Origin of the sequence: Pseudomonas khavaziana, assembly GCF_036704165.1 — a bacterium.
In the GTDB taxonomy this organism is placed as follows: domain Bacteria; phylum Pseudomonadota; class Gammaproteobacteria; order Pseudomonadales; family Pseudomonadaceae; genus Aquipseudomonas; species Aquipseudomonas khavaziana.
This window is the reverse complement of sequence record NZ_CP129946.1, coordinates 2,367,412-2,423,750: the sequence shown is the minus strand read 5'-3', so window position 1 is coordinate 2,423,750 and position 56,339 is coordinate 2,367,412. Positions and strand designations below refer to the sequence as shown.

Here is a 56,339-nt window from a genome sequence, read left to right as displayed (position 1 = left end):
GCGCGGCGCCGTTACTGGGCGCGGGCGATGCTGGGTTGGCCGCGGGTGCGCATTGCCCAGCCGAACAAGGCCCACCGGGCGCTGGCGACGCTGCAACAGCGCGAGCAGATCAGCGGGCTGATCACGCAAAACGTCGACACCCTGCATGACCAGGCCGGCAGCCACGATGTGATTGAGCTGCATGGCAGCCTGCATCGGGTGCTGTGCCTGGATTGCCAACTGCGCAGCGCACGCGATGGGATCCAGCGGCAGATGGAGGTCGATAACCCGCACATGGCGCAGGTGCATGCCGTGCAAGCGCCGGATGGCGACAGCTTGCTCGACACCGCGTTCGAACAGCGCTTCCAGATGCCCCGCTGCCCCCATTGCAATGGCGAACGTCTCAAACCTGACGTGGTGTTCTTTGGCGAGAATGTCGCACCGGCGACGGCGCTCAAGGCGATGACCGCGATAGGCCACGCTGAGGGCCTGCTGGTGGTGGGGTCGTCGCTGATGGCCTATTCGGCGTTCCGCTTGTGCAAGGCGATGGTCGAACAGGGCAAGCCGGTGATTGCGATCAACCTGGGCAAGACCCGAGGAGATGAGCTGCTGCAGGTTAAAATCCAGGCCTCCTGCGAGCAGCTTCTGCCATTGCTCGTCGACCGGATGTAGGAGCGAGCTTGCTCGCGAAAAACCTGAGCACACCGCGTGGCTGTCAGGTGTTCTGAGTCATCGTTGACGATTTTCGCGAGCAAGCTCGCTCCTACGGGGGGCAAAACGCTCGACCTGCGCTTCCAAAAAATGACGCCCAAGTCACGTTTTCCCGCATTCTCCCGCCCCTACAACGATTTATGTAGTGAGTAAAAATAATCACTACATAATCGTTGACGTAAGCTTTTTGTCCTTGCATGATCTAGACGTCTCCCGGATCGGGAGCGTTGGTAACACGCGTTTTGAACAGGCTCGTCTGACCGCCGAGCTGTTTTTCCGGATGTGCACTGCCCACAAGGCGGATTGATGAAGCTGACCAGCCCCGCGAGGGACAGGTACAAGGAGCCTGACCGCTGCTTGTCTTCGTTATGAAAGCATTGCGTAGCAGTTCATCAGCAAGACTACATGCATCAGGTTCAAGACCCTGCCCGTATTCGGCAGACCGTCGCTGACGCCCGGTTTTCGGAACCGGAGACAACTAAAGCGTTTTAACGAATCAACTGATAGATCGCCAACTGGTCAAGGGGCTTACACATGAATCTGAACAACCAACCAACTATCGATGAATTGGCTGAGATGTTCGCAGCGCAGAAAGACACACTCGACGACCATATCCTGTGGATTGGCAAATCGGGCGAAGTGCAAATTGACTGCCTGGCTCCCAACACCAAAGAGGCCGAGTTCGACCGCAATAACCGTGAGCTGGCGGCGCGCCTGAAGATGTACCGCCGAGGCCAGGGTTATGTCGGCAAGAAAGCCGCGGCCGACCGCAATTTTATCGAGCAGGTGTTCGATACACTTAACAATGCCTGGGCATCTTTCAAGGATAACTCGCAGGTTAAAGTGATCGATCGCTACTACTAAGTATTACTCAATCAATGCGGGAGTTGGCTTGCCAGCTCCCGCATTTTTTATAGCGTTAGCAAGTTGGAAACCTGCCCTTCCCCGCCTCATCCCGAAAAATATCGAACAACACTTGCGCCGCCGCCGACAACTCATGCCCAGGTTTGGTCAGCACGCCAATTGGCCGCTCGATCACCGGGCCGGTCAAGGTAATGCAATGAGCACCCGCCTCCTCCATCTGCCGGGCGCATAACGCTGGCACGGCGCTGACGCCCAGCGCGCTGGCGACCATCTTCCCGACGGTCGCCAGTTGATGGCTTTCCAACGCTACGGGCAATTTCATCTGCAAGGCGCCAAGGTGTTCTTCCAGCATCACCCGTACCGTGGAGGGGCGTTGCAACGTGATAAACGGCTGTTCCAGCAAGGTTTTCCAATCGATCTCGGCACGCTGAGCCAACGGCGAATCCCCTGGCACCACGGCGATAAAGCGATCCAGGTATAACGGCGTAAATGCCAACGATGACCCTTCGGACGGCTCGAATGCCACGCCCAACTCCACCTGGCGGTCGCGCACCATCTCCAGTACTTGCTCGTTGATCAGGTCATGCACCGTCACGTTCACCTGAGGGTAACGTGCGCGGAAGATCTTCAGGATCGGCGGCAACAGGTTACCGGCAAACGACGGCATGGCCGCCACCGTCACGCGCCCGCGTTGCAGGGTAAAACGCTGGCGCAGTTCGTCCTCGGCGTTGTCCCAGTCGGCAATCAACCGGCGCGCCAGGGGCAACAGCGATTCGCCCTCAGGGGTCAGCGCGACGTTACGGGTATTGCGGCTGAACAGGCGCCCGCCCAACCCTTCTTCCAGCCCCTTGATGGTCAAGCTCAGTGCCGACTGAGAAAGGTGCAGGCGCTCGCAGGCGGCAGCAAAACTCAGACTCTGAGCAACGGCGAGAAAGGCACGCATCTGTTTGACGGTCATGAGGCAGCTCCACACAGCGCTTGGACTATGCTGTTTTCTAAATCAATCAACCTTAAAAAACAACTTAACAAATCAATCCATCAGCGCAACACTCGGTTCACTGGCTGGACCACAAACAATAAAAGAGGTGCATATGGCAGGTTTCGATAAACGCGTGGCGTCCTATGAAGAAGCGTTGGCAGGCCTGGAAGATGGTATGACCGTGCTCTCCGGGGGTTTTGGCCTGTGTGGCATTCCGGAAAACCTCATCGCCGAAATCAAGCGCAAAGGCACCCGTGATCTGACAGTGGTTTCCAACAACTGCGGCGTCGACGGCTTCGGTCTGGGTGTGCTGCTGGAAGAAAAACAGATCAGCAAAGTGATCGCCTCCTATGTGGGCGAAAACGCCCTGTTCGAGAAGCAACTGCTTAGCGGCGAGATTGAGGTAGTCCTCACCCCCCAAGGCACCCTGGCCGAAAAAATGCGCGCAGGCGGTGCCGGCATCCCGGCCTTCTTCACCGCCACCGGCGTCGGCACCCCAGTCGCTGAAGGCAAGGAAACCCGCGAATTCAATGGCCGCCCCTATTTGATGGAAGAGTCCATCACCGGTGATTTCGCCATCGTCAAAGGCTGGAAGGCCGACCACTTCGGCAACGTCATCTACCGCCACACCGCCCAGAACTTCAACCCGCTGGCCGCCACCGCCGGCAAGATCACCGTGGTCGAAGTCGAGGAAATCGTCGAACCGGGCGAACTGGACCCGGCGCAGATCCACACCCCTGGCATCTACGTCGACCGGATCATCTGCGGCACCTTCGAAAAGCGCATCGAACAGCGCACCGTCCGCAAATAATCCGTCCAGAACAATAAGAGGAAATCACCATGGCGCTTACCCGCGAACAAATGGCTCAACGCGTCGCCCGCGAAATGCAGGACGGCTACTACGTAAACCTGGGCATCGGCATTCCGACCCTGGTGGCCAACTACATCCCCGACGGCATGGAAGTGATGCTGCAATCGGAAAACGGCCTGCTCGGCATGGGCCCGTTTCCTACCGAAGACACCATCGATGCCGACATGATCAACGCCGGCAAGCAAACCGTCACGGCGCGCATCGGCGCTTCGATCTTCTCTTCCGCCGAGTCCTTCGCGATGATTCGCGGCGGGCATGTCGACCTCACCGTGCTCGGCGCATTTGAAGTGGACGTACAAGGCAACATCGCCTCATGGATGATCCCCGGCAAGCTGGTCAAGGGCATGGGCGGCGCCATGGACCTGGTGGCTGGCGCGGAAAATATCATCGTGATCATGACCCACGCATCCAAGGACGGTGAGTCCAAATTGCTCAGCCAATGCAGCCTGCCGCTGACCGGCGCGAACTGCATCAAGCGTGTACTGACGGACCTTGCGTACCTGGAAATCGAAAATGGCGCTTTTGTCCTCAAGGAACGCGCACCTGGCGTCAGCGTTGAAGAGATTGTGAGCAAGACCGCCGGTAAACTGATCGTCCCGGACCACGTTCCAGAAATGCACTTCCAGTGAGGACAGATTCCATGCAAGACGTCGTGATTGTTGCTGCCACCCGCACCGCCGTGGGCAGCTTCCAAGGTTCGCTGGCGAACATCCCGGCCCCGGAACTGGGCGCCGCGGTGATCCGCCGCCTGCTGGAACAGACCGGCCTGGACCCGGCCGAAGTCGATGAAGTGATCCTCGGCCAGGTACTCACCGCAGGCTCAGGCCAGAACCCGGCACGCCAGGCTTCGATCCTCGCCGGCCTGCCCCATGCCGTGCCGAGCCTGACCCTGAACAAGGTCTGCGGCTCGGGCCTCAAGGCCCTGCACCTGGGCGCCCAGGCCATTCGTTGCGGCGACGCCGAGGTGATCATTGCCGGCGGCATGGAAAACATGAGCCTGGCCCCGTACGTGCTGCCCGCCGCGCGCACCGGCTTGCGCATGGGCCACGCGAAGATGATCGACAGCATGATCATCGACGGCCTGTGGGATGCGTTCAACGATTACCACATGGGCATCACCGCCGAGAACCTGGTGGACAAGTACGGCATCAGCCGTGAAGCCCAGGACGCCTTCGCCGCCGCCTCCCAGCAAAAAGCCGCCGCCGCCATCGAAGCCGGGCGCTTTGCCGATGAGATCACCCCGATCCTGATTCCCCAGCGCAAAGGCGACCCGGTGGCTTTCGCGGTGGACGAACAACCCCGCGCCGGCACCACCTCCGAGTCCCTGGCCAAGCTCAAGCCGGCGTTCAAGAAAGACGGCAGCGTCACCGCCGGCAACGCCTCCAGCTTGAACGATGGCGCCGCTGCCGTGCTGCTGATGAGCGCCGACAAAGCCCGGTCCCTCGGCTTGCCGGTATTGGCGCGGATCGCCAGCTACGCTAACGCCGGCGTTGACCCGGCCATCATGGGCATCGGCCCGGTGTCGGCCACCCGCCGCTGCCTGGACAAGGCCGGCTGGCAGTTGGCTGACCTGGACCTGATCGAAGCCAACGAAGCTTTCGCTGCGCAATCCCTGGCAGTGGGCAAAGAGCTGGAATGGGACGCCGAGAAGGTTAACGTCAACGGCGGTGCCATCGCCATCGGCCACCCGATTGGTGCCTCAGGTTGCCGCGTGCTGGTGACCCTGCTGCATGAAATGATCAAGCGAGATGCCAAGAAAGGCCTGGCGACGCTGTGCATCGGCGGCGGGCAAGGCGTGGCCCTGGCGCTCGAACGCAGCTGATTCAAAGAGCAACATGAAAGGGCCTGGCTCCACGAAAAGCCGGGCCTTTTCTTTGACCAATTCCTGCAGAAAAATCACAGTCAGAATGTGGGGCTTGCCCCCGATGAAGGCGTGTCAGTTGGTACATCTGTAACTGACACACCGCCATCGGGAGCAAGCCCCCTCCCACAGTTTGATTGCATTGCAACCTTTGGCTTTCAGTGGCCTGAGGCTGCTGGCCTCGCCCCGTTGCAGGTGGAGCTGGCACTACCTGGCGCCTGACTCAAGCACACCATCGATCAAAATGTGGGAGGGGGCTTGCTCCCGATGAGGGCGTGTCAGTTGGTACATCTGTAACTGACACACCGCTATCGGGAGCAAGCCCCCTCCCACAGTTTGATTGCATTGCAACCTTTGGCTTTCAGTGGCCTGAGGCTGCTGGCCTCGCCCCGTGCAGGTGGAACTGGCACTGCCTGGCGCCTGACTCAAGCACACTATCGACCAAAATGTGGGAGGGGGCTTGCTCCCGATGAGGGCGTGCCAGTTAATACATCCGTCACTAACCCACCGCTATCGGGGCAAGCCCCCCACATTGATCTCATTGCCTTGCGGCTTGTGGCACCGCAAACACCGCACTCGCCCGCAGTACGATGCGCTCCTGGACTTGCAAACTCAGCGTGGCAAACGCCATTTGCCGCCCACGCTTGTGGCTGTCCAAGCGCACCACCATCCACTCCCCTACCTGCACAGCGCCCAGGTAGTCCACGGTCATGCTGGCGGTAATCAACGGTAACGGCGGCTCACTGGAAAACGCCATGGCGTAACCCATGCCGATATCCGCCAGGGTTGCCAGCACCCCACCGTGCACCGTACCGCGCCCATTGGCGTGACGATTATCGGCGCGCAGGCCGATTTCCAGCTGCAAGCCTTCGCCCCGGCAATACGCCGGGCCGAGCAGGTCCAGCAATGGGCTGCTGCGAGGTAATGGAACAAAACCTTGAGGAACGGTGTGGGTGGTCATGACGGCTCTTCCCTGGAAAGAGCCCCAAGATGTACGCCAAGCGTTACGCAGCCGCCATTACCATCAACCGCGCAAATTCCCCGCCATGCGTGGCGAGTTGCTGCGTCAGCGTTTCATACAGCGCTGATAGCGCTCATCCACGCGCTTGGCGAACCATGCCGTGGTCAGGTTGCGGGTGATCTTCGGGCTCTTGAGCACTATGCCCGGCAGGATCGCCCGTGGCAGCGGCTTGCCCGCGGCCTGATCGGCCAGGGCAAAAACGCGTTTGTAGAGGGTAGTGTCTTCGAAATCCAACTGCTCGCCCTGCTCCAGCTGGCTGCGGATGCTCGGATTACGCATGTCCAGTTTTGCCCCCAGTGAGCGCACCGCCAGCTCGGTGGTGCCGGGCAGCAAGGAGCCATAGCGGATCAGATCCCCGTCCAGCGCCAGCTCCTTGCCGGTGACGCGGCTGACGGCCGCCTGGAACGCCGCGTTGCGGCTGGCGTACCAGCCGGCATTGAAATCGGCAAAGCGGTACAGCGGCTGATCGTAGCTCACCGGGTAGCCGAGCAGATGGGCGATACCGAAGTACATGCCGCCACGACGGGTGAAGACTTCGCGGCGAATCGTGCCGTCCACCGTGTAGGGATAACCCCGTGCCTGTTTTTGTGCGAAGTCGATACTGACCTGCATCGGGCCTGCGGTGTGCACCGGGTTGAAGCCGCCAAACAGCGTATTGCCCAGGGGCACCATGCTGATGAAGTCATCGAAGATCGCGCTCAGGTCCTTCTCGGTGCGAGCGACATTCAAGCGGTCGGCGTAGGTCTTGCCGGTGGGCGAACGCAATTGCAATGCGCTGCGTACCACGAATGCGGGCACATGCACCTTGCCGGCACGGCGCAGGATTTCATCCTGGGCGATCTTGCCCATGCCGGGCACTGGTGGGTCGACCTGAAAGGTGGATTCCTGCTCGGTCACCGCCAGTACGGCGCAGATGTTTTCAGTGCTGGGGTAGATCTTTTGGGTGTCGAAGGCGGTGTAGATGTCCTGGGCCCAACCGTTGCGGTCCGCCACCTTGGCCGGCAGCAGACGCACGATCTGCGCCTTCACCTCGGCTTCACTGCGCTCGGGTTGCTGCGGGCCGCGTGAGGTGGAACAACCGGCGAGCACCAGCAAAGGCATGAGGCAGAGGAGCAGACGGCTTGAATACATGGGGCTTCCTTGATGAACGACGGGCCGGACAGTGCAGATATCGACAGATAAGTCTAACCGGGGTTCGTCGGTATGCAGAACCCGGTGCCTGGCCGTAGCTGAAACATCCCACATAACTGCCGGATAAGCTCTACTCCCCTGCCCCGGGAACCGCTGCAAAGTCCCTCGCCTGATTGAACAGTGCGAGGGATTGCAGATGGCTTTTTTCGTTAGAGCCCCGATTGCCGGGGCTGTTGCTTGAGCCCGGCCATCGGCAGGCTGGCCCTGACCCCGATGGATGTGCAGACGCCCGACGCTGAAGGGGTTCTGCGCGACTTTCGCGATTGCCTGAATACGTTTGACGCCTGGGCCGAAAGCTTCTGGAGCTTCTCGGCGCTGGATGTGGAGCAGGTGTTCAAGGTCGGGGACGAGGTGGCGCTCGTTGCACCGATCAACCGTTCACTGCTTCCCAGCAACACCGTCGCCACCTGCCCGGCCAGCGGTACGTTGACCCTGGTGCACATGTTCCAGAGCACCCGGTTCGTCCCTATCGGCAACACGCCTGTAATGTTGCAACGCATTGACCCAGACGGCGGCGCACTGGGCGACCCCATCCACAAGACCATCGGCCCGAGCGGCATTCTCGAGATCACCGAGTGTGATCGCAACCAGCAATATCGGGTCAGTTTTTACCCCAACGTTTCCGGCGATCACGTCAAGGCACTGTATGCGTCTTATCAGGCGGTGATCGGCGGGCTGGAAGTGCGCCTGCGTGAAGCGTGGGACAGCAGGTTCCAGGCGCAGTGGAAAGGCTATACCAACGCGACACCGCTTGACCGACGCCGACTGGTAGAAGCAGCGTTTCTCAGTGGTATGGGCAAGGCCCTTTACGGCCTTTGGGACAACATCACACAGCTGTATGACCTGCTGGCCGACCTCAAACCCAACAGCGAGAAGCTGCTGCAATACCTCTCTCAAGCGCAATTGGATGAGCTGTTGACGCTGGGCCAAGACGCGATTGCCCAGGGCCTGCTGGTGCTCAGTGATGAGCCACTGTTGTTTATCTACCTGGCGGCGATGGTCAGTTGGATGCGCATGTTGCCGCCGCCGGACATGAGTGAGCTATGGGGCGAAATCACCGGCGAGGTGCTGATCGGGTTGCTGCTGATTCGCGTCTTGGGGGCGATGGGCGTGGCGGCACGGTTGGGGGCTCAGGTGCTTAGCCCTATCAGGTCCGGGCGGGCGCGGGTGTTGTTGGAGATGCTCGCCAAGCAGCTTGTGGGGCCGGGGTTGGGGCCGCATGTGGAGGCGGCTAAGCCGTTGTTGCTGAGCAGTGCGGCGACGCCGGTCAAGGTGGTGCCGGCTGTACCGTTGAAGGCTGGGGATCAACTGGTTTCGAACCCGCTGCCGGCAGTGCGCAGCAAGGCCCGGCAGACGGTGCTGGTGCGGCAGGAGCATGTCGATGATGCGCCGGCCATGGCGTCGAATCCCAAGGGGGATGCGACGGCGCCTGCGGACAAGACCGTAACCAACGGCTGCCCTGTGTCGATGGTCACCGGGGAGGAATTGCTGACCCTCACCGATGGTGCGCTGGACGGGATCTTGCCGTTTGAGTGGACACGGTTGTATCGCACCAGTGCGGTGGAAGTGGATTGTGGGTTGGGGTTTGGCTGGAGTCATGGGCTGGCGCATCGGCTGGTTATTTCTGGCGACTCGGTGGTGTGGACGGACCATGAGAATCGCTCGACCACCCTACCCTTGCCCACAGCGGCTCGACCGGCGATCACCAATAGCCTGGCCGAAGCGGCGATCTACCTGGGCTCGACGCCTGATGAACTGGTGTTGGCCCAGGCGTCGCGGTTCTATCACTTTCGCGACGGTGTGCTGGTCTCGATCAGCGATGCGTATGACAACCGCCTGCGCATTGTCCGTGATCGTTCCGGGCGGATTGAGCGGTTGGATAACGGTGCCGGCCGTTCGCTGCTGCTGCGTTATGAAATGGATCGCATCGTGGCGGTGGACTACCAGGTTCATCGCGCCAAAGGCCGTGATCCCTACGTCTGGGAGACCGAGCAGAACGTCGTTTCCTACGCTTATGACGAAGATGGACGACTGGTTTGCGCGACCAATGCTGTCGGGGAAAGCGAGCGTTATCGCTACGACGAGCAGCACGTCATTGTCGAGCGGCAGTTGGCCGGTGGGGCGAGTTTCTTTTGGGCGTGGGAAGGCTCCGGCAAAGCCGCACGCTGTGTCCGGCATTGGGCGAGTTTTTCGCAGATGGACACGCGTTATGCCTGGGCGGATGACGGTCGTGTCACCGTGCATAACGCTGATGGTAGCCAGGAAGTGTATGTCCACGACGACCGGGCGCGGTTGGTACAGCGCATTGATCCGGATGGCGCCCAGCACTTCAAATCCTACGATAAAAAAGGCCGGCTGACCGTCGAGCAAGATCCGCTGGGCGCGGTGACGGCCTATCAGTACGACGAAGCCGGACGCTTGGTGGCGCTGTTTCCGGGGGATGACGAGCCGACTTCCTACGAGCATGACAACGGTTTCGTACGGGTTGTCAGGCGCGGCGAGGCGGTCTGGAAATATGAGCGTAATAGCCAGGGCGATGTTACGCGTAGGACCGATCCCGATGGGCAGGTCACGGACTACAGCTACAACAAACGCGGGCAGTTAACCGGAGTTTGGTACCCCGATCACAGTTGTCATCGGCTGGTGTGGAATGAGCGTGGGCAGTTGCTCGAAGAACAACTGCCCAATGGCGGGATCAAGCGTTATCGCTATGACGATTTAGGGCGGCAGGTTGCCCGTGAGGATGAATACGGGGCGCTGACCCGTTACGAATGGGACGCCGTAGGACGTCTGCTGAAACTGACCCAGCCCGGCGGCGCTTGCCGGGAATTGAGCTACAACCCCTACGGAAAAATCATCGCCGAGCGCGATGAACTCGGCCACGTCACCCGCTACGAATACGCCGACGGCCTGCACCTGATCAGCCGCCGCCTCCACGCCGACGGCACCCAGGTCAAATACCGCTACGACAACGTTCGCTTACTGCTCACCGAGATCGAAAACGAAGTCGGCGAAACCTACCAGCTCACCTATCACCCCAACGGCCTGCTCCAACAGGAAACCGGCTTCGACGGCCAGCGCACCGCCTACGTCTACGACCTCAACGGCAACCTGCAGGAAAAGACCGAACACGGTGACGACGGCAGTCAGCTCATTACCCGCTACGAGCGCGACCACGCCGGCCGCCTCGTCCGAAAAACCCTGCCCGATGGCAGCGTGGTTGATTATGCCTACGACCGCCAAGGCAACCTCCTCAGCGTCGAAGACGGCCACTGGGCGCTGGCCTACGAGTACGACCGCCAAAACCGCCTCACCGCCGAGCACCAAGGCTGGGGCACCTTGCGCTACGGCTACGACGTCTGCGGCCAGCTGAAAAACCTGCGTCTGCCCGACAACAACCGCCTCACCTTCAACCACGACAAAGGCGGCCACCTCGCCACCGTCGAGCTCAACGGCGAAGTGCTCACCTCGCACCTGTTCCGTGCCGGTCGTGAACACCAACGCCAACAAGGCCAGCTGCTCAGCCACTACCACTACGACGACCAGCACCGCCTGCACGCCCACGCCATCACCCAACAACAAAACCACCGCTACCAGCGCCAATACGACTACGACAAAAGCGGCAACCTCACCCGCCTGCTCGACACCCGCAAAGGCGAACATCGCTACCACTACGACCCCCTCGCCCGCCTGACCCGCGCCGACCATTCGCAGGACGTGCAGGAACGCTTCGCCCACAACCCGGCCGGCAACCTGCTCATGCAAGACCGCCCCGGCCCGGACATCGTCGCGGCGAACCGCCTGGTGATCCAGGGCGACCGCCACTACGACTACGACGCCTTCGGCAACCTGATCCGCGAACGACGCGGCAAAGGCCAGCAACTCGTCACTGAATACCGCTACGACTGCCAGCACCGGCTGATCAGCGTGACAAAGCCCAACGGCGAAACCGCCAGTTACCGCTATGACCCGTTTGGGCGGCGCATCAGCAAGACCGTGGACGGCAAGATCACCGAGTTTTTCTGGCAAGGCGACAAGCTGATTGCCGAACACCATGCGGATTGTCATCGCAGCTACATCTACGAACCGAACAGCTTTCGTCCACTGGCGCTACTGGAAGGCTTCGGCCCACAAGCCACAACGCCCTACCACTACCAACTCGACCACCTCGGCACACCACAGGAACTCACCGACACCGAAGGCGAAATCGTCTGGTCCGCCCACTACCGCGCCTACGGCCAAATCGCCCGACTCGACGTAGGCAAGATCGACAACCCACTGCGTTTTCAGGGACAGTATTTCGATCAGGAAAGCGGGCTGCACTACAACCGCCATCGCTACTACAATCCGGATATTGGTCGCTACCTGACGCCGGATCCGGTGAAGTTGGCGGGTGGGGTCAATGGCTACCAGTACGTGCCCAATCCTACTGGCTGGATTGATCCACTTGGCCTGAGTAGATGCCCTGGTGAATGCGGTCCCGCTGAAGGCGTCGAAGATCCTGCAACCAGTGCAAAAACCAAAGACAGCCAGCCGACGCTGCCTGCTCCTGAAGAAATTCAGTGGACCGCTCATGGTTATAAGCACAGCCCGTCTAAGAAAATGCCTTGGAAAGATATTTTGGCAACAACAAAGTCCGGCCCGGCAAAGTACAAACCGGGTATAAATATTGAAAATCTGGAAAGAGAAGCCTATAAAAATGGCAGAGCGACTACTAATGGAAAACCTTGGAAAGTGATGGAGTACTCTGAGAGCATTGGGGCCAGCGAAGGAGCATCCAGCCGCTGGATACGCATAGAGTTGAGTGCAAAAACCATTCACGGCCACCCTATTTCAGAAAGAGAATTTCGGAGGTTAACTAAATGATCTCGTTAGATTTCCTGAAAGGCAAAATCACTTACGATGAGCTATCAATACTGCAGAATTCCGGGATTGAGCACCAAGCCCACAACCTAAAGGAGGACATGCTTCAGGTTGAATATCCAGACGGCTTTCTTATTGATGTAGGTTGGTATCCTTCATTCGATGCAAAAGGGCATTTTCAAATAAAGGTTATTAAAGACTACGAATGGGACTCTCCCACTTTAAAACTTACCGCACAATCAATTAGCACACTAAGCGAGCTGCTGCTGCTCGCTCAAGACTCGATTAATACAGAACTTCAAAAAACCACCACTTCGTTGATCGCTTGATAACGTCTAACGAAGTGTATCTGCGCAAGCTCGCCCCTGTGAAAAGCAAACCCACTCACCACAGGGGATAAACGGCGCCGTTAGATCCCCGCCAATGCCAAATCCATCGCAAAGTACGTAAAAATCAAATCCGCCCCCGCCCGCTTGATCGACCCCAACGTCTCGCGCACCACCCGGTCCTCATCAATCGCCCCGGCCTGTGCGCCAAATTTGATCATCGCGTACTCACCGCTCACCTGATACGCCGCCACTGGCAGGCGCGAAGCCTCGCGGATGTCGCGGATGATGTCGAGGTAGGCGCCGGCTGGCTTGACCATCAGTGCGTCGGCGCCTTCCTGTTCGTCGAGCAGCGATTCGCGCACGGCTTCGCGGCGGTTCATCGGGTTCATCTGGTAGCTCTTGCGGTCGCCCTTGAGGGCGCTGCCACCGGCTTCGCGGAATGGGCCGTAGAGAGCCGAGGCGAATTTGGTGGAGTAGGCCATGATCGGGATATGGGTGAAACCGGCGTCATCCAGGGCGCGGCGGATGGCCTGGACCTGGCCGTCCATGGCCGCCGATGGGGCGATCACATCGGCACCGGCGCGGGCGGCGGCCACGGCTTGTTTGCCGAGGTTGACCAGGGTCGCGTCATTGTCCACATGAGCGCCGTGCATCACGCCGCAGTGGCCGTGGTCGGTGTATTCGCAGAAGCAGGTGTCGGACATCACGATCATTTCCGGTACGGCGTCCTTGATGATCGAGGACATGCGCGAAACCAGGCCCTGTTCTTTCCAGGTGTCGCTGCCGCTGGCGTCCAGATGGTGAGACACGCCGAAGGTCATCACCGACTTGATACCGGCGCGGGCGTAACGCTCGATCTCGCCGGCCAGTTTCTTCTCAGGAATACGCAGCACACCCGGCATGCTGGTGATCGGCACGAAGTCGTCGATTTCTTCTTCGACGAAAATCGGCAGCACCAAATCGTTGAGGGTGAATTCGCTTTCCTGGAACAAGCCACGCAGCTCCGGAGAGCGGCGCAGGCGGCGTGGACGGGCTTGGGGGAACTGACTGGTCATGGCTTTCCTGAAAAAATGGCTGAAATCTTTGGGGCCAAAGCTTATGCCCCAAAGTCCCGGCAGCACAAATGCCAAGGGGCCAATAGTGTATTGCCAGGCACGTAACAATTCATTGATCTAAAGCTGTAAACGCCCTTCGATGCACACTGCCACGGCGCCGCCTACCCAGACTTCAACACCCTGGCGCTCGATGTGAATACGCCCCGCCCGCCCCATGGCCGTGCCTTGGCTGACCACGTAACGGTCGGGCGCCAGGCCCTCGGCCAGCAACCATTGTGCTAAACCAGCATTCAAACTGCCGGTGGCCGGGTCTTCGGGGGCGCCGTCCCCTGCGATAAATCCGCGCACTTCAAATTGTGCGTCTACCGCGCCAGAAGATGGGTCACACGGGGCGATCACCCCTACGGCCAGACCGTGCAGCTGCGAATAGTCAGGTCGCAGGCCCAGCACCGCCTCACGATCAGCCAGCATCACCGCCAGCCAACCCGCCCCATTGTCGACCCACTGGCTGCGCACAATGGCCTCGGGCGCCAGGCCCAAGGCCAGGCGCACGCGCTCCAATAACGGCGCCTCCAATGGCCCGGCACGCAACAACGGCGGCGCGATAAATGCCAGCTCGTTACCTTGGCGACGGATGCGCACCAGACCGATTTCGCACTCTTGGATAATCTCTTCCCCGCGCGGCACACCGCCGGCTTGCAGCCACGCGTGACAACTGCCCAACGTGGGATGCCCGGCGAATGGCAGTTCCTTGAGGGTGGTGAAAATTCTTACCCGGTAGTCGGCACGCGGATCGCGGGGCGTCAGCAGAAAAGTGGTCTCACTGAGATTGGTCCAGTTGGCGAAGTCGGCCATTTGCTGGTCGGTAAGGCTGTCAGCGCCGAGCACCACGGCCAGTGGGTTGCCCTTGAGGGCCACGGTGCTGAAGACGTCCAGTTGTTTGAAATCGAAAGTCGGCATGCTTCAGCTCGGAATGTTCAGGCCACGGATCACCGCTGGACGTGCGACAAAGCCGTCCAGCGCGCGCAGTACGTTAGGGAAATCGGCGATGCCCACCAGGTCGCCGGACTCATAGAAGCCGATCAGGTTGCGGATCCAGGGGAAGGTGGCGATGTCGGCGATGCTGTAGTCGTCACCCATGATCCAGGTGCGGCCCAACAGGCGTTTTTCCAATACTTGCAGCAAGCGCCGGGATTCGGCGGCGTAGCGGTCCCGCGGGCGCTTGTCTTCATAAGCCTTGCCGGCGAACTTGTTGAAGAAGCCTAGCTGGCCAAACATCGGGCCGATCCCGGCCATCTGGAACATCAGCCATTGCAGGGTTTCATAGCGGGTGGCTGGGTCCTCGGACAGCAACTGGCTGGTTTTTTCCGCCAGGTAGATCAAGATCGCACCAGACTCGAACAACGCCAGCGGCTGACCGCTCGGGCCGTTGGGGTCGATGATCGCGGGGATCTTGTTGTTGGGGTTAAGGGACAGGAACTCGGGGGACAGCTGGTCCTGGGTGTCGAAACTGACCTTATGCGCTTCATAGGGCAGGCCCAGTTCTTCGAGCATGATCGACACTTTGACGCCGTTGGGCGTGGGCAATGAATATAGCTGCAAACGCTCCGGATGCTGGGCGGGCCATTTGCTGTTGATCGGGAAAGCGGCAAGTGCGTTCATCGAAGAACCCCTGGACGGAAAAAGCCTCATGATAGTCATCCCTTCCGCTGTTGTGCATGGGTCATCGATGCGCAACATTTCCCGGTTAGTATCCCGCGTGGCGAACCAAAGCGCCTGAATGCACTCTTAAGTGCGCCCGAAGGGTGAATGGAGGCACCTTGCTATATCGACAGGGAATACCGCAGGACGCTTAAGGCGTCGCTGGGGCCGGGCTTGTCCGCCTTAACCCGACGCATGAAGACTCGAACCTATAATGAAGATCAAGCCTCTGCGCCTCGTGCAACGACTCAAACGTTATTCATACATGATGTTGCCGCTTGTACTGGTCAGCGCGGCCATCGTCACCGCCCTCGATGCCCGTGAAAGCCGTGCGCAACCCGTGGACGGCGTGCAAACCCTGGTATTCCTGCGCCACGGCGAAAAACCGGCCGGTGGCCTGGGCCAACTCAACTGCCAGGGCCTGAACCGCGCCATGAACCTGGCTACTGTACTGCCGGAAAAGTTCGGCAAGGCCAACTACGTGTTTGCCGCTAACCCGACACGCAATGTCGAGGAAGGTGAACTGGACAATTCCTACAGCTACATTCGCCCACTGATTACCATCAGCCCCAGCGCGATCAAGCTTGGCCTGCCGGTGAACATCGAGTTTTCAGCGAATGACACCAGTGCCCTGGCCGAAGAACTGGTCGAGGACAAATACCGCAACGCGACGATCTACACGGCCTGGTCCCATGGTTACTTGCCGGAACTGATCAACAAAGTCGCCAGCGAAGCGGCCGGCGAAAAGCACACCATCACCGACGACTGGTCCGGCAATGACTATGACTCGCTGTATGTACTGACACTGACCTGGCATAACGGTAAGGCCTCGCTGCTCAGCCGCAACTATAAGCAGGGCCTGAATAACGGCGAGGAAAGCTGCCCGGATCCGACCCAGGTCAGTGCAGATATCTGAAGCTTGAGCCGCAGGGGCGTATGATGCCCGGCTATTGACTCACCTGCGGATCATCTCCATGTCCAACCTCGCTTTCACCCAGCCCCGCCGGGGCTGGTCGTTCTGGTGGAAACCAGCGCTGTTTCTCCTGGTGGCCTGCATCGGCCTCTACTACGTGAAATGGTCGCCCTACTACCTCAAGGCGTTTGCAGCAGCCGACAACCACAGCATCGGCGCCTCGATTCTCAATGACCAGCAAAGCTCGCCCCTGGCGGCGGCGTTGGCCTATGCCCAGGTGTATTTCCTGGCGATCTGGAAAGCCGCCGTACTGGCGGTGATCCTCGGTTCGTTGCTGCAGGTGCTGATCCCCCGAGACTGGCTGCTGCGCCTGTTTGGCCGCGCCGGCCTGGGCTCGACCCTGCGCGGCGGGCTGTTCGCCCTGCCGGGGATGATGTGCAGTTGCTGTGCAGCCCCGGTGGCGGCAGGCATGCGTCGCCAGCAAGTGTCGGTCGGCGCGGCGCTGGCATTCTGGATTGCCAACCCGGTGTTGAACCCGGCGACCCTGGTGTTCATGGGTTTTGTATTGGGCTGGGACTTCACCGCGCTGCGGCTGGTGGCGGGGGTTGTGCTGGTGGTCGGGGTGTCCCTGGTGGCGCAACGTATTGCGCGCCCAGAGCAGGTACCGGAGGCAGCACTGGAAGCCGTCGCCGAAGTCAGTACCGTGGAATCGCAACCGTTCCTGGTGCGCTGGCTGCGCACCCTATGGCAGTTGTTCTGGAGCACCATCCCGGTGTACATCCTGGCGGTGCTGATCCTCGGCGCAGCACGGGTGTGGCTGTTCCCTCACGTGGACGGGGCGATGACCGACAGCCTGGTATGGCTGGTGCCGCTGGCAATTGTCGGCACACTGTTCGTGATTCCTACGGCGGCGGAGATCCCCATCGTACAAACCATGATGACCCTGGGTATGGGCACTGGCCCGGCCGTGGCCTTGCTGATGACACTGCCAAGCGTAAGCCTGCCGTCGCTGTTGATGCTGCGCAAGGATTTCGATGCGCGGGTGCTGGTGACGGTGGCCGGGTTGACCATGCTGGTGGGGGTGGTGTGTGGGTTGATTGGGGCGGTGATTCTTTAGGGCGGCGCTGAGGCTGAGGGTCCTATCGGGGCATACGTATCTACACAACTGCTTGCTCTTGCGCTGTTGCTGTTGCTCTGGCTTTTGATCTTGATCTCAGGCGCCCTGTCAAACACGCTGGCCGAACGCGGGCTTGAATCCGTGGGTAACCCGGCAGGACGCCGGATTAGCCGCCCCGCGCCATGGATGGCGCGTGGCGGCGGCCCACGGATTCAAGCCTGCGTTCGGGCACACCGAGCCTAAGCGAGGTGCCGAGTGTTGGGGCGAAGGCCTTTTGGTTACTTTTGTGCCTTTACAAAAGTGACACGCCGTAAGGGCGTAACCCTAAGTGGCCGTTACCGCAGCAACGGATATGTACTCGGTCTGATCCAACATCCTGGTTGGCTGTCAGGCCGCCATCGGGAGCAAGCCCCCTCCCACATTTTGACGGTGTTCACCAATCAATATGTGGGAGCGGGCTTGCTTGCGAAGATGCTCCTGAAACTCACTTATCAACCTCGTCGTACGCTGCGCTCACGCAAATACTCCACCACTGCTGCCTGCTCGCCGACGAACTCGACCCGGGCGCCTTTCTTTTCACGCTGGAATGCATACATCGGGTCGTAGTATTCGCGCAGCAATCCTTCAATCCACACCCGGTGCAGATCCACGGCGCCAGTACGCGCCTGCTCCGCCAGAGCGTCCTGCAACACCGCCTGCAACCGCTGGAACCGCTCACCGCCCAGGCGCTTATGGATATTGGCCAGGCTCTGGGTCAGGCGCTCGGCGAATAACGCCTGACCGGTTTCACCAAACATCTCGATGAACTCGGCGCAAAGGTTCACCACGTAATCATCCAGGATGCGCTCGACACGGCCCTCGACGCTGTCTTCCAGCCACACCATCGAAAATGTCTGCATGCTCTTGTGCAACGGCAAGGGCAAGGCGCAACTGCCGATCATGCGGCTCTCATCCTCGACCACAAACTGCTCGATGCCGCGCGCACGTTTCTTCAACAAGTCCACCGCCAGGCGGTTCTCAAAGTCGATATTCGACGGTTGCGACGTGGCACGCTTGCCGAAGCTGGAACCACGATGATTGGCATGGCCTTCCAGATCCAGGGCGTTGCGCAGTTGGCCAAGCACTTCGGTTTTGCCAGTGCCGGTCATTCCGCCAATCAGCACGAAATCACACTGGCTGGTTGCCTGCTCCAGGGTCTCCAGCAGAAACACACGCATGGCCTTGTAGCCACCGCCAACGCGGGGATAGTCAATGCCTGCTTCGGTTTTCAACCATTGCTGCACGATCTGCGAACGCAGCCCGCCACGGAAGCAGTACAGGTAGCCGTCGGGATTGGCCTGGGCAAAGTGCGCCCACTGCTCGATGCGCTTGACCTTGGTCGCCCCGGCCACCAACTCATGCCCCAGTACAATCGCCGCTTGCTGGCCCTGCTGCTTGTAACAGGTGCCGACCCGCTGACGCTCATCATCGTTCATCAGCGGCAGGTTAAGCACCCCGGGGAAGGCACCCTTGTTGAACTCGACCGGCGCGCGGGTATCCATCATGGGCCGGTCGTTGAGGAAGATGTCGCGGTAATCGGTGATGTCAGCCGCCATCAAATCACCTCTACCGCGTTGCTCTGTCGCTCAAACAATTCGCCGATAGGCTCAAGGGCCAGGCCGAGCTCGGCAGCCACCGCGTGGAACTCGGCGTCGCCTTCTGGAGTGACAGCGATCAGCAGGCCACCGCTGGTCTGCGGGTCGCACAGCACGCGCTTGTGCAACTCCTGCACACGGCCGAGCTTGCTGGCGTAGCTGTCGAAATTGCGCAAGGTGCCGCCCGGGACGCAACCTTGGTCCAGGTAGTACTCAACTCCTGGCAGGCGCGGGACTTTTGCATATTCAATGCGGGCCGTCAGGCCGCTACCGTCGGCCATTTCCACCAAGTGGCCAAGCAAACCGAAACCGGTGACATCGGTCATGGCCATCACACCCGCCAACTTGCCAAAGCGGCTGCCGGGTTTGTTGAGGGTGCACATCCAGTCACGGGCCAGGCCGATATCGGCCTCGCGCAACTTGCCCTTCTTTTCGGCGGTGGTGAGGATGCCGATGCCCAAGGGTTTGGTCAGGTACAGGCGGCAGCCGGCAGTGGCGGTGTCGTTACGCTTCATATGGCGCTTTTGCACGATGCCGGTCACGGCCAGTCCGAAGATCGGTTCCGGCGCATCGATCGAATGCCCACCCGCCAACGGAATGCCCGCAGCGTCGCATACAGCACGACCACCACGGATTACTTCGCGGGCAATTTCCGGCGCCAGCACATTGACCGGCCAGCCGAGAATGGCGATGGCCATCAAGGGGTCGCCGCCCATGGCGTAGATGTCGCTGATGGCATTGGTGGCGGCGATGCGGCCGAAGTCGAAGGGGTCGTCGACGATCGGCATGAAAAAATCGGTGGTGGAGACCACGCCGCGCTCGTCGTCGATGGCGTATACCGCTGCGTCATCGCGTGAGGCGTTGCCCACCCAGAGGTTGGGATCGAGGTTTTGTGCGCCGCTGCCGGCCAGAATCACTTCCAACACCTGGGGCGAGATCTTGCAACCGCAACCCGCACCATGGCTGTACTGCGTAAGTCGAATCTGCTCGCTCATGGAAAACCTCTGACTATCGTGTAGGAGAATTCTACCAGATAGCCAAAAGCCAACTGCGCTCTAATGAGCGCGGCTGGCTTTTGAGGTTAAGCGTTACTGCCGGGCAGCAAGCAGACGTGCGTGCCGGTTGCGTCGGGCGATGTTCAGGCATTCGATCGCCGCCGAGAACGCCATGGCCGCATACACGTAGCCTTTAGGTACATGGGCACCGAAGCCTTCAGCGATCAGGGTCATACCTATCATGATCAGGAAGCCCAGGGCCAACATCACCACCGTCGGGTTGTTATTGATGAACTTGGCCAAAGGTTCGGCCGCCACCAGCATCACGATCACCGAGACCACCACGGCAATGATCATGATCGGCAAGTGCTCGGTCATGCCCACGGCAGTAATGATGCTGTCGATGGAGAACACCAGGTCGAGCATCAGGATCTGGCCGATGGCCGCGGCAAAACCGATGGTCACACCGTTGCTGACGGTGGCCTTTTCTTCGGGTTCCGGGTCCATGCTGTGATGGATCTCGGTGGTCGCCTTCCAGACCAGGAACAGGCCACCGGCGATCAGAATCATGTCTTTCCACGAAAACGCCTGGCCGAACACTTCGAATACCGGCGCCGTCAGCTGCACGATGAAGGCGATGGTGCTCAACAGGCCCAGGCGCAGGATCAACGCCATGCTGATACCGATGCGCCGCGCCTTGGCCCGATGCTTCTCGGGCAATTTGTTGGTGAGAATCGAGATGAAGATCAGGTTATCGATGCCCAGCACGATTTCCATGACGATCAAGGTGGCCAGGGCCACCCAGGCGGTGGGGCTGGCGGCCAGTTGTAAAAGGTAATCCATAGGTCAGTCCTGACGTGGTGGTGCTGGAAAATTAGGTTTCTTTTGTGTCGGATTCAGCGTTGTTTTCGGCGTCTTTTTCCTGCTTCTCAGGACTGATCAAGCCCTGGGTCGCTTCGCTCAATGCCTGTTCGGCGGCCTTGTGGGTGTCGTCGATGGCCTGCTTGGCCGATTCGGTGGCCTTGCCCAACACCTGTTGCGCGCTTTTCTCGACCTGATCACAGCCACTGATCATTACCAATGAAAGCGCAAGCACCGACGCCGCGCCCAGGGAATTGAGTTTCATGCTGTATTCCTCGTTAGAACCATTGGGTCCAAATAGTGGCCCCGCGATAGCGAGGCATTCTATGCAGGCAAACAGTTCAGGAAAATTCGTATTTTTCTCGTGTATACTTCGGTTTTCACGAAGTGTAGACCGTCATGCTCAATTATCGACAGCTGCATTACTTCTGGGTGGTAGCTAAGACCGGCAGCATCGTGCGCGCCTGCGAGCAACTGAACCTCACGCCCCAGACCATCAGCGGGCAGATCAGCCTGCTGGAACAGACCTTCGGCATTGCGCTGTTCCAGCGTGTGGGGCGCCAGCTTGAGCTGACCGAAGCCGGGCGCCAGGCCCTGCCCTACGCCGAGCAGATGTTCCAGACCGGCAATGAACTGGAGGCGATGCTGCGCGCCCAGCCCGATGAACAACAGATTCCGTTCCGGGTCGGGGTGGCGGATGTGGTACCCAAGTCCATTGTCTACCGGTTGATCGCACCGACCATGGAGCTGAGCGAACCGATCCGCATCACCTGCCGTGAAGATAAACTCGAACGTTTATTGGCCGACCTGGCAATCCAGCGCCTGGACCTGGTGATTTCCGACAGCCCCATGCCCACGCACCTGGACATCAAGGGCTACAGCCAGAAGCTGGGGGAATGCGGTATCAGTTTTTTCGCCACCCAGGCGTTGGCTGACCAATATGGCGGTGATTTCCCACAGTGTTTGCAGGGCGCGCCGCTATTGATCCCGGGGGCGGAGACGGTGGTGCGCAGCCGCTTGCAGCGCTGGTTCGCCGAGCAGCAGGTTCAGCCCCGGATCATCGGCGAGTTCGATGACAGTGCGCTGATGCAGGCGTTCGGGCAATCCGGCAGTGGGATCTTTATTGCCCCCAGCGTGATCGCCGACGAAGTGGTACGCCAATACGGCGTGGCCCTGATCGGCCAGACCGATGCGGTGACCGAGTCGTTCTATGCGATTTCGGTGGAGCGCAAGGTCAAGCACCCTGGCATCGTGGCGATTACCGAAGGTGCCCGGCGGGAGTTGTTTACCGCCCTGCCCTGATCTCTCAGGTGCTGGCAGCGACCGATTGCTTGGCCGTCATCAGCCACAGTGCCAGCAGGATCGACACCAGGATGAAGCCCGAAGCGGCAAACCCCAGACTGCCCAGGCCCAGGGTATCGATGACATGCCCACCGACCATCGCGCCCAGGCCAATGCCGAGGTTGGCCCCGGCGATATTCAGCGATGCGGCGAATGCCGGCGCATGGGGCGCAGCCTTCATCAGCCGCACATGGCTGACCAGGAACATCGCCGCCTGGGTCACGCCCCACACCGCCATCGCCGCCGCCAGGCCGATGGTCGAGTGAATCGCTGGCACCACTGCCACCATGCCCGCGATCATGAACCCGCAGAACACCATGGATGCGATCAACGGGTGACGATCCACGGCGCGCCCGCCAAGAGCGTTGCCGATCAGCCCGACTGCGCCAAAGCCCATCAGGCACCAACCCACCAGCGTACCGTCGAACCCGGCCAGACGTTCAAGGATGTCTGCCAGATAGGTGTAAGCGGTGAACATGCCGCTGAACACCAGGATCGACAGCAGGATATGCCCTTGCATCACCGGGCTGCGCAGGATCTTGAATTGTGAGCGCAAGGTGACCTGCTCGTTCTTCGCCCGGGTAACCGGCAAATAGATAAACAGCAGCAACGCCTTGGCCAGGGCAATTACCGCGAGCACAGCGAACGCACTGCGCCAGCCGAACATATCGGAAATCAGCGTACCCACCGGAATGCCGAACACCGTGGCGCAGACGATGCCGAAGCCGATTTTTTCAATCGCACGTCCGGCGAACTCCGGGCCGACGATATCCACCGCCGTTTCGCTGGCCAGGGCCCAGAACACCGGCAGCCCCAAGGCAGGAATCAAACGGGCCAGGGACATTATCCAGATATTGGGCGCCAATGCCGCCACGGTATTGGCCACCGCGAACATGATCAGGATGCTGATAAACAGGCGCTTGCGCTGGAATCGTGCGCAGTACGCGGTCAGAAAGGGACCGAACGCCGCCACGGTAAATGCAAACAGCGTCACCAGCAGCCCAGCCTGGGACACACTGACATTCAGGTCCCGGGCGATCGACGGCAACAGGCCGACGATGACGAATTCTGTGGTCAGCACGGTAAAACCGGCAGCCGACAGCAGCAGGATAGGGAACAACATGAAAACTCCAGAAACGACGACATCAACGACAGCCCTGGGGGCCCGCTGACGGAGAGGAAAGATGAGAGGGGTGAATATTAACAGGATATGTCCGGGTTTGGCCAAGCCCGACGGACGCGGGTGACGGAATGCCGCAGCGAACGAGACGCTTCGTACAGCATGTTAGACTTCGCGCCTACTTCCTACAGTACTTTCTGCCTGCAATGCTGTACCCAACTAAAAAAACTAGAGACAACTCTTTATGACTGCTGCCCCTTCCCTGTTGCAACGTCTAATGCGCGTCAGCCTGGTCACCCAAATCGTCATCGGCCTGATCGCCGGGATCGTGCTGGCCTTGTTATTACCCGAGGCTGCCCGCGCCACCGGTTTTATCGGCAAGGTGTTTGTCACAGCGCTGAAAGCGGTCGCACCGATCCTGGTGTTTGTGCTGGTGATGGCCTCGATCGCCAACCATAAACACGGCCAGGAAACCCATATCCGCCCGATCCTGTTCCTGTATCTGCTCGGCACCTTCGCTGCTGCCGTGGTTGCCGTGGTGGCCAGCACCCTGTTCCCCTCCTCCCTGGTCCTCGCCACCCATGACGCCACCGTGAGCGCTCCCGGCGGCATTGGCGAAGTGTTGCAAAGCCTGCTGCTCAGCGTGGTGGATAACCCGATCAGCGCGCTGATGAACGCCAATTTCATCGGCATCCTGGCCTGGGCCATCGGCATGGGCATCGCCATTCGTCATGCCGGCGAAACCACCCGCACGGTATTGGACGACCTGTCCAACGGCGTGACCCTGATTGTGCGCGTGGTGATCCGCTTCGCCCCGCTGGGCATCTTTGGCCTGGTGGCCTCGACCCTGGCCACTTCCGGCTTTGGCGCCCTGCTCGGCTACGCCCATCTGCTGGTGGTGCTGATCGGCTGCATGCTATTCGTGGCGCTGGTGATCAACCCTGCCATCGTGTTCTGGAAGCTACGCCGCAACCCTTACCCGTTGGTGCTGATGTGCCTGCGTGAAAGCGGCATCACCGCATTTTTCACCCGCAGTTCGGCGGCGAACATTCCGGTCAACCTGGCGCTGAGCAAACGCCTGGGCCTGCATGAAGACACCTACTCGGTATCGATCCCACTCGGCGCCACCATCAATATGGCCGGTGCCGCGATCACCATCACCGTACTGACCCTGGCGGCCGTGCACACCCTCGGGATCGCCGTGGACCTGCCTACAGCCGTGCTGCTCAGCGTGGTTGCCGCGGTGTGTGCCTGCGGTGCGTCGGGGGTGGCGGGTGGTTCGCTGCTGCTGATTCCACTGGCGTGCAGCCTGTTCGGCATTCCAAGTGAAATCGCCATGCAGGTAGTGGCCGTCGGTTTCATCATCGGTGTGCTGCAGGATTCGGCGGAAACTGCGCTCAACTCGTCGACCGATGTGCTGTTTACTGCGGCGGCGTGTCTGGGCAAGGAAGAACAGCCGGCTTAAACACCAGCCATGAAAAAGCCCGGGATGGTTCGTTGAAGAACGCTCCCGGGCTTTTTTGTGGCGGCTTAGAATGCGCCCATGTAATCGCGCTTGCCCACTTCCACACCGTTATGACGCAGCAAGGCGTAAGCGGTGGTGACGTGGAAGAAGAACTGCGGCAGGCCGTAGGTCAACAGATAGGACTGGCCGCTGAAGCGCTTCTCCTTCGGAGTACCAGGGCGGGTGACGATCTCGATACCTTCCTTGCCATCGATCTGCTCGGGTTTGATGGTGTCGACGAACGCCAGGACCTTGGCGATCAGCGCTTGCAGGTCGGCGAAGGTGACTTCGCTGTCTTCATATTTGGGTACTTCGATCTCGGCCAGGCGAGCGGAAACGCCCTTGGCGAAGTCGACAGCGATCTGCACCTGGCGCACCAGTTGGAACATGTCGGGGAACAGACGCGCTTGCAGCAAGGCGTTCGGCTCGATGTTCCTGGCGGCGGCGTGGGCTTCGGCCTTGGTCAACACACCGCTCAGGGCGGTGAGCATTTGCTTGAAGACTGGGATAGAAGCGGCGTACAGGGAAATAGTCATGGCTGTCTCTGGTAATGGCGGGGTTTGAACCAGCGGCGATTATAGCCATGCCCGGCGCTTGTCTTTTATTTTTTGAGGATTACGCTGGTGACCTTCACTGCATAGGGAAAGCGCGATGACCGCCGAGCACGACACCGACACCCCTGAGCCGCGCCTGAACAGCACGGAAATCCGCGTCCTGGGCTGCCTGATCGAGAAACAGGCCACCAACCCGGAAACCTACCCACTGACCCTCAACGCCCTGGTGCTGGCCTGCAACCAGAAGACCAGCCGCGAGCCGGTGATGAATCTCAGCCAAGGCCAGGTCGGCCAGAGCCTGCGCGCGCTGGAAGGCCAAGGCTTTACCCGCCTGGTGATGGGCAGCCGCGCCGACCGCTGGGAACACCGTGTGGACAAGGCCCTGGAACTGGTGCCGGCCCAGGTGATCTTGACCGGGCTATTGTTCCTGCGCGGGCCGCAGACGGTCAATGAGCTGCTGACTCGCAGCGGGCGCATGCATGATTTCGAGGATGCCGAGCAGGTCGTGCATCAGCTGGAACGCCTGATTGCGCGTGGGTTGGCGTTGCTGGTACCGCGTCAGGCGGGGCAGCGGGAAGACCGGTATACCCATGCATTGGGGGACCCGGCGGATATCGAGGCGATACTCACGGCGCGGGGCAGTCCGGTGGAGCGTGGGCCTGGCAGCTCGGTCCCATTGGAACGTATCGAAGAACTGGAAGCCCGGATTGCAGCGTTGGAAGAACGCCTGGCACAGCTGGAACAGGCCTGACACAGTAAAAAATGTGGGAGGGGCGGTGCGACGATTCGGCTTGCCCCCGATGAGCATGGGTATCTACACAACTGTGTAGCAGCCAACCGTAACCACGATGCGCAGCGAGTGGCTCTTGATCTTGATCTGCTGTTGATCTTAGGCGCCCCGTTAAACCACGCTGGCCGGAATTCGACAGGGATTTGGGGGGTGCCGCCACCGGGGCAAGCCCCTCCCACAGGTACCGCGCCATGCCAGAAGTTGTGTAGATCACTATGCCCCGATGAGGGCGTCCAATAAGTGCATCTGGGGCTGATACACCGTCATCAAGCCCCCTCCAACATCAGCGCTCAAGCGGCCTTCAATTACGGGCGAAGGCCACTGCCGCCTGGAATTGCTCCTGCGTCGGACGCACGCCGGTGTACAGCACAAACTGCTCCAGCGCCTGGATCGCAATCACCTCCAGCCCGGTAATCACCCGCTTACCCTTGGCGCGCCCACGCACGATCAGGGGTGTTTCAGCCGGGATAGCCACTACATCGAAGACAGTTTCCGCCTGATCGATCGCGTCGGCCTCGAACGCCAATGCATCCGCCTCGGCCCCACCTGTCATGCCGATGGGCGTCACATTGATCAGCATCTGCGGGCGCAAGTCGCCCAGGTCCGCCTGCCACTCATACCCAAGGTTGCGCGCCAATGCCTGGCCCGCAGCTTCATTGCGCGCCACGATCACGCCCCGGGCATAACCGCCATCACGCAAGGCACTGGCAACCGCCTTGGCCATGCCGCCGCTCCCGCGCAGGGCGAATGTGGAATCTGTCGGCACCGCGTGCTTTTTCAGCAATTGCTCGATGGCAATGTAGTCAGTGTTATAGGCCTTGAGGTGGCCGTTGGTGTTGACGATGGTATTGAGCGAATCAATGGCTTGAACTGAATCGTCAAGTTCGTCCACTAAGGCAATGGCGGCCTCCTTGAACGGCATCGATACTCCGCAACCACGCACGCCCAAGGCGCGAATACCACCGATCGCGCCGGGCAGGTCCTGGCTGCTGAAGGCCTTATAGTAGAAATTCAGACCCAGTTGTTCATACAAGTGGTTATGAAAACGCAGGCCAAAGTTCCCGGGGCGCGCCGACAGTGACATGCACAACTGGGTGTCCTTGTTGGGGTGCATCTGCATGGGTAACTCCTTGAAGTAAGCAAATCGGTACAGACCTTACACAACCTTTACCTAATGGAAGTGCTGTTTTTTTGAAACACGTTGTCTTAAAAGTATCCCCGCGACAATCCTTGAGTCTATTGATTGCAGACCACAAGCGCAGGGGCTAACCGAGGAATGACCATGATTCGTAAAATCCCCAGAATCGCCTTGCTGATCGGTGCACTCGCAATGGCCGGCCAAGCTTCCGCCCACGGTGGTGGTTGGGGTGGCCCGGCAGTGTTGGGCGCACTTGTTGGCGCAGCAGTAGTTGGCTCCGTAGTTGCCAGCCAGCCTCGTGAGGTCTATGTGCAACAACCGGTGTACGTCCAGCCGCAGCCAGTGTATGCCGCACCGCCGCCTGTCTATTACGCGCCGCCACCGCCGGTGTATGTGCAACAGCAGGTTTATTACCGCCCGGCACCGGTCTATTACGGCCCACCACGTGGCTACTATGGCCCGCCTCGCGGCTACTACGGCCATCCCCACGGCTACTACGGCCGCGGTTGGTAGGTTTGAATTGAGTGACTTGAATGGGCCTCGCTCCTGAGCGCAATGCCGTTCAGTTAAGCTTTTTGTAGGAGCGAGCTTGCTCGCGAAGAACTCAGGGCCACCGCGCTTATCGAGAATGAACGCGTTGCCTGGGCGTTTTTCGCGAGCAAGCTTGCTCCTACAGTGAAGCACTTTCGCTTAACTGAACGGCATTGCGCTTCTGAGCGGGGCCTTTTTTTGCCCGAAAAGTCCGGATTCATCCTCCCAATGTCGCTGTGAGAACAATGCCCAAGCGTCTATCCCACATCATAAGGGCGCAGTATCCTCTTGATCGGCCCAGGCGCGAACTGTCATGGTTGCGTCATAAAACAGTCTCACTATCGACCCAGTCCACCCAATAACAATTAAGGACGATTGCCCATGCCCACACAAAATCCGCACCGCACCGCCGGGCTTTGCACGTCCAGCAAGGTCTACAGTGCCTTGACCGAACTCAAGCACCTCGAGGGCCACCGCAGTGCGAAGTTCCTCGCATTACTGGCCGAAAACCTGGTGCGCAAGGGGCTGCTCAGTGAGCACGAAGTGGTGAACATGCTTGACCAAGTGGTGGATTAACGCCTGGTGTCGATGTCGACTATCGAGCCAGGTGATTTTTCCCCAACGCCGGCGCACCGTAAGGTGACCTCCATAACGATTGGAGGTACTTATGCCCACTGTTCAAATCATGTCTGTCATCGGCAGCGCCGTCCCAGCCCCTTTACGTAAGCTCGGCTTGCTTGCCTGTTGGTACGTGGTCCGCGATGGCGAGCCGATCAGCGGCCCGCTCACGTCATTGTCCGACGCCGAGACACAGCGCCAACGAGTAGCCAACTTCAGGCTTCAAGCCTAGGGCAACGGCAATTTGACCCGTGGCTTGGTTTCGACGAACAACGCCCAGCACGACATGAACAATGCCGCCACCAGTGGCCCGATGACGAAGCCGTTGAGGCCGAACACCGACAGGCCACCCAAGGTCGAGATCAGGATCAGGTAGTCCGGCATCTTGGTGTCCTTGCCCACCAGGATCGGACGCAGCACGTTGTCAACCAGGCCGATCACGAACACACCGAAAAGCCCCAGCACTACGCCCTGCCAGATCGAGCCGCTGAGCAGGAAGTAAACCGCCACCGGGCCCCAGACAATCCCTGCGCCCACCGCTGGCAGCAGGGACAGAAACGCCATCAATACCGCCCAGAGCAATGCACTGGGAATATCCAGGAACCAGAATATAAAGCCACCCAATGCGCCTTGGGTCACGGCCACCAACACATTGCCCTTGACCGTGGCGCGCACCACCCGGTTGAACTTCAGCTGCAGGCGGCGCTTTTGCGGCTCGGCCAGCGGCACCGCCGTGCGCACCTTGCGTACCAGCTCCGGGCCGTCGCGCAGCAGGAAAAACAGCAGGTACAACATGATGAAAAAGCTCACCAGGAAATCAAACGTGCCCTGGCCGAAGCTGAACGCCTGGGAGGCAAAGAACTGACTGCCCTGCATTGCGCCCTTGACCACTTTTTCCCGCAGCCCTTCCAGATTGCCCATGCCGAAGCGGTCGAGCAGGTGTTGGAAGTATGGCGGCAGGAAGTGCTTGAATTGCTCGATATAACCGGCCACATCCAGCTTGCCACTCTCAACGTTTTTGTACAGCGTGGCCCCCTCCTGCACCAGCAACGCGCTGGTAATGATCACCGGCAGAATCGCGATCACCAGGCACACCATCAAGGTGGTCAGGGAGGTCAGGTTGCGGTTCCAATTGAACCGCTGCTGCAGGCGGCGTTGCATGGGCGCAAAGATGATGCCGAGGATCACTGCCCAGAACACCGCGCCGTAGAACGGCAGCAATATCCAGATAAAAGCGATGGTCACCAGGGCCAGCAGCAACAACAGGGTCTTGAATTGCAGGTTGGTTTGATTCATGTCCGATCCATGTCAAAAAAGCAGAGGGCCGGTGTCGGCCCTGTTGCTTAGTCCGCGGCGAAACCTGGGAGTGCCCTTGTTTATTGAACAAGCATAGACCGCCTATTCGATGGCCGGGGCCTGGGCCTTTGCCTCCTGCAAAAGCGCCTGTATCTCCTGCTCCTGAGCGTCATAGCGCCCTTCGCCAAAATGGCTGTAGCGCGATTGTCCCTGGGCGTCGAACAGATAGCAGCAGGCCAGCATTGGTTATCGAAGCTGCGCCGGATCGCATAGTTATTGTCGATAGCCACCGGGGGCCTGATATCCAGCTTGCGCACCTGTTCCAAAAATCCAGCAAAGGGCGACCTGGATCAATAAACCGTAACCGAACCTGCCCTACCCTCGCGCCTTTTTGCGACACGAGCCCATGCCCCCATGATCGCCCCCGAACTCCTCGCCCCTGCCGGTACCTTGAAGAACATGCGCTACGCCTTCGCCTACGGCGCCGATGCGGTCTATGCCGGCCAGCCGCGCTACAGCCTGCGGGTGCGCAACAACGAGTTCGACCATGCCAACCTGGCGCTGGGTATCCAGGAAGCCCATGACCAGGGCAAGCGTTTCTATGTGGTGGTGAACATCGCGCCGCACAACGCCAAGCTCAAGACCTTCCTCAAAGACCTGGCGCCCGTGATCGCCATGGGCCCGGATGCGCTGATCATGTCCGACCCGGGGCTGATCATGCTGGTGCGCCAACACTTTGCGCAGATGCCGATTCACCTGTCGGTGCAGGCCAATACGGTGAACTGGGCCAGCGTGGCGTTCTGGCAGCAACAAGGGATTGCCCGGGTGATCCTGTCACGGGAGCTGTCCCTGGAAGAGATCGATGAAATCCGCCAGCACGTACCGGCCATGGAGCTGGAGGTGTTCGTACATGGCGCCTTGTGCATGGCCTATTCCGGACGTTGCCTGCTGTCGGGCTACATGAACAAGCGCGACGCCAACCAAGGCTCCTGCACCAACGCCTGCCGCTGGAAATACCAGGCCACGCCCGCGGTAGAGAACGTGACCGGCGACATCGTCCAGCAATATCAGCCGACGCTGGGGATCGGCACACCCATCGACCAGGTGTTCCTGCTGCGGGAAAGCAATCGTCCCGATGAATCAATGCCTGCCTTCGAAGACGAACATGGCACCTACATCATGAACGCCAAGGACTTGCGCGCCGTGCAGCATGTGGAGCGCCTGGCGCAGATGGGCGTGCACTCGTTGAAGATCGAAGGCCGCACCAAATCCCACTTCTATTGCGCACGCACCACCCAGGTGTACCGCCAGGCCATCGATGACGCGGTGGCCGGGCGCGCCTTCGATCGCAGCTTGATGACCAACCTGGAGTCCCTGGCCCAGCGCGGCTACACCGAAGGTTTCCTGCGCCGTCATGTGCATGACGAATACCAGAACTACCAGAACGGCAGCTCGGTGTCCGAGCGACAGCAGTTTGTCGGTGAGCTGACCGGCGAGCGTCGTGGCGGATTGGCAGAGGTCAAGGTGAAGAATCGTTTTGCCGTTGGCGATCACTTGGAATTAATGACGCCGGCCGAAAACTTTCACTTTGACCTGGCCACCTTGCGCAACGCCAAGGATGAAGCCATTAAGGTGGCACCGGGGGACGGGCACACCGTGTATGTGCCCTTGCCGGCCGAGATGGACCTGCATTTTGGCCTGCTGATGCGCGACCTGTGAAGGGTCAGATCCTGAACTGACCGACCAACTTACCCAGGCGCTGGCCCAGATCCGCCAGACTGCGGGAAGTCTGGGCACCCAGTTGGGTTTCATCCGCCACGCTGTCCACTGCCACGGCAATCTGATGCACGCTGCGGTTGATCTCTTCTGCCACGGCGGTTTGCTCCTCGGCAGCACTGGCGATCTGCGCGTTCATCGAGTTGATGGTGCCGATCAACTGGGCCATGGTATCCAGGGACGCCCCGGCCTGGTTGGCCTGGGCCGAGGTGCCGTCGCCAGCATCGCTGGAGCGGCGCATTGCGTCCACGGCAGCCTCGGTGCCTTTTTGCAGGCGGTCGATCATGCCCTGGATTTCCTGAGTGCTGGTCTGGGTGCGGCTGGCCAGGGCGCGTACTTCGTCGGCGACCACGGCAAACCCGCGCCCGGCCTCCCCGGCCCGTGCGGCTTCAATGGCAGCATTGAGCGCCAGCAGGTTGGTTTGTTCGGCGATGGAGCGGATCACGCTGAGCACACTGACAATCGAAGACACATCCTGCTGCAGGCTGTCCAGGGACACACCACTGCTGCGGATATCGTTCACCAGCGCATGGATCTGCGCGATGCTGCCGTCCACCACACGTTTGGCGGCCTGGCCTTCGGCGTCGGTCTGTTGCGCGGCGACAGCGGCGCCTTGGGCACTGCGCGCCACTTCATGGGCAGCGGACGACATCTGGTTGATCGCGGTGGCCACTTGGTCGGTCTCGTGGCGCTGGCGTTCCATGGCTTGCTCGGAGCGCTGGGCCTGGTCGGATACCTGGCTGACCAGCCCGGTGAGCTGGGCGGTCATTTCGGTTATCTGGCGCACTAACCCATGGATTTTATCGACAAAGCGATTGAACGCACCGGCCAGGTCGCCCAGCTCATCCTGGCTGGTAATGGCCAGGCGCCGGGTCAGGTCGCCTTCACCTGCAGCGATGTCGTCGAGGTTGGCCTTCATCAGGCTCAGTGGACGCAGGATGGTATTTGCGACCAGCATACCCACGGCGGCAATCACTAGCAGTACCACTACCGCCACGCCGAGGATGCTCAGCAGCACGCCTTCCATGCGTTTCTCGACCTTGGCTTCGACCACCGCCACCTGGGCCTCGATACCGTCCAGGTTCACCGAAGTACCGATGACCATGTCCCACTTGGGCAGGTATTCGGTATAGCCGAGCTTGGGCACCAGTTCGGTCTGGCCGGGCTGGGTCGAGCTGTATTGCAGGTAGTGGGTACCGTCCTTGCCGACCTTGACCAGGTCGCGATTGACGTAGACGCCGTTGGGGTCGCGGTTGTCCTTGAAGCTTTTGCCCACGCCGTCGGGGCTGTTGCCCTTGAACAGGCGGATGGTCTCGGAGTCGTAGCCGAAGAAATAGCCGTCCTTGCCGTAGCTGGTGTTGGACAAAAGCTTGACCACCTGGGCCCGCACTGCGGTGTCGCCCGGGGCCGCCGCATCGTAAAGCGGCTTGATGGTGCTCATGGCCACTTCGACATAACTTTGCAGGGTGGCCTTGGCGTCGTTGAGCAGGCGTTGGCGGGTTTCATCCACTTCGTTGCGCGCCTGGCCCTGGAGAATCCACACGGTGGTCAGGCTGATGACCACGGCAAACAACAATACAGGCACTACGGCAAGGGCCAGGACTTTGGCCTTCAAACTCAGACGCATGGCTTTTCTCTCTTATTAGTGGCGGCTTGAGAGGTTAACGGCCAGGTGAGTAATTTCTGTAGGAGCGAGCTTGCTCGCGAAGAACCTTAGAACTCTGCGGGGTGTCAGGCTGTTCGCATTATCGTTGGTTTTTTTCGCGAGCTAGCTCGCTCCTACAGGGAATTCATCAGAGCGTCATCGCGGCCAGCCACCCAAACGCCAGCAGCGGGATGTTGTAGTGCAGGAAGGTCGGCACCACGGTGTCCCAGATATGGTGGTGCTGGCCGTCGATATTCAGACCGGAGGTGGGGCCGAGGGTTGAGTCCGACGCAGGCGAGCCGGCATCGCCCAACGCACCGGCGGTGCCGACAATGCACACGATGGCCAACGGGCTGAAGCCCAGCTGCACGCACAGCGGCACGAAAATCGCCGCAAGGATCGGCACCGTGGAAAACGATGAGCCGATGCCCATGGTCACCAGCAGCCCCACCAGCAGCATCAGCAAGGCCCCTACCCCCCGGCTATGGCCGATGAACGCCGCCGAGGCTTCCACCAACGAGCGCACGTCACCGGTGGCCTTGAGCACTTCGGCGAAGCCCGAGGAGGCGATCATGATGAAGCCGATCATCGCCATCATCTTCATGCCTTCGGTAAAGAGGTCATCGGTGTCGCGCCAGCGCACGATGCCCGATACAGAGAAGATCAGGAATCCGGCCAGGGCGCCGATGATCATCGAGTCCAGCCACAGCTGGATGATAAACGCCGAGGCAATCGCCAGGCCGGCCACCAGCAGGGTCAGCGGGTTGTACTGCACCGCCACTTGCTCGACGCGCTCGATTTTTTCCAGGTCGTACACGCGCTTCTTGCGGTAGCTGATAAACACCGCCACCAGCAGGCCGACCACCATGCCCAGTGCTGGCAGGCCCATGGCGTGGGTGACGTTGACCTGGCTGATATCCACCCCGCTCTTGGCTACGTTGGCCAGCAGGATCTGGTTGAGGAAAATATTGCCGAAGCCCACCGGCAGGAACATGTACGGCGTGATCAGGCCGAAGGTCATCACGCAGGCGATCAGACGGCGGTCCAGTTGCAGTTTGGTCAGCACATACAGCAGCGGCGGCACCAGCAGCGGGATAAACGCAATATGGATCGGCAGGATGTTCTGCGAAGCAATCGCCACCACCCACAACAGCCCAATCAACAACCATTTAACGTGGCTACCGCCGCTGGCTTCCTGGCGATCGACCAGCAGCAAGGCCTTGTCCGCCAAGGCATGGGCCAGGCCGGACTTGGCGATTGCCACCGCGAAAGCACCGAGCAACGCGTAGGACAACGCCACGGTTGCACCGCCACCTAAGCCGCCGTTGAAGGCTTTGAGCGTGGCGTCGATCCCCAGGCCACCCGTCAAACCGCCCACCAGGGCGCCAACAATAATGGCGATGACCACATGCACGCGGGACAGGCTGAGTACCAGCATGGTGCCGACCGCGGCGATGACTGCGTTAATCATGGTTACCTCAAGCAAAAACAAAAAAGACCGGCATGCCCGCGCACGGCCCATGGGAACAGCTGCCGGCGTGCAGGCTTGAAAGAGGTCTTATTAGAGGGCGCGCACTTTGCAGCAGGCAGGCGCGCATGTCAAAAAACGACGCCGCTTTGGGGGTTAAATTGATCGTTTGAATAAAGAACCACGCACCCCGGCCGATAAGCTGTTTCCATGTGCTTTCAGGTAAGGATGTCCCGATGTCGCTCAGGCAGCTCTCCATTCAATGGAAAATCACCCTGCTCGCGGGCCTGTGCCTGCTGGGGATCGTGACCCTGCTGGTGGGTCTGTCGCTGTATCGCATGGCGCAGAGCTCGGAGCAGGTCAAGGCCTCCAGTATGCAGATGCTGGACGAAGCCGCCCAGGCGCGCATCGAGGCTCAAGGTGAAGTGCAGGCGCTGGGCATCCGCCAGCAGTTCATGGATGCCTACCAATACGGCCATGGGTTTTCCCGCCAGGTGCTGTTTTTGCGCGAGCAGGCAGAGAAACGCTTTCTCGACGCCTTCGATACCCGTGAAGACCTGACCCGCCAGGTCAAGGCCGCGCTGCAAGCCAACCCCGACCTGTTGGGTTTGTCTCTGGTGTTCGAAGCCAATGCGCTGGATGGCAAGGACGAGTTGTTCGCCAACCAGGCGGAACTGGGCAGTAATGACAAAGGCCGATTCGCCTTGTACTGGTCGCAGCCGACGCCGGGCAAGATCACTTCGATGGCGCTGCCCGAAAGCGACATGACCGACACTTCCATCAGCCCCAGCGGCGAAAAAGCCAATGCCTGGTTCACCTGCCCGCGTACCACGCTCAAGCCGTGTGTGATCGAACCCTACTTTTATGTGATCGACGGCCAGAACGTGCTGATGACCAGCATCGTGTTCCCGCTGATGGTCAATGGCAAAGTCATCGCGTCACTGTCGGTGGACATCAACCTCAACAGCCTGCAGGCCGTGAGTCAACAGGCCAGCCAGAAGCTGTACGACGGCCAGACCCAGGTCAGCATCCTCAGCCCGACCGGTTTGCTTGCCGGCTATAGCCCGGATGCCAGCAAGCTCAGCCAGCGCCTGGCGCAGGTCGACACGGTCAGCGGCGCGCAACTGGTCAACGCCTTGGCCAGCAGTACTCAAACCCACAGCCTGCGCGCCGGCCATCAGCTCAAGGTACTGGCACCGTTTGCGCCGATCCCTGGGGGCAAGCCGTGGGGCGTGTTGCTGGATGTACCGGAAAAAGTCCTGGTGGCGCCCGCCGAGGCGTTGAAAACCCAGCTGGACGCCGACAATGCCAAAGGCACCCTGCTGGAGCTTGGCCTGGGCCTGCTGGCCGCTGTGGTAGGCCTGATACTGGTGTGGCTGATGGCGCGCAGCGTGACCCGGCCGATCCTCGGCGTGGCACACATGCTTGAAGATATCGCCAGCGGCGAAGGTGACCTGACCCGACGCCTGGCCTATGACAAGCAGGACGAACTGGGCCAGTTGGCCGGCTGGTTCAACCGCTTCCTCGACAAGCTGCAACCGATCATTGCCGAGGTCAAACGCTCGGTGCAGGACGCCCGTGGCACCGCCGACCAGTCCGCCGCGATTGCCACGCAAACCAGTGCCGGCATGGAGCAGCAGTACCGCCAGGTGGATCAGGTGGCGACCGCTTCCCACGAAATGAGCGCCACCGCCCAGGACGTCGCCCGCAGCGCCGCCCAGGCGGCCCAGGCCGCTCGCGACGCCGACCAGGCCACCCGCGAAGGCTTGACCGTGATCGACCGCACCACCGTCAACATTGGCGACCTCGCCGCCGACATGAGCACCGCCATGGCCCAGGTAGAAGGCCTGGCCGCCAACAGCGAGAAAATCGGCTCGGTGCTCGAAGTGATTCGCGGCATCGCCGAGCAGACCAACCTGCTGGCGCTCAACGCCGCCATCGAGGCCGCCCGTGCCGGTGAAGCCGGCCGGGGCTTTGCCGTGGTCGCCGACGAGGTGCGCAACCTGGCGCGGCGCACCCAGGAATCGGTGGAAGAAACCCGCCTGGTGATCGAGCAACTGCAAAGCGGCACCACCGAGGTCGTCGGCTCCATGGGCAACAGCTATCGCCAGGCCCAAGGCAGCGTCGAACAGGTCGGCCAAGCGGTAACAGCCTTGCGCCAGATCGGCGATGCGGTCACGGTGATCAGCGACATGAACCTGCAGATCGCCAGCGCCGCCGAAGAGCAAAGCGCGGTGGCCGAAGAGATCAATAACAATGTGGCGACCATTCGCGATGTGACCGAGTCATTATCGGAGCAGGCTAATGAATCGGCGCGGGTCAGCCAGGCGTTGAACAGCCTGGCGAATCAACAACAGGGGTTGATGGATCAGTTCAGGGTGTAAGCCTAATGGAGATCTACTGTGGGAGAGGGCTTGCTCCCGCTGGCGGCCTGACAGCCGACCAGGGTATTGGATCAGACCGAGTACATATCCATTCCTGCGGTAACGGCCACCTAGGGTTCCGCTTTTACAGCGGGTCACTTTTGAAAAGCGCAAAAGTAACCCAAACGCTCTTGCCCCACCACTCGGCACCTCGCCCAGGCTCGGTGTGCCCGTAATCCGCCATGGATTTGGGGGGCCGCCGCCACGCGCCATCCATGGCGCGGGGCGGCTAAACCGGCATCCCTGCCGGTTTACCCCCCAAATCCCTGTCGAATTCCGGCCAGCGTGGTTTAACGGGGCGCCTAAGATCAAAAGCAGATCAAGATCAAGAGCGACTCGCTGCGCATCGTGGTTACTGACGGTCGCTACGTCAGAGTTGTTTAGATACCTATGCTCATCGGGACATAGGTATCTACACATCTGCTTGCTCTTGCGCTGTTGCTGTTGCTCTGGCTTTTGATCTTGATCTCAGGCGCCCCGTCAAACACGCTGGCCGAACGCAGGCTTGAATCCGTGGGTAACCCGGCAGGACGCCGGGTTAGCCGCCCCGCGCCATGGATGGCGCGTGGCGGCGGCCCACGGATTCAAGCCTGCGTTCGGGCACACCGAGCCTAAGCGAGGTGCCGAGTGTTGGGGCGAAGGCCTTTTGGTTACTTTTGTGCCTTTACAAAAGTGACACGTCGTAAGGGCGTAACCCTAAGTGGCCGTTACCGCAGCAACGGATATGTACTCAGTCTGATCCAACATCCTGGTCGGCTGTCAGGCCGCCATCGGGGGCAAGTCGAATCATCGCACCGCCCCTCCCACATTTGGATCGCGGTGCATCAGTTAGATAGCTATAAGCTGCCAGGCAGCAAGCTCCCTTGCATAGGAGCAGCGGCATACCAAAGTTGTGTAGATACCCATGCTCATCGGGGGCAAGCCCCACATTTGAATCGCGACGCCTCAGTTGGGCAGCCGTTGACTGTCAGGCCGCCACGGGAGCAAGCCCCCACACGTTTAGAGATTTAGCCGGGCATTAACGCTTGGGTAACTCGACCAGTGCCTTAAGCCCACCCAGCTCACTTTCCTGCAATTGCAACGTCCCGCCCCACACCTCGACAATGTCTCGCACGATCCCCAAACCCAGGCCATGTCCGTCAATTTGCTCGTCCAGTCGCGCGCCGCGACCCACGACCTGGTTACGCTGGGCTTCGGGAATACCGGGACCGTCGTCCTCCACCACCAACAGGTAGCCTTGCTGGGTTTCGCTGACGCTCAGCCGAATATCGGCATCCGCCCACTTACAGGCGTTGTCCAGCAAATTGCCAAGCAATTCCAGCAAGTCCTCGCGGTCCCAGGGCAATTGCAGGCCCGGCGAAACGTGATAGCTGAGGTCAAGATGGTCGCCATGGATCATGTTCAAGGTCGCCAGCAGGCCGGGCAGTTCTTTTTCACAATCAAACAAGGCGCCCGGCAGGGTTTCGCCAGCCAGCCGTGCCCGGTTGAGCTCGCGGTTGAGGCGTTGCTGGATTTGCTCCAGTTGGTCGCGCAATAGCTGGCTCAACTGCGGGTGATTCTTGAGCGCCTCACTGGAAGCTGCGCTCAGCAACACCGCCATTGGGGTTTTCAACGCATGCCCCAGGTTGCCGAGCGCATTGCGGGAACGCTTGAGACTGTCTTCGGTGTGCGCCAGCAGATGGTTGATCTGCGCCACCAACGGCTCCAGCTCCAACGGCACCTGGGTATCGAGCTGCGAGCGCTGGCCCTGTTGTAGTTGGGCGATCTGGTTGCGCGCCGTCTCCAATGGGCGCAGGGCGCGGCGCACGGTAACCCGCTGCAGGACCAGCACCAGCAGCAGCGCCGCCAGCCCCATCACCAGGCCAATCTGGCGCATCAGGCGAAAACTCTCCCGCACGGGTGTGTAATCCTGGGCCACGCTGATGGAAATCGGCAGGCCGAAGCGCTTGTAGTCCGAACGCAACACCAGCAATTGCTGGCCTTCCGGCCCCAGTTGCAGGTTGCCCTTGAGCCCCGCTTCGGGCAGTCGGGGCAGTTCCTGGTCCCAGAGTGAACGGGAACGCCAATGGGTATCGGCAAAGTCGATCCGAAAATAATGCCCGGAGAACGGCCGCTGATAGGCCGGTGACAGGCGTTGCTCATCCAGCTGTACGCCGTTGGGCCCGCGCACCAACGCCACCAGCAGGTTCTCACTGTCATTGCGCAGGCCCGCTTCCAGATAGCGTTGCAAACCGGCCTCGAACAGCCACAGGCTGGTTTGTGCCAGCACCACGCCAACGCCCACCATCACGCTGATCAGGCCCAGGCTCAAGCGCCGCTGGATCGACCTCATGCCGGGGCGGCGCCAAACCGATAGCCCTGGCCGCGCCGGGTTTCGATCACACTGCGCCCCAACTTGCGGCGCAGATGGTTGACGTGCACCTCCAGCACATTGGAGTCACGCTCGGTTTCTCCGTCGTACAGATGTTCGGCCAAATGGCTTTTCGACAGGATCTGTTCGGGATGCAGCATGAAGTAGCGCAGCAAGCGAAATTCGGCCGCCGTCAGCTGGATCTCGGCGCCGTCGCGCAACACACACTGGCGCCCTTCATCCAGATGCAGGCCGGCGGCCTGCAGGGTGGGCTGGTTGGCGTGGCCGTGGGAACGTCGCAACAGCGCCTGGATGCGCAGGTAGAGTTCTTCGGGGTGAAAGGGCTTGCTCAGGTAATCATCGGCGCCGGCCTTGAGCCCTTCGATACGCTCGGCCCAGGAATCGCGGGCGGTAAGGATCAGCACCGGGATGGCCAGCGCAGCGGCGCGCCATTGCGCAAGCACTTCAAGCCCGGGCAAACCGGGCAGGCCCAGGTCGAGGATGATCAGGTCATAGGGTTCGCTGCAACCTTGATATGCGGCGTCGCGGCCATCGGCCAGCCAGTCGACGGCATAGCCCTGACGCTGCAGGCCGGCCAGCAGCTCGTCGGCCAGGGGTACGTTGTCTTCCACCAGGAGCAGGCGCATCAGTCTTCCTCATCTTTGATCAGCGCGCCGTCGGTCGCGTTAAGCTTGATCTCGCGTACCACGCCTTCGGTGGTCACCAATTCCACTTCATAGGCGTACTCGCCGTGTTTCTTTTCCAGCTCAGCCTCCAGCAGCCGTGAGCCGGGATACCGTGCCATGGCCTGCTGCAAGAGTTGCTCCAACGGCAGGATCACGCCCTGCTGGCGCAGCTCCAAAGCCTCATCCTGATTCAGGTCGCGGGCCGCCAGGCTGGAGCAAAAAACCATGAGCACCAGCGCCACTCGACTGCCCACGCGTAAATTAACCTTCATTACGTATCCTGATGATTCTTGAGAACCTGTCCGGTGAGCGCGTCCAGTTCAACGTCCCATTCAATGCCGTTGCGATCTTCCAGCTCGACTTCATAGACGTACTTGCCGTATTCCTCATCCAGGTCGCTGTCCAGCAGCGTCGAGCCGGGATGCAGGGCCAGAGCTGTGGCATCCAATTGGTCGAAGGCGACAATAGTAACAGTGGCGGGGACGATCAGTGGTTTGTCCGGGTCCACGGCTGCGGCCGGGGCCGCCGTAACAATGATGATAGCGGCGGCGCCCAGAACAGTGAGGCGCGTCATGATAAGTCTCCGTTACAGGATGTTTTCCTACGCAGGTCACCCTACCTGCTGCAACTTAACTGAAACTGAATTGCCACCATGGCAATTGCGCGCAAGCCGTTTCTCCCACCGTCTGCGATATTTTCTATAATGCCCCGTTCGCCCAATCAGAGACCGGTATGACAGCCATCCATATCAAGTTCCCTGCCCTGACCCTCAAGGCCGGCAAACGCGCCTTCGCCCGCATTCGCGAGGGTGGTCTTGCGCCTGCCGACGTCGGCATTCTCCCCGGTGCGGCTGGCGGCCCCAAGGCCTTGGGCATCCAGGGCCTGGACCTGGCGCTGTTTGGTGACTGGCTACCCCGCATGCCGCGCGAGCGTGCGCTGATCGGCGCGTCCATCGGTTCATGGCGGTTCGCCAGCGCCTGCCTGCCCGACCCTGTGCAAGGCTTGCTGGACCTGGGCCGCTTGTATAACGAACAGCGCTTTGCCAAAGGCGTGACCATGGCCGATGTCAGCCAGAGCTGCCAGCGCATGCTCGATGACCTGCTGGCTGGCCGTGATGCACGCATACTGGACAATCCCGACTATCGCCTGAACATCATGGTGGTCAAGAGCCACGGCCTGCTCGCCGACGACCACCGTGGACGGCTGGGGCTGGGCCTGTCCTCGGTGATCGCCGACAACTTGCGCAGCCGCGCACGGCTGTCGCGGCATTTCGAGCGGCTGATCATTCACGACCCGCGCCAGGCACCGCCGGTGCATCCCCTTCAGGACTTCCCATCGCGCTTCCTCAGCCTGGAGTTGGGCAACCTGCGCCAGGCGCTGCTTGCGTCCGGCTCGATCCCCATGGTCATGCAAGGCGTGCGCGACCTGCCCGGGGCCGGTGCCGGTACCTATCGCGACGGTGGCCTGCTCGATTATCACCTCGACCTGCCCTACCACGGCGATGACATTGTGCTGTACCCGCACTTCACTGACCGAGTCATCCCCGGCTGGTTTGACAAGGGCCTGCCATGGCGACGCAGCAGCCCGCAAGGCTTGCAGGATGTGTTGCTGCTGGCGCCCTCCAGGGACTACCTGGCACGCCTGCCCTACGGCAAACTGCCGGACCGCAGTGATTTCAAGCGCTTCATGGGCGATGACCCAAGCCGCAACAAGTATTGGCAAACCGCGATGAGCGAGAGCCGGCGACTAGGGGATGAGTTTTTGGCCTTGGCGGATAACGGCGCGCTGGGCGACCGACTGCTTGCCCTTTAACGGTAGGAGCGGTGTGCGCAGGGGCTGCTCAAACTGTTAAACTCGCCGACTGCCAGACACCTGACCGAGCTGAAAACACTGTGGAAATCTTCAAGGAATTTACATTCGAATCCGCCCACCGCTTGCCCCACGTGCCGGAGGGCCACAAATGCGGGCGCCTGCATGGGCATTCGTTCAAGGTCGCAATCCATCTGAGCGGCGACCTCGATCCCCATACAGGCTGGATTCGCGACTTTTCGGAGATCAAGGCGATTTTCAAGCCGCTCTACGAACGCCTCGACCACAACTACCTCAATGACATCCCCGGTCTGGAAAACCCCACCAGCGAAGTGCTGGCCAAGTGGATCTGGAATGAATTGAAGCCCTTGCTGCCCGAGCTCAGTGCGATTCGTATCCATGAAACCTGCACCAGCGGTTGCATCTATCGCGGCGAGTAAGCGATCGCGTGTCGGAAAACCACCTGCGGGTGGTTTTTTCCGAAGTGCCAGTGGCATTTTTCAGAGGAGTTCATTGCAATGATGCGCCCCGCCACTGTCGATGATGTTGCTGCCATTGAGGCCATCGCCCAGGCTGCTTATTCGCCTTACATCTCGCGCATCGGCCGCAAACCCGCGCCGATGCTGGAAGACTATCGCCAGCGAATCGAGGCCGGTGGCGTATATGTGTTGGACCATGCGAGGCAGGTCCAAGGCTTTATCATCCTGCTCGATACCGACACTGGCCTGCTGTTGGATAACCTGGCCGTGGCACCGGCTGCCCAAGGCCTGGGGCTAGGGCGCGTGCTGATGGATTTCGCCGAGCGACAAGCAGCCGACTCTGGCTACACGCACATCTACCTGTACACCAATGAGGCCATGACCGAGAACATCGCGCTATACGCTCGTCGAGGGTATGCACAAACCCATCGGGCCGTGGAAAACGGTCTGCGCCGGGTGTACATGAGCAAAGTTCTGCAGGCGATTTAACAGATCCAACTTGTGTCACTGCTGCACCGTTTTCGCGCTTGACCGGCAACCCGGGCATGACCTTCTCTGCGACACTTCCCGGTTTGACTATAAATACGCTGCACAACCTGGGCGCATCACTGCCTCTGACTTGGCACGCACGCTGCAACAGGCCTGCGTCACTCATCCAGGGAGCAACCCACATGACGCAGCAGGAACCCGGCAACGATTACCCCCTCAGCGAAGTCCCGTTGCATGCGCGCAAGGGCCTGGCATCCACGGCCATGGTGCTGCTGGGCTTCACGTTTTTTACCGCGACCATGTTTGCCGGCGGCAAGCTTGGGGTGGCGTTCAGTTTCACCGAGATGCTCGGCGTCGTGGCCCTGGGTAACCTGTTGCTGGGTATCTACGCCGCAGGTCTGGGTTACATCGCCTTCAAGAGCGGCTTGAACTCGGTGCTGATGGGGCGTTTCTGCTTTGGCGAAGTCGGCAGCAAGCTCAGTGACTTGATCCTCGGTTTTACCCAGATTGGCTGGTATGCCTGGGGTACTGCCACGGCGGCCGTGGTATTGGGCAAGTATTTTGAATTGAGCCATGGCAGCGTACTGGGGTTGATGGTGGTGTTTGGCTTGCTGTTCTGCGCCACGGCCTACGTGGGGTATCGCGGGCTGGAAATCCTGTCCTATATCGCCGTGCCGGCCATGGGCATATTGCTGGTGCTGTCGATGTGGGTGGCGACCGTGAAAGTCGGCGGCCTGGATGGTCTGCTGGCGGTGGTGCCAACCGGTGAATTGGACTTATCCACGGCGATTACCCTGGTGTTCGGCACCTTTGTCAGCGGTGCGACCCAAGCTACCAACTGGACGCGCTTTTCACGCTCGGCCAAGGTCGCAGTGCTGGCCAGCCTGATCGGCTTTTTTATCGGCAATGGCCTGATGGTGCTGATCGGCGCCTATGGCGCCATCGTCTATCAGCAACCGGATGTGGTGGAAGTCTTGCTGCTGCAGGGTTTCGCCATGGCGGCGATGGCCATGTTACTGCTCAACATCTGGAGCACCCAGGACAACACCATCTACAATTTTGCCGTCGCCGGCTGCAACCTGCTGCGCACCCGACGCCGCAAGACCGTGACCCTGGCCGGTGCGGTGATCGGCACCCTGCTCGCCTTGCTTGGCATGTACGACATGCTGGTGCCGTACCTGATCCTGCTGGGCACGGTCATCCCGCCGATTGGCGGGGTAATCATGGCGGACTTCTTCTATCGCCATCGTGGTCAATACCCACGCCTGGCGGATGCTCGCCTGCCGGCGTTCAACTGTCCCGGTCTGGTAGCGTATGGGGTGGGTACCGTGCTGGCGTTCAACTCGCCGTGGGTCGCACCACTGGTGGGGATTGTTGCCGCGTCGCTGACCTATATGCTGCTCAGCGCCATACTACGTGCCATGACCGCCTGGACATCGGTATCGCCCTGAGTATCAGGCGGCTGTCTGCCTGATTGTTTTTAGCCAAGAGGAACTTGACCATGCACATCATCAATGCCCGCCTGCGCAACCGTGAAGGCCTGCATGATCTGCACCTGGAACACGGCCGGATCGCCAGCATTACTGCGCAAACCGGCATGCCGACACTCACGAGCGGCGACCTGGACGCCGCCGGTAACCTGGTCATACCGCCCTTCGTCGAACCCCACATCCACCTCGATGCCACCCTCACCGCCGGGGAACCGCGCTGGAATATGAGCGGCACGCTGTTTGAAGGCATCGAGTGCTGGGGTGAGCGCAAGGCCACTATTACCCTGGAAGACACCAAGACCCGCGCAAAAAAAACCATCCAGGCCCTCGCCGCCCACGGCATCCAGCATGTGCGCACCCATGTCGACGTCACCGACCCGGATCTCACGGCACTCAAGGCCCTGCTGGAGGTGCGCGAAGAAAGCACACACCTGGTCGACCTGCAAATCGTCGCCTTCCCCCAAGAGGGCATCGAGTCGTTCCGCAATGGCCGCGAGCTCATGGAGGAAGCCGTTCGCCTGGGCGCCGACGTGATCGGCGGTATCCCCCACTTCGAATACACCCGCGACCAGGGGGTCAGTTCGGTGAAATTCCTCATGGACCTGGCCGAACGCACGGGCTGCCTGGTGGACGTGCACTGTGACGAAACCGACGACCCGCACTCACGCTTTCTCGAAGTTCTCGCCGAGGAAGCCCGCAGCCGCGACATGGGCGCGCGGGTCACCGCCAGCCACACCACGGCCATGGGTTCCTACGACAACGCTTACTGCGCCAAACTGTTCCGTCTGCTCGGGCATTCAGGCATCAGCTTTGTCTCCTGCCCCACTGAAAGCATCCACCTGCAAGGCCGCTTCGACAGCTTCCCGAAACGCCGGGGCGTCACCCGTGTCAACGAACTGCTTGAGGCCGGCATGAACGTGTGCTTCGGCCAGGACTCCATCGTTGATCCCTGGTACCCCCTGGGCAACGGCAACATCCTGCGAGTCCTGGAAGCGGGCCTGCACATCTGCCATATGCTCGGCTACCGCAACCTGCAAAGTGCCCTTGACCTGGTGACCGACAACAGCGCCAAGGCCATGGCTCTGGGCGACCGATATGGGCTGCAGGCCGGTCGCCCCGCCAACCTGCTGATCCTGTCCGCCGACAGTGACTATGAAGTCATTCGCAGCCAGGGCCTGCCGCTGTACTCAATCCGCAACGGTAAGGTGCTGATGAAACGACAGCCGGCGCAAGTCGAGTTTATGTAATCCGGCTGGCTAGACGATTGAGTCGATGTCCAGCGTTTGCGCCTTTGCCTGATCATGGTGTGCAGGCGGCGGAATGCTGGCAAATTGGGCAAACTCGCGGTTTTCAGGGTGACTGAACCAACGTTTGAGGCTCGATTGCAGGGGCGCAGACTGTGCATGACTGCCGTAGACGTCGCGAGCTTCAAGGCGACGCCAGCGCAGGGTTTCCAGGCGCTCGCGGCTGGTGTGCAAACGGTCGATCTCGGCGTTCAAGGCATCGGTAGGTTCATAGCTGCGATCATTGGCTGGACGCTGGCGGGCAAGTTCCCGCCGTTTGGCTCTCAATTGCTCGCGCATGTCTTCGAGGGCGCGGTCGAGCAGCTCAAACTCCCTCAAGGTCACCAGGGGGCCTTGGCGATCCAGGGCTTGCTGCCAGCGCCGCAGTGTGGCCCAGGCTGCGGGGATGTAGCTGGCGGTCATGAAGTGTTGGCGGGCCTGAAAAAGTTGCCGCAGCAGATTGTCACGGGCGGGCATATCGCCCTGGAGTTGCAATGCGCGATGACAGCCCGCCTCCTGGATGGACTCACAGCCAGGTCTCCATAGCACCGAAGAATGAGTGCCGTCCGGGAGCGTGATCGGCATGAAGTGATGTTGCTCACCGTGATGTTGATAGGGGTTGCCGCCCACCCGTACAAGCCCCGCGGCGAACAGCAGGCCACCGGGCGCGGGGGCACTGAATAAGGTGACAGCGCCCGGAATCCAGAGTTTGGCCGTGGTGTTCATCCAGCGCGCCGGAACGCTGGGGACGGGGTCGTTGTGATTGACAATTCGGTGATGGACCAGGGATGAGGCGCCGGCGATGAACTCGGAGTCGGCGGCGCGAGGGGCGCCATAGGTGTAGAGGAGAATGTTGTAGTTAGCATCCGGGGTTCGGCGCAGCCCTTCGGCCAATAGCAATGCAATAGCGCCGCCAAGGCTGTGACCACAAATCACAATGCGCTGGCCGATATGGAATTGGTCAAGGTATTGCAATACGAAATCACGCATAGCCCGGTAAGCCTGGTAAAAGCCCTCGTGGACTTTACCAACGCCCTCGACGAAAGCCACTTGATGGGCGTCCGCGTCGCGTAGCGCATCAGCACCACTGACGGTTCCTCGCACGGAGATCAGAATGACCTCGTCGTGGTGAGTGATGAACGCCTGGGTGTCAGTGCCAAATTTTTCGTCATCGAAAAAATGCAGGCGTGCGGGGTGTTCCTGCTCGTCCTTCAGTTCCGGGCGATTTTGGGGATACAAGTCAGGATCGAAAGGCAAGATTTCGAAACGCCGGGAGTATGGGACGTCTTCATAGAGCGGATAGAAACGCTGCGTTTGCTTCGGATCGATTTGCCAGGCTTCGTGATACACCGACAGCTGTTCAGCGAACAGATTTCCAACGCTTGGATCTAACGGAAACCGGACCTCCTTTAAGGGTTTTTCTTGAGGGACTTGCCCAAAATCGCAATAACTCAACGCAGCAAACAATGCCAGTTGATACACATTGAGGGCACAGATGTTGTCTTCGACAGATAGCATTGGGCGCAAGGCCCGCAATGGTCGTACCTCGAGAATGGTGTGCTTGTTTGGAAACAGCACGATACCCGCTAATGTTGGCTCGGGCGGGCCGAATCCCAGCTCGGCCATCATTTTCAATGAATGACGTTTGGGACGATGGGTACGAGGCGTTATCGGAGGCAAGTGGGCGACATGTCGAACCAGATCTCTGACTTCGACTTGATAGAACCGGTCAGCTTGTTGTTGAGCAGGATTGGCTTCAACACGACGCCCATGGGACGTAGAAAATTTAGTTTGTTCTGCCCGAACTTGAAGCTCGCTGATAGGAAGTTGATACGTCGGCCGCATCATTAATCGGCGATATGGCTGTTCTGCTCCTGAATAAAGTTCGTCAAAAACAAGAACCACGGGACCGCTATAAATATCTTTTAACTTGGCGCCCCCCTCTCCGTTCAATCGACCTTTGTACTGCTGTCCTGCACTGTCGCGAACGGTATACGGCAGACCGCCATACATCGTTCCTACTCCGACTTCGTCGACTAAGCAAAAGCTCACCCACTGCCCTCGTAATGAACAAGCTAGCGTGCTATCACTGAAAAATGATCGCTTCCTTGCGTCCGTGCACATGACTCACTCCTTCACTCACACGATGGATAGATATCGCAAATGCGACCGTCCGGCATTTTTATAGGTTTAAAATCGGTCGTGTTGCCGTTGCAGTAGGCATCCCGATCAGAGAAGTCCTTACCTTTACAGCGTTTCCACCCTCCTGGAACAGCTACCCAGTTATCGTCAAAAGCGGGTCTCTCCTCATCAGTCAAAGTCAGCACCATCCTCAGGGTTTTTCCTGGGAGTTCGTCTCGTTGCGCGAATCCACCTACTCGTGTTTTTTGCAATTTCCCCTCCGCATTAACCGAACGGCATTGGAGAATTTTCCTAATCCCGTGAAGAGGGCCTACAGTCCGAAACAACCATTGACACTGGCCCGAAAAATCCTGCGCATCTGACTCCCGCATCCCGGGCATATCCAGAGAATCTCTGATAGAGATAGTGGCAATATCCCCACCCACATCCGTACTCCGCTTTCCCCACTTCGCATAGAAATCAAACTCCAGACTACGTAGCACCAACGGACACCCCTCTACCGTTTCAGTCAGCGGCAACTCATAACTCACCGTGCTCGCGACAGGTTTGTAGTCCGTAAAAAAGACTTTCCGCTCTGGTCTCTTGCCTCGGCGTCTCGGCAAGGCGCACATCTCACCCGTTGCAGGTCGATAATTAGCTGCCGTCTTAAGTTCGAACTGCGGCGGCAAATCCACCTCCAACGTGAAATGCTCCACGGCCCTCCCGGTACAACCCGAAAGGCCTGCTACCGCAACCACAAGCAACCCCACTTTCATCCATTTATTCACCCTTCCCGTCCTCCCTGCGCCACTGCCCCACCACCCGTTCAAAATGCGCCCCTGGCGCCTCGCCTCCCCTCGGTTGCCAATGGACAAAACTGTTGCGGGTCGCCTCTTCCAACCGACGCACCACCAAAAACTCCAATTGCTCCGGCGTGCGCCATTTCCAGGTGCGCGCCTGCTCCAATACCTGGGCCAACCAGACCCTCGGGTCTTGAAACTCAACCAATGCAGCCAGGTCTTCACTGTGCTCGGCTAACAGGTAGCGCAGGATATTGGCGTGCAGGATTGCTTCGGCCTGGGGATTGGGTGCGCCCAGCCAGGGTGGCGGGTCGGGTACCGGGTAGTCGCCTGGTGCGGGATTCTCGGCCTGGCACCAACGGCCTTCATGCCAATAGCACACGCTGATGAGCGGCCCGAGGTAGTGCGGCCAATGCGCTTTCGATAAATGGGACAAGGCACGACCCAGGGTGCGGTTGTCGTGAATGCGATAAAGCACCTGCTGGCCCTTGGGGCCCAGCAGCAATCGCGCGCGCCAATGTCGCGTCACATCGTCCAGATCGGCAGCCGGCAAACTGCCCATCCACCCCCAATTCGACTCGGGGTGTTGCAGCAGCTCGACCAATGCAGGTTCCTGCATCTGCTCCAGCAACACTATGACCGGGCCTGAGCTCGCTAACTGCGCCGCATCGGTCTCGCTGCAGAGTTCGCAATAGCGCGATAGGCTGCACCCTGCCAACAGGGGCTGGCGAGCCGTGTTCTGGCCCTCCAGCATCAGGCACAGCGCATACCCCCTCTGCCGCTGTTGGGCTATCCAGCGATTGGGCAAGCTGTCCATCAAGCCGCCCTTCCCGCGATATCGCAGCCGCCTTCTCGGCAGTCTTCGCACAGGGGGCAAAAATCCGCGCCCAGTTGCTTGGCCAAGTCCATGATGATGCCTTGCACCGCGCAAACCGGCGCGGCAACCCGCCCAGAGCCCACCGGATGGGATACCGACGGTGTGCCGCCAAGGCTGATGGTGCGGCTGCTGAAAATACTGCCGGCTTGAATCACCAGGTGCTCTCCACCCGCCTTCAGGCTCAGTTTCGCACCCGCGTCGATTACCAGGCTGGCACCCGCCTTGAGATGAACCTGCTGGCCGGCTTCGATCACTATGGTCCGGCCCACTCGGGTCAGGCTATCGCCCTGCACGTCAAGGTAATCATGCGCCTTGAGCGTTACCCTGCGATCACCGTCGACGTGGCGATGCTCCTCGCTTTCCAGCCGGACCGTGCTCACCCCCCGAATGATTTCATGCCTCTGCCCGGCGACTTCCAGGCGGCTGTCACGGCCCACCTGTTGCTCCAGGTCGCGTTGTGCGCGCAGGTAGATCAGTTCTTCGCCGCGCCTGTCTTCAAGGTGCAACTCGTTGGCCCCTGCTCCGTGGGGAGAACTGCGGCTACGCAGAACGCTGCGCGTCTTGTGCTGTGGCAAGGGGTAGGCGGGCAGGTGCAGCGCGTTGGGCAGGCAACCGCTGACCAGGGGTTGGTCGGGGTCGCCCTCCAGGAAGCTCACCAGCACTTCCATGCCCACCCGTGGAATGACCATGGCGCCATACCCATCCCCCGCCCAACCGGACGCCACCCGCAGCCAACAGCTGCTGGTATCGTCAGGTTTGTCCAGGCGATCCCAATGAAAGCGCACCTTCACACGGCCATAGGCATCGCAATGGATGTCCTCACCCGCGGGCCCGGTCACCGTCGCGGTTTGGCTGCCACTGATCGTCGGCTTGGGGTGCTTGAGCGGCGGTCGATGCTCTGCGCGCCAAGGTGTCGCAGTGAAGCGGTTGCGATAGCCTTGAACCCTGTCGACTTCAAATGCGGCCTCCTCCAACACCTGCGGTTGGTAGCCCTCATGACGCACCGAAGTCAGTAGCCACAAGTCGTTGCAGACTGGATCCGGGTGGTCACGCAACTCAAGAAAGTGACCGCTGCATAACGCCGGCTGATTGCTCTTGCCCAATACTCGATGACTATCACGCTGATGACGCTCCAGGCTGCGTCGCGCCAGCTGCGCCCCCCGTGCACAACCGGTGAACCCGGCGGGGTAGCCATAGTCTTCCAAAGGGTCTGTGGCTCCGGCCTGGACTTGCAGGTGTAACGAAGGATGCTCAAAGTCGAAGTCACGGCGTACGGTGCGTTGGCTGCGGGTTTGCAGGCGCCGGTCGAAACGCTGGACGACCCGGGCCTCGAGCGCCGGATCAGGCGATGAACAATAACGCTGCGCCGGTAACCGTCGAAATACTGTCTGGTCATCACCAAACACCAGCAGATGATTGTCCGTACTGTGGCGAAAATGGAAGTGAATACCCTCCTCTTCACACAATCGCTGGATGAAGTGCAGGTCGGACTCCATGTATTGCACGCAGAATGTCCGCGGGGGATACACCACCGGCCCCAGCTCGAAGGTATAGGTATCGGCGAGAATACCGTGGTGCTCAAGGATCGTCGCAATGATCTGCGGCACGTTGCGCTGCTGGAAAACCCGCTGGTTGCGGCGATGGGCAAGCCATGCAAGGCGGGGGGCCAGCGTCAGGTGATAACGGGTAAACCGAAGACCTGGGTCATCCCGGCCGATGGCGTAGACCTGCCCGTGCAGGCCTGTATCCACCTCGCCGAAGGCCAGATAGGCGGGTTGACGAAGCAAGGCTTCCAGGTCAAGGGAAGGGTCTTCGCTGATCAATTGCATGTTAATGAAGTACGGCTGGTCGAGGGCTTCGTGACCTTTGAAGGCCAACACCTGGAAGTCCGTATTAATTCCTGGAAAAGACAATTTAAAACGTGAGGAAGAAAACGCGTGAACCATCCTTTGTTACCCGCCATCAACTTTTTCGATTGAAATACTCTTCCTCGCCAACCCTTAATGGCTTGCGAAAAAAAGCACCTGAACACGCTAAAGCTTAGCGATTTCGGCAGCGTTTTGGATGTTGAAAAACAAAAGAGAAATTTCGTACATCGCGGCTGTAACTATCTTTTTAAACAATGCAAAATGCTGAAAAAAAAGCCTTCGCTAATATCAAGTAAGTTCTTACTTTGAATTGCAGTTTCACAACTAATCATTCAGGAAACAGCTGACATTACTTTAAGCCGCCCGAGGTTTTCACAGGTACAGGTTTTTAATCGGGTGGCCCACCCGGACTGACACTCAACGAGTTCCTAGCCTGCGCCCGCAAACGCACTGGCGCCCCTGCGCTTTTTACCCCGCACGCGAAGGGAACCCTGCTCGCTCGAAAAGGCCTGATGTGCAAGGATGTCACGCCGGACATCGTTCGCTGAACGCAAAACCAAGGATTTTTCATGACTGCCATTGCTACCCCACCCCCCGTGGTTCCCGGGCGGTTGGAACAAATGTCCACCCGTATCGCTTTTTTTATCGCCGGTTTTGGTATTGCCGCGTGGGCGCCCTTGGTGCCGTATGCCAAGGCGCGCGCGAACCTGAACGAAGGCACGCTTGGTCTATTGTTGTTGTGCCTGGGGGTAGGTTCGATCATCGCAATGCCGGCGGCGGGCGCTTTGGCGTCTCGCTACGGTTGCCGGCGCGTGCTTACTGCCGGGACGCTGATGATCTGCCTGGCCCTTCCGATTCTGGCCACTGTCAGTTCGATCCCATTACTGATCGCCGGGTTATTCCTGTTTGGTGCGGGCCTGGGCACCGTGGACTCCACCGTGAATCTGCAAGCCGTCATCGTTGAGCGCGCCAGTGGCAAGACCATGATGTCAGGGTTTCATGGCCTGTTCAGCCTGGGTGGCATTGTCGGCGCGGCAGGAGTTTCCGGTCTGCTGGGGCTGGGCCTGTCGCCCCTGCAGGCGACCCTGGTGGTGGTCATTATCATGGCCGTTGCGCTGCTCAAGGCTGCACCGCATCTGTTGCCGTATGGCAGTGAAAGCTCAGGCCCTGCATTTGCAGTGCCCCACGGAGTGGTGCTGTTTATCGGCTGCCTGTGTTTTATCGTGTTCCTGGCTGAAGGTGCCGTGCTGGATTGGAGTGCGGTATTCCTGAGTGCTGAGCGTGGCCTTGATGAGGCCTATGCCGGCCTTGGCTACGCGGCATTTGCCTTGACCATGACCGCTGGGCGCCTGACCGGTGATGCTATTGTCCGACGCTTGGGCACCTTGCGTGTGATCGTGATTGGAGGCGCGCTGGCCTGCGCCGGCTTGCTTCTGGCGACACTATTACCCGCCTGGGAAACGGCGTTGCTCGGGTATGCACTAGTGGGTGCCGGGTGTTCGAATATCGTGCCGGTTCTTTACACTGCCGTCGGTAAACAAAAGGTCATGCCGGAACATATTGCGGTGCCGGCCATCACCACCCTGGGGTATGCCGGTATTCTCGCCGGTCCCGCCATGATCGGTTTTATTGCCCATGGCAGCAGTTTGAGTACCGCCTTCGTACTGATTGCGGTGTTGCTGGCGGCAGTCGCTATCAGCGGCAAAATTCTCAAGGTGTAGTCCACGACGTCAACGTGCTTTGCGAGCTTTTTGCTGCTCCTGCCAACGTTCGAGGTTTTTGTCGCACAGGTGGCCTTCTACATGCGGCGGGCCAAACAGGCGTGGGGTATTCGCGTGCTCCAGCGCAGGTAGCAGACCCGGCCGCTCAACGATGTTCTTCGCCGTGTAGACGCACAGTTCGCTGTACTTGGATCGGGGCATCCCGGTGGACGGGTCCAGCACTGGGTTGCCCTGTTGATCGACCTCATACGGATCCTGCATGACTGCCTTGAGCTTGGCGATATCAACGTACTGGTGCTGTTCGAAAAGAAAGGTCCGATCCTTGGTTTTATCTCTCAAGTGCTCGAACTGCGCTTGCAGCGCCTCAACCACTTCAGCGTTGCCCTGGGCATGAAAGGGATCCTGACTGAAGACGCTCGGGGAACTGTTGCCCTGCAATGCCCGGGCCGCTGCCCTGAGACTATCTCGCGTGATATCACCGTCACGACTGAAGATCGTATCGCTTAGTCGCGGGCGCTCGAGGATTTCCCTGACGACTTGGATCGCGGCATCCAACTCCTCGTTTTTTCCGGTGGGTTCAGCGGCTATCCGCTGCAATGACAACCAGGTCAAGCGCCCATCATTCAGGTACGGGTGCAGCAGCCCGAAGGTTTTCTCCAACGCACCCGCCAACTGCTTGTCTGTGTAGTTGGGGCCCGGCGGGGAAAACTGCGCCCGCTCCATGGGCAAATTCTGCAAATTTCGATGACGCAGGGCAGACAATGCACCGCGCAGCAAGAAGGGCTTGCGAAGTCCACCAGTCGCGCGCTCGGAGGGCGTTTCACCCCAGGCGCCAGCGTTGTCGACCGATGGTGGCGCCATTGGTTGCGTAACTGGTACACCAGGGGCGAGAGACCGGCCGGGAGGTAGTACACCATCGATTGACATGGGCTTTCTCCAACTCTTTGAGGTGCATATCCGCTTGGTGATCGGCTCGGTGATGGCCAATATCAACGAATGGATTCCACTCGGACGAGCACCTCATGTGTGGCTGGATGAACCCGGCAGTTCCGTGCGAGCAACGAATACCAATGACAATATGTAAAATCGCAACCAACGACGCTCAGCCCAACTTGCGCCTGCGCCACCAACCCGCGAGGGTGTGAATCAACCCGACGTTTTTTATCGAATCAGCGCCCTCTCCCGAGGTCTGTACGTCCGCTAGCATTCCCCTAGAAAAGTCGTCCGGAACGGGCGCCTGGAATTGGCGCTGTCCGGCAAACGCTTTCATGCGCAGGGCTTGGGCCGCATATTCCTTGGCAGGAGTGTGCAAACTTCGCGTTGCTGCGCCCTCCTCTGGTACCGCAAGATTTGCGTCCTGGGCGCTGCGCAAGAGTTCAAGGCGATGGGATTGGGGGGAGTTAAACGAGGTTGAAGTCATGAGTTTGCCCTCACTCGGAATCTGAAAAGCGGCGGCTGAATCACTACTGTAGCTATCAGCTATGTGGCAAATGAGCGTAATCCGTTCCTCGAACCATTGAGTCAGGCGCCGCATTCGCCGTGCAGCGCCTGTAGGTTGGTCACTTGGACAATAGGACCAATGCTCTCCAATTGATGTTTCCGTCTCCGTTTGTACTGGCGAGGTCATCCATCAGCTTGAGCAGGTTACTTCGCTTGATCACTGCCTGGGCCAACTGGATAAGGTGGTCCTTTTCAGCGTCGCCTGTGAAAGGCTGGCGGGCGAGATTTTTCAGGTCGCGGATTCTCAGGTCCGGGCCCCAGGGCCAGCCCTTCAATTCGTCAAAGTGCTCGAGCATCTCAGCGGCCAACTCCTTGTCAGTCTTGTACTTGAAGTAGTTTTCGCCCTTGATGACCGCGATCACGTTCTGGAAGTCGATGAGATTATCCAATGCACCGGTAGACGTATGTCGGTCAAGCGCCGCCATCAATTCCGGACGCCGCAGCAGCTCATTGGCCAAACGAATGTTCTCCCGCATGGCAGGGTTAGGCGACCACCCTCTTCTCGCCATCGCAAGAATGCTGTCAACACTGATATACCCGGGATTCCTGGGGTCCCTGAAAGCATGGAAGTTGTCGCGCAATTGCTCTGCCAACTCTTCATTGTTCTTCAGCGAGTATTGTGGATCCGGCCTGCCGGGTGCGACCGGATAGGGCCTGCCTCCTTCGGTAGGGTCCGGTCGTGGTGGTGGGCCGCCGCAACCTGGGTTCGGCCTCGGTGGTGGGCCGCCGCAACCTGGGTTCGGCCTTGGTGGTGGGCCGCCGCAACCTGGATAGGGATGCGGGCGATGCCCGGTAAACCATTGGCTCATCCACTGTTTGAACTGGTTCATGAAATCCTGCATCGCAGGAGCGTGATGATGGTGGTGGTAGTGGTGGTGGCGGTAGCCAGACACATCTGCGCCAGTGGTTGTCGACTGATGGTTGCCGAACACTGGCCCGGCCTTACTTTCCGCGGATTGAAAACTTACATTGGCAGCGCTCTGGCCATTGAAGAGAGGCGCAGCAGGCGCTGCACGAGTGGTTCTGACCTCTGACCTGGCAGTGGCATTGGCCTGCGAAGGATCAGAGGTTGATGAGGTAGAGACGGGGGATGGATCCAACATCGGTACCGACATGCGTTTCTCCATTACAGTGGGCGCGATTTTCAGCTTGTCGCTCCAACGTAGTGTCGAAGCCCATCAGCTTTCCCATGTGTGGTTTTTTGTCGGAATCAGTTCCTGTGCCAGCAACAATATATGCTGAGCCAGTGTAGGAAACGGATCGAGCGGACAATGGTCTTTTAGCTGCTGCCCAGGCAAAGCGGCGGCGAGCCCGAGCAAACAAAAAATCGCAACCCGTGGGTTGCGATTTTTCCTATCAACTGAATATCAGAACCCGACGCTCGCCTGGACGAAGAACGTACGCGGCTCACCCAGGTATATCCCGGCGTTGTTGTCGCTGGAGCGCGTGTAATGCTGCTGGTCGAAGACGTTCTTTACGCCTACGCCCAGCTTGAGGTTCGACAGTTGCGCGCCAAAATCATAGCCGCTACGCAGGTTGACGGAGACATAACCTGGGATGTCGCCATATTGGCCATCGTCGGTGCCCTGGGTAATGTAGGTGGTGCCGGTACCTGGCGCACGCTGCTTGGATTGCGCATAGACATCAAGGTTATGGGTCCAGTGGTTGACGTCGTAGCGCAGGCCCAACGTCGCCACTTCACGGGAGTACAGGGGCA

The 56,339-nt window shown here is 59.8% G+C and carries 50 protein-coding genes and 3 pseudogenes (2 of these 53 only partly in view); 24 read left to right on the top strand and 29 right to left on the bottom strand.

Annotation, left to right across the window (positions count from 1 at the left end; genetic code table 11):
• Both QYQ93_RS10875 and QYQ93_RS10870 read left to right on the top strand, forming a co-directional pair.
• On the top strand, positions 1-651 hold the 3' portion of the coding sequence (locus QYQ93_RS10875) for an NAD-dependent protein deacetylase (RefSeq protein ID WP_043050204.1). Its footprint begins 192 nt before the window's first position; 651 of the gene's 843 nt are visible here — the last part of the coding sequence; the start codon falls outside the window, past its left edge; the stop codon is at positions 649-651.
• 573 nt (positions 652-1,224) lie between these two features.
• A complete protein-coding gene (locus QYQ93_RS10870) occupies positions 1,225-1,554 on the top strand; it encodes a hypothetical protein (RefSeq protein ID WP_046071979.1) in 330 nt (109 codons plus the stop codon).
• A 55-nt stretch (positions 1,555-1,609) separates the two neighbouring features.
• Here the strand turns inward: QYQ93_RS10870 and QYQ93_RS10865 are convergent, their stop codons facing one another.
• Positions 1,610-2,512, bottom strand: a complete 903-nt coding sequence (locus tag QYQ93_RS10865) for a LysR family transcriptional regulator (protein ID WP_043050202.1) — start codon at positions 2,510-2,512, stop codon at positions 1,610-1,612.
• A 133-nt stretch (positions 2,513-2,645) separates the two neighbouring features.
• On the opposite strand from QYQ93_RS10865, the gene QYQ93_RS10860 reads away from it, so the two are divergent.
• The 3 genes from QYQ93_RS10860 to QYQ93_RS10850 are packed head-to-tail and all read left to right on the top strand — an operon-like array spanning position 2,646 to position 5,226.
• Positions 2,646-3,344, top strand: a complete 699-nt coding sequence (locus QYQ93_RS10860) for a CoA transferase subunit A (protein WP_010211319.1) — start codon at positions 2,646-2,648, stop codon at positions 3,342-3,344.
• 29 nt (positions 3,345-3,373) lie between these two features.
• Entirely contained in the window at positions 3,374-4,033 is a 660-nt protein-coding gene (locus QYQ93_RS10855; protein WP_003190327.1) for a CoA transferase subunit B, read from the top strand.
• 11 nt (positions 4,034-4,044) lie between these two features.
• Positions 4,045-5,226: an acetyl-CoA C-acetyltransferase gene (locus QYQ93_RS10850; RefSeq protein WP_338476891.1), complete on the top strand. Its 1,182-nt coding sequence runs from the start codon at positions 4,045-4,047 to the stop codon at positions 5,224-5,226.
• Positions 5,227-5,803: 577 nt separating this feature from the next.
• Here the strand turns inward: QYQ93_RS10850 and QYQ93_RS10845 are convergent.
• Together QYQ93_RS10845 and QYQ93_RS10840 are read right to left on the bottom strand one after the other, a co-directional pair.
• Positions 5,804-6,226: a PaaI family thioesterase gene (locus tag QYQ93_RS10845; RefSeq protein ID WP_338476890.1), complete on the bottom strand. Its 423-nt coding sequence runs from the start codon at positions 6,224-6,226 to the stop codon at positions 5,804-5,806.
• A 105-nt stretch (positions 6,227-6,331) separates the two neighbouring features.
• Complete coding sequence (locus QYQ93_RS10840) at positions 6,332-7,417, bottom strand: DUF1615 domain-containing protein (RefSeq protein ID WP_043050199.1); 1,086 nt, start codon at positions 7,415-7,417, stop codon at positions 6,332-6,334.
• Between the two features lie 273 nt (positions 7,418-7,690).
• On the opposite strand from QYQ93_RS10840, the gene QYQ93_RS10835 reads away from it, so the two are divergent.
• Both QYQ93_RS10835 and QYQ93_RS10830 read left to right on the top strand, forming a co-directional pair.
• Positions 7,691-12,343: an RHS repeat-associated core domain-containing protein gene (locus QYQ93_RS10835; protein ID WP_338477248.1), complete on the top strand. Its 4,653-nt coding sequence runs from the start codon at positions 7,691-7,693 to the stop codon at positions 12,341-12,343.
• Positions 12,340-12,669 (top strand): hypothetical protein, encoded by a 330-nt coding sequence (locus QYQ93_RS10830; protein WP_338476889.1) that lies wholly within the window; start codon positions 12,340-12,342, stop codon positions 12,667-12,669. Before QYQ93_RS10835 ends, QYQ93_RS10830 begins: the two co-directional genes overlap by 4 nt.
• An 80-nt stretch (positions 12,670-12,749) precedes the next feature.
• Here QYQ93_RS10830 and hemB read toward each other — a convergent pair whose 3' ends face one another.
• From hemB to QYQ93_RS10815, 3 genes are all read right to left on the bottom strand, one after another.
• On the bottom strand, positions 12,750-13,724 hold the full coding sequence (gene hemB, locus QYQ93_RS10825) for a porphobilinogen synthase (RefSeq protein WP_034119035.1): 975 nt from the start codon (positions 13,722-13,724) through the stop codon (positions 12,750-12,752).
• Positions 13,725-13,841: 117 nt separating this feature from the next.
• The gene (locus QYQ93_RS10820) at positions 13,842-14,684 is read right to left on the bottom strand and encodes a PhzF family phenazine biosynthesis protein (protein ID WP_043051806.1); all 843 of its coding nucleotides are present in this window, start codon (positions 14,682-14,684) and stop codon (positions 13,842-13,844) included.
• Positions 14,685-14,687: 3 nt separating this feature from the next.
• Positions 14,688-15,386: a glutathione S-transferase N-terminal domain-containing protein gene (locus QYQ93_RS10815; protein WP_043051805.1), complete on the bottom strand. Its 699-nt coding sequence runs from the start codon at positions 15,384-15,386 to the stop codon at positions 14,688-14,690.
• 253 nt (positions 15,387-15,639) lie between these two features.
• On the opposite strand from QYQ93_RS10815, the gene QYQ93_RS10810 reads away from it, so the two are divergent.
• Together QYQ93_RS10810 and QYQ93_RS10805 are read left to right on the top strand one after the other, a co-directional pair.
• On the top strand, positions 15,640-16,341 hold the full coding sequence (locus QYQ93_RS10810; RefSeq protein WP_043051804.1) for a hypothetical protein: 702 nt from the start codon (positions 15,640-15,642) through the stop codon (positions 16,339-16,341).
• Between the two features lie 58 nt (positions 16,342-16,399).
• Positions 16,400-17,455, top strand: a complete 1,056-nt coding sequence (locus QYQ93_RS10805) for a permease (RefSeq protein WP_043051803.1) — start codon at positions 16,400-16,402, stop codon at positions 17,453-17,455.
• Between the two features lie 491 nt (positions 17,456-17,946).
• On the opposite strand, the gene mnmH is transcribed toward QYQ93_RS10805, so the two are convergent.
• From mnmH to QYQ93_RS10785, 4 genes are all read right to left on the bottom strand, one after another.
• Complete coding sequence (gene mnmH / locus QYQ93_RS10800; protein WP_043051746.1) at positions 17,947-19,050, bottom strand: tRNA 2-selenouridine(34) synthase MnmH; 1,104 nt, start codon at positions 19,048-19,050, stop codon at positions 17,947-17,949.
• A complete protein-coding gene (selD, locus tag QYQ93_RS10795; RefSeq protein ID WP_338476888.1) occupies positions 19,050-20,084 on the bottom strand; it encodes a selenide, water dikinase SelD in 1,035 nt (344 codons plus the stop codon). Before selD ends, mnmH begins: the two co-directional genes overlap by 1 nt.
• A gap of 93 nt (positions 20,085-20,177) precedes the next feature.
• A complete protein-coding gene (locus QYQ93_RS10790) occupies positions 20,178-20,927 on the bottom strand; it encodes a TerC family protein (RefSeq protein WP_034119028.1) in 750 nt (249 codons plus the stop codon).
• A 31-nt stretch (positions 20,928-20,958) separates the two neighbouring features.
• Positions 20,959-21,210, bottom strand: a complete 252-nt coding sequence (locus QYQ93_RS10785) for a hypothetical protein (RefSeq protein WP_043051748.1) — start codon at positions 21,208-21,210, stop codon at positions 20,959-20,961.
• Positions 21,211-21,344: 134 nt separating this feature from the next.
• Between QYQ93_RS10785 and nhaR the strand changes: the two genes are divergently transcribed.
• The gene (gene nhaR / locus QYQ93_RS10780; protein WP_124400123.1) at positions 21,345-22,247 is read left to right on the top strand and encodes a transcriptional activator NhaR; all 903 of its coding nucleotides are present in this window, start codon (positions 21,345-21,347) and stop codon (positions 22,245-22,247) included.
• Between the two features lie 4 nt (positions 22,248-22,251).
• Here the strand turns inward: nhaR and QYQ93_RS10775 are convergent, their stop codons facing one another.
• Positions 22,252-23,409 carry an MFS transporter gene (locus QYQ93_RS10775; protein WP_043051750.1) on the bottom strand — a complete coding sequence of 386 codons (1,158 nt, stop codon included), beginning with the start codon at positions 23,407-23,409 and terminating at the stop codon, positions 22,252-22,254.
• Positions 23,410-23,650: 241 nt separating this feature from the next.
• Between QYQ93_RS10775 and sstT the strand changes: the two genes are divergently transcribed.
• The gene (sstT, locus tag QYQ93_RS10770) at positions 23,651-24,871 is read left to right on the top strand and encodes a serine/threonine transporter SstT (protein ID WP_043051751.1); all 1,221 of its coding nucleotides are present in this window, start codon (positions 23,651-23,653) and stop codon (positions 24,869-24,871) included.
• Between the two features lie 65 nt (positions 24,872-24,936).
• Here the strand turns inward: sstT and QYQ93_RS10765 are convergent, their stop codons facing one another.
• Positions 24,937-25,446, bottom strand: a complete 510-nt coding sequence (locus QYQ93_RS10765) for a DUF1993 domain-containing protein (RefSeq protein ID WP_043051752.1) — start codon at positions 25,444-25,446, stop codon at positions 24,937-24,939.
• 115 nt (positions 25,447-25,561) lie between these two features.
• Between QYQ93_RS10765 and QYQ93_RS10760 the strand changes: the two genes are divergently transcribed.
• Positions 25,562-26,215 (top strand): YceH family protein, encoded by a 654-nt coding sequence (locus tag QYQ93_RS10760; RefSeq protein WP_043051753.1) that lies wholly within the window; start codon positions 25,562-25,564, stop codon positions 26,213-26,215.
• Between the two features lie 340 nt (positions 26,216-26,555).
• Here the strand turns inward: QYQ93_RS10760 and QYQ93_RS10755 are convergent, their stop codons facing one another.
• Complete coding sequence (locus tag QYQ93_RS10755) at positions 26,556-27,374, bottom strand: shikimate 5-dehydrogenase (protein WP_043051640.1); 819 nt, start codon at positions 27,372-27,374, stop codon at positions 26,556-26,558.
• Positions 27,375-27,530: 156 nt separating this feature from the next.
• Here QYQ93_RS10755 and QYQ93_RS10750 point away from each other — a divergent pair, with 156 nt between their 5' ends.
• The 3 genes from QYQ93_RS10750 (at position 27,531) to QYQ93_RS10740 (ending at position 28,773) form a co-directional block, all read left to right on the top strand.
• On the top strand, positions 27,531-27,905 hold the full coding sequence (locus QYQ93_RS10750; RefSeq protein ID WP_043051641.1) for a hypothetical protein: 375 nt from the start codon (positions 27,531-27,533) through the stop codon (positions 27,903-27,905).
• Positions 27,906-28,304: 399 nt separating this feature from the next.
• A complete protein-coding gene (locus QYQ93_RS10745; protein WP_003190284.1) occupies positions 28,305-28,499 on the top strand; it encodes a hypothetical protein in 195 nt (64 codons plus the stop codon).
• A gap of 91 nt (positions 28,500-28,590) precedes the next feature.
• Entirely contained in the window at positions 28,591-28,773 is a 183-nt protein-coding gene (locus tag QYQ93_RS10740) for a hypothetical protein (RefSeq protein ID WP_043051642.1), read from the top strand.
• On the opposite strand, the gene QYQ93_RS10735 is transcribed toward QYQ93_RS10740, so the two are convergent.
• Entirely contained in the window at positions 28,770-29,837 is a 1,068-nt protein-coding gene (locus tag QYQ93_RS10735) for an AI-2E family transporter (protein WP_043051643.1), read from the bottom strand. The genes QYQ93_RS10740 and QYQ93_RS10735 overlap by 4 nt on opposite strands.
• 102 nt (positions 29,838-29,939) lie before the next feature.
• Positions 29,940-30,160, bottom strand: a pseudogene (locus tag QYQ93_RS10730) (redoxin); the annotation flags it as partial.
• Positions 30,161-30,251: 91 nt separating this feature from the next.
• Here QYQ93_RS10730 and yegQ point away from each other — a divergent pair.
• The gene (gene yegQ / locus QYQ93_RS10725) at positions 30,252-31,556 is read left to right on the top strand and encodes a tRNA 5-hydroxyuridine modification protein YegQ (protein WP_043051644.1); all 1,305 of its coding nucleotides are present in this window, start codon (positions 30,252-30,254) and stop codon (positions 31,554-31,556) included.
• 4 nt (positions 31,557-31,560) lie between these two features.
• Here the strand turns inward: yegQ and QYQ93_RS28560 are convergent, their stop codons facing one another.
• From QYQ93_RS28560 to QYQ93_RS10715, 3 genes and pseudogenes are all read right to left on the bottom strand, one after another.
• The gene (locus QYQ93_RS28560) at positions 31,561-32,316 is read right to left on the bottom strand and encodes a methyl-accepting chemotaxis protein (RefSeq protein WP_370881256.1); all 756 of its coding nucleotides are present in this window, start codon (positions 32,314-32,316) and stop codon (positions 31,561-31,563) included.
• Positions 32,317-32,418: 102 nt separating this feature from the next.
• Positions 32,419-33,240 (bottom strand): annotated as a pseudogene (locus QYQ93_RS28555) (cache domain-containing protein); the annotation flags it as partial.
• 166 nt (positions 33,241-33,406) lie between these two features.
• Positions 33,407-34,726, bottom strand: a complete 1,320-nt coding sequence (locus QYQ93_RS10715) for a Na+/H+ antiporter family protein (protein WP_161793259.1) — start codon at positions 34,724-34,726, stop codon at positions 33,407-33,409.
• 236 nt (positions 34,727-34,962) lie between these two features.
• Between QYQ93_RS10715 and QYQ93_RS28550 the strand changes: the two are divergent.
• Both QYQ93_RS28550 and QYQ93_RS28545 read left to right on the top strand, forming a co-directional pair.
• Positions 34,963-36,252 (top strand): annotated as a pseudogene (locus tag QYQ93_RS28550) (HAMP domain-containing protein); the annotation flags it as partial.
• A gap of 102 nt (positions 36,253-36,354) precedes the next feature.
• A complete protein-coding gene (locus QYQ93_RS28545) occupies positions 36,355-37,110 on the top strand; it encodes a methyl-accepting chemotaxis protein (protein WP_404822072.1) in 756 nt (251 codons plus the stop codon).
• A gap of 1,057 nt (positions 37,111-38,167) precedes the next feature.
• On the opposite strand, the gene QYQ93_RS10705 is transcribed toward QYQ93_RS28545, so the two are convergent.
• From QYQ93_RS10705 to QYQ93_RS10690, 4 genes are read right to left on the bottom strand one after another with little or no spacing between them, the layout of a single operon-like run.
• Positions 38,168-39,481, bottom strand: a complete 1,314-nt coding sequence (locus tag QYQ93_RS10705; RefSeq protein ID WP_043050972.1) for a sensor histidine kinase — start codon at positions 39,479-39,481, stop codon at positions 38,168-38,170.
• Positions 39,478-40,146, bottom strand: coding sequence for a response regulator transcription factor (locus tag QYQ93_RS10700; protein WP_043050973.1), 669 nt, complete (start codon positions 40,144-40,146; stop codon positions 39,478-39,480). The genes QYQ93_RS10705 and QYQ93_RS10700 overlap by 4 nt, the downstream gene beginning before the upstream one ends.
• Positions 40,146-40,457 (bottom strand): PepSY domain-containing protein, encoded by a 312-nt coding sequence (locus QYQ93_RS10695; protein ID WP_043050974.1) that lies wholly within the window; start codon positions 40,455-40,457, stop codon positions 40,146-40,148. The genes QYQ93_RS10700 and QYQ93_RS10695 overlap by 1 nt, the downstream gene beginning before the upstream one ends.
• Positions 40,457-40,759, bottom strand: coding sequence for a PepSY domain-containing protein (locus tag QYQ93_RS10690; protein WP_043050975.1), 303 nt, complete (start codon positions 40,757-40,759; stop codon positions 40,457-40,459). The genes QYQ93_RS10695 and QYQ93_RS10690 overlap by 1 nt, the downstream gene beginning before the upstream one ends.
• 158 nt (positions 40,760-40,917) lie before the next feature.
• On the opposite strand from QYQ93_RS10690, the gene QYQ93_RS10685 reads away from it, so the two are divergent.
• From QYQ93_RS10685 to codA, 5 genes are all read left to right on the top strand, one after another.
• Entirely contained in the window at positions 40,918-41,997 is a 1,080-nt protein-coding gene (locus QYQ93_RS10685) for a hypothetical protein (protein ID WP_043050976.1), read from the top strand.
• Between the two features lie 80 nt (positions 41,998-42,077).
• Positions 42,078-42,434, top strand: a complete 357-nt coding sequence (gene queD, locus QYQ93_RS10680) for a 6-carboxytetrahydropterin synthase QueD (protein WP_003190259.1) — start codon at positions 42,078-42,080, stop codon at positions 42,432-42,434.
• A 78-nt stretch (positions 42,435-42,512) separates the two neighbouring features.
• Entirely contained in the window at positions 42,513-42,962 is a 450-nt protein-coding gene (locus tag QYQ93_RS10675; RefSeq protein ID WP_043050977.1) for a GNAT family N-acetyltransferase, read from the top strand.
• Positions 42,963-43,144: 182 nt separating this feature from the next.
• Positions 43,145-44,413 carry a cytosine permease gene (gene codB, locus QYQ93_RS10670; protein ID WP_338476887.1) on the top strand — a complete coding sequence of 423 codons (1,269 nt, stop codon included), beginning with the start codon at positions 43,145-43,147 and terminating at the stop codon, positions 44,411-44,413.
• Between the two features lie 50 nt (positions 44,414-44,463).
• Entirely contained in the window at positions 44,464-45,699 is a 1,236-nt protein-coding gene (gene codA / locus QYQ93_RS10665) for a cytosine deaminase (RefSeq protein ID WP_043050979.1), read from the top strand.
• A gap of 9 nt (positions 45,700-45,708) precedes the next feature.
• On the opposite strand, the gene QYQ93_RS10660 is transcribed toward codA, so the two are convergent.
• From QYQ93_RS10660 to QYQ93_RS10645, 4 genes are read right to left on the bottom strand one after another with little or no spacing between them, the layout of a single operon-like run.
• Positions 45,709-47,859 (bottom strand): lipase family protein, encoded by a 2,151-nt coding sequence (locus tag QYQ93_RS10660; RefSeq protein ID WP_338476886.1) that lies wholly within the window; start codon positions 47,857-47,859, stop codon positions 45,709-45,711.
• A gap of 11 nt (positions 47,860-47,870) precedes the next feature.
• Entirely contained in the window at positions 47,871-48,632 is a 762-nt protein-coding gene (locus tag QYQ93_RS10655; protein WP_043050981.1) for a hypothetical protein, read from the bottom strand.
• Between the two features lie 4 nt (positions 48,633-48,636).
• Positions 48,637-49,473 carry a DUF4123 domain-containing protein gene (locus QYQ93_RS10650; RefSeq protein WP_338476885.1) on the bottom strand — a complete coding sequence of 279 codons (837 nt, stop codon included), beginning with the start codon at positions 49,471-49,473 and terminating at the stop codon, positions 48,637-48,639.
• Positions 49,473-51,479, bottom strand: coding sequence for a type VI secretion system tip protein VgrG (locus QYQ93_RS10645; RefSeq protein ID WP_338476884.1), 2,007 nt, complete (start codon positions 51,477-51,479; stop codon positions 49,473-49,475). The genes QYQ93_RS10650 and QYQ93_RS10645 overlap by 1 nt, the downstream gene beginning before the upstream one ends.
• A 491-nt stretch (positions 51,480-51,970) precedes the next feature.
• Here QYQ93_RS10645 and QYQ93_RS10640 point away from each other — a divergent pair, with 491 nt between their 5' ends.
• A complete protein-coding gene (locus tag QYQ93_RS10640; RefSeq protein WP_338476883.1) occupies positions 51,971-53,122 on the top strand; it encodes an MFS transporter in 1,152 nt (383 codons plus the stop codon).
• A 9-nt stretch (positions 53,123-53,131) separates the two neighbouring features.
• On the opposite strand, the gene QYQ93_RS10635 is transcribed toward QYQ93_RS10640, so the two are convergent.
• The 3 genes from QYQ93_RS10635 to QYQ93_RS10625 all read right to left on the bottom strand — a co-directional run.
• The gene (locus QYQ93_RS10635) at positions 53,132-54,049 is read right to left on the bottom strand and encodes a type III secretion protein (protein ID WP_200893592.1); all 918 of its coding nucleotides are present in this window, start codon (positions 54,047-54,049) and stop codon (positions 53,132-53,134) included.
• A gap of 632 nt (positions 54,050-54,681) precedes the next feature.
• A complete protein-coding gene (locus QYQ93_RS10630; RefSeq protein WP_338476882.1) occupies positions 54,682-55,737 on the bottom strand; it encodes a type III secretion effector protein in 1,056 nt (351 codons plus the stop codon).
• 252 nt (positions 55,738-55,989) lie between these two features.
• On the bottom strand, positions 55,990-56,339 hold the 3' end of the coding sequence (locus QYQ93_RS10625) for a TonB-dependent siderophore receptor (protein ID WP_043050985.1). Its footprint extends 2,056 nt past the window's final position; only the last 350 of its 2,406 coding nucleotides appear in the window; the start codon falls outside the window, past its right edge; it ends in the stop codon at positions 55,990-55,992.

Excerpts from the sequence above, each read along its gene's own strand:
- QYQ93_RS10870 (WP_046071979.1), top strand. The coding sequence starts at position 1,225 with ATGAATCTGAACAACCAACCAACTATCGATGAATTGGCTGAGATGTTC.
- QYQ93_RS10865 (WP_043050202.1), bottom strand. The coding sequence starts at position 2,512 with ATGACCGTCAAACAGATGCGTGCCTTTCTCGCCGTTGCTCAGAGTCTG.
- QYQ93_RS10860 (WP_010211319.1), top strand. The coding sequence starts at position 2,646 with ATGGCAGGTTTCGATAAACGCGTGGCGTCCTATGAAGAAGCGTTGGCA.
- QYQ93_RS10855 (WP_003190327.1), top strand. The coding sequence starts at position 3,374 with ATGGCGCTTACCCGCGAACAAATGGCTCAACGCGTCGCCCGCGAAATG.
- QYQ93_RS10850 (WP_338476891.1), top strand. The coding sequence starts at position 4,045 with ATGCAAGACGTCGTGATTGTTGCTGCCACCCGCACCGCCGTGGGCAGC.
- QYQ93_RS10845 (WP_338476890.1), bottom strand. The coding sequence starts at position 6,226 with ATGACCACCCACACCGTTCCTCAAGGTTTTGTTCCATTACCTCGCAGC.
- QYQ93_RS10840 (WP_043050199.1), bottom strand. The coding sequence starts at position 7,417 with ATGTATTCAAGCCGTCTGCTCCTCTGCCTCATGCCTTTGCTGGTGCTC.
- QYQ93_RS10835 (WP_338477248.1), top strand. The coding sequence starts at position 7,691 with ATGGATGTGCAGACGCCCGACGCTGAAGGGGTTCTGCGCGACTTTCGC.
- QYQ93_RS10830 (WP_338476889.1), top strand. The coding sequence starts at position 12,340 with ATGATCTCGTTAGATTTCCTGAAAGGCAAAATCACTTACGATGAGCTA.
- hemB (WP_034119035.1), bottom strand. The coding sequence starts at position 13,724 with ATGACCAGTCAGTTCCCCCAAGCCCGTCCACGCCGCCTGCGCCGCTCT.
- QYQ93_RS10820 (WP_043051806.1), bottom strand. The coding sequence starts at position 14,684 with ATGCCGACTTTCGATTTCAAACAACTGGACGTCTTCAGCACCGTGGCC.
- QYQ93_RS10815 (WP_043051805.1), bottom strand. The coding sequence starts at position 15,386 with ATGAACGCACTTGCCGCTTTCCCGATCAACAGCAAATGGCCCGCCCAG.
- QYQ93_RS10810 (WP_043051804.1), top strand. The coding sequence starts at position 15,640 with ATGAAGATCAAGCCTCTGCGCCTCGTGCAACGACTCAAACGTTATTCA.
- QYQ93_RS10805 (WP_043051803.1), top strand. The coding sequence starts at position 16,400 with ATGTCCAACCTCGCTTTCACCCAGCCCCGCCGGGGCTGGTCGTTCTGG.
- mnmH (WP_043051746.1), bottom strand. The coding sequence starts at position 19,050 with ATGGCGGCTGACATCACCGATTACCGCGACATCTTCCTCAACGACCGG.
- selD (WP_338476888.1), bottom strand. The coding sequence starts at position 20,084 with ATGAGCGAGCAGATTCGACTTACGCAGTACAGCCATGGTGCGGGTTGC.
- QYQ93_RS10790 (WP_034119028.1), bottom strand. The coding sequence starts at position 20,927 with ATGGATTACCTTTTACAACTGGCCGCCAGCCCCACCGCCTGGGTGGCC.
- QYQ93_RS10785 (WP_043051748.1), bottom strand. The coding sequence starts at position 21,210 with ATGAAACTCAATTCCCTGGGCGCGGCGTCGGTGCTTGCGCTTTCATTG.
- nhaR (WP_124400123.1), top strand. The coding sequence starts at position 21,345 with ATGCTCAATTATCGACAGCTGCATTACTTCTGGGTGGTAGCTAAGACC.
- QYQ93_RS10775 (WP_043051750.1), bottom strand. The coding sequence starts at position 23,409 with ATGTTGTTCCCTATCCTGCTGCTGTCGGCTGCCGGTTTTACCGTGCTG.
- sstT (WP_043051751.1), top strand. The coding sequence starts at position 23,651 with ATGACTGCTGCCCCTTCCCTGTTGCAACGTCTAATGCGCGTCAGCCTG.
- QYQ93_RS10765 (WP_043051752.1), bottom strand. The coding sequence starts at position 25,446 with ATGACTATTTCCCTGTACGCCGCTTCTATCCCAGTCTTCAAGCAAATG.
- QYQ93_RS10760 (WP_043051753.1), top strand. The coding sequence starts at position 25,562 with ATGACCGCCGAGCACGACACCGACACCCCTGAGCCGCGCCTGAACAGC.
- QYQ93_RS10755 (WP_043051640.1), bottom strand. The coding sequence starts at position 27,374 with ATGCAGATGCACCCCAACAAGGACACCCAGTTGTGCATGTCACTGTCG.
- QYQ93_RS10750 (WP_043051641.1), top strand. The coding sequence starts at position 27,531 with ATGACCATGATTCGTAAAATCCCCAGAATCGCCTTGCTGATCGGTGCA.
- QYQ93_RS10745 (WP_003190284.1), top strand. The coding sequence starts at position 28,305 with ATGCCCACACAAAATCCGCACCGCACCGCCGGGCTTTGCACGTCCAGC.
- QYQ93_RS10740 (WP_043051642.1), top strand. The coding sequence starts at position 28,591 with ATGCCCACTGTTCAAATCATGTCTGTCATCGGCAGCGCCGTCCCAGCC.
- QYQ93_RS10735 (WP_043051643.1), bottom strand. The coding sequence starts at position 29,837 with ATGAATCAAACCAACCTGCAATTCAAGACCCTGTTGTTGCTGCTGGCC.
- yegQ (WP_043051644.1), top strand. The coding sequence starts at position 30,252 with ATGATCGCCCCCGAACTCCTCGCCCCTGCCGGTACCTTGAAGAACATG.
- QYQ93_RS28560 (WP_370881256.1), bottom strand. The coding sequence starts at position 32,316 with ATGGAACGCCAGCGCCACGAGACCGACCAAGTGGCCACCGCGATCAAC.
- QYQ93_RS28545 (WP_404822072.1), top strand. The coding sequence starts at position 36,355 with ATGGAGCAGCAGTACCGCCAGGTGGATCAGGTGGCGACCGCTTCCCAC.
- QYQ93_RS10705 (WP_043050972.1), bottom strand. The coding sequence starts at position 39,481 with ATGAGGTCGATCCAGCGGCGCTTGAGCCTGGGCCTGATCAGCGTGATG.
- QYQ93_RS10700 (WP_043050973.1), bottom strand. The coding sequence starts at position 40,146 with ATGCGCCTGCTCCTGGTGGAAGACAACGTACCCCTGGCCGACGAGCTG.
- QYQ93_RS10695 (WP_043050974.1), bottom strand. The coding sequence starts at position 40,457 with ATGAAGGTTAATTTACGCGTGGGCAGTCGAGTGGCGCTGGTGCTCATG.
- QYQ93_RS10690 (WP_043050975.1), bottom strand. The coding sequence starts at position 40,759 with ATGACGCGCCTCACTGTTCTGGGCGCCGCCGCTATCATCATTGTTACG.
- QYQ93_RS10685 (WP_043050976.1), top strand. The coding sequence starts at position 40,918 with ATGACAGCCATCCATATCAAGTTCCCTGCCCTGACCCTCAAGGCCGGC.
- QYQ93_RS10675 (WP_043050977.1), top strand. The coding sequence starts at position 42,513 with ATGATGCGCCCCGCCACTGTCGATGATGTTGCTGCCATTGAGGCCATC.
- codB (WP_338476887.1), top strand. The coding sequence starts at position 43,145 with ATGACGCAGCAGGAACCCGGCAACGATTACCCCCTCAGCGAAGTCCCG.
- codA (WP_043050979.1), top strand. The coding sequence starts at position 44,464 with ATGCACATCATCAATGCCCGCCTGCGCAACCGTGAAGGCCTGCATGAT.
- QYQ93_RS10660 (WP_338476886.1), bottom strand. The coding sequence starts at position 47,859 with ATGTGCACGGACGCAAGGAAGCGATCATTTTTCAGTGATAGCACGCTA.
- QYQ93_RS10655 (WP_043050981.1), bottom strand. The coding sequence starts at position 48,632 with ATGAAAGTGGGGTTGCTTGTGGTTGCGGTAGCAGGCCTTTCGGGTTGT.
- QYQ93_RS10650 (WP_338476885.1), bottom strand. The coding sequence starts at position 49,473 with ATGGACAGCTTGCCCAATCGCTGGATAGCCCAACAGCGGCAGAGGGGG.
- QYQ93_RS10645 (WP_338476884.1), bottom strand. The coding sequence starts at position 51,479 with ATGGTTCACGCGTTTTCTTCCTCACGTTTTAAATTGTCTTTTCCAGGA.
- QYQ93_RS10640 (WP_338476883.1), top strand. The coding sequence starts at position 51,971 with ATGACTGCCATTGCTACCCCACCCCCCGTGGTTCCCGGGCGGTTGGAA.
- QYQ93_RS10635 (WP_200893592.1), bottom strand. The coding sequence starts at position 54,049 with ATGTCAATCGATGGTGTACTACCTCCCGGCCGGTCTCTCGCCCCTGGT.
- QYQ93_RS10630 (WP_338476882.1), bottom strand. The coding sequence starts at position 55,737 with ATGTCGGTACCGATGTTGGATCCATCCCCCGTCTCTACCTCATCAACC.